48 protein-coding genes and 1 pseudogene (1 of these 49 running past the window's edge) are annotated in these 57,671 nt (G+C 61.3%); 21 read left to right on the forward strand and 28 right to left on the reverse strand.

Annotated elements, in window-relative coordinates; translation table 11 throughout:
- Positions 1–129: 129 nt before the first annotated feature.
- The 4 genes from ACVOK8_RS07720 to ACVOK8_RS07735 all read left to right on the forward strand — a co-directional run bounded on the left by ACVOK8_RS07720 (position 130) and on the right by ACVOK8_RS07735 (position 4,876).
- Positions 130–555 carry a DNA polymerase III subunit chi gene (locus ACVOK8_RS07720; RefSeq protein WP_481513779.1) on the forward strand — a complete coding sequence of 142 codons (426 nt, stop codon included), beginning with the start codon at positions 130–132 and terminating at the stop codon, positions 553–555.
- Positions 556–567: 12 nt separating this feature from the next.
- On the forward strand, positions 568–756 hold the full coding sequence (locus tag ACVOK8_RS07725) for a YqaE/Pmp3 family membrane protein (protein WP_481513769.1): 189 nt from the start codon (positions 568–570) through the stop codon (positions 754–756).
- A gap of 31 nt (positions 757–787) precedes the next feature.
- A complete protein-coding gene (locus tag ACVOK8_RS07730) occupies positions 788–3,613 on the forward strand; it encodes a valine--tRNA ligase (protein ID WP_481566324.1) in 2,826 nt (941 codons plus the stop codon).
- 438 nt (positions 3,614–4,051) lie between these two features.
- Complete coding sequence (locus ACVOK8_RS07735; protein WP_481566325.1) at positions 4,052–4,876, forward strand: EamA family transporter; 825 nt, start codon at positions 4,052–4,054, stop codon at positions 4,874–4,876.
- A gap of 12 nt (positions 4,877–4,888) precedes the next feature.
- On the opposite strand, the gene rimI is transcribed toward ACVOK8_RS07735, so the two are convergent.
- The 3 genes from rimI to pssA are packed head-to-tail and all read right to left on the reverse strand — an operon-like array spanning position 4,889 to position 6,629.
- The gene (gene rimI / locus ACVOK8_RS07740; protein ID WP_481566326.1) at positions 4,889–5,374 is read right to left on the reverse strand and encodes a ribosomal protein S18-alanine N-acetyltransferase; all 486 of its coding nucleotides are present in this window, start codon (positions 5,372–5,374) and stop codon (positions 4,889–4,891) included.
- On the reverse strand, positions 5,371–5,793 hold the full coding sequence (locus ACVOK8_RS07745; protein ID WP_481566366.1) for an alanine acetyltransferase: 423 nt from the start codon (positions 5,791–5,793) through the stop codon (positions 5,371–5,373). Before ACVOK8_RS07745 ends, rimI begins: the two co-directional genes overlap by 4 nt.
- Before the next feature lie 56 nt (positions 5,794–5,849).
- Positions 5,850–6,629, reverse strand: a complete 780-nt coding sequence (gene pssA / locus ACVOK8_RS07750) for a CDP-diacylglycerol--serine O-phosphatidyltransferase (RefSeq protein ID WP_481566367.1) — start codon at positions 6,627–6,629, stop codon at positions 5,850–5,852.
- A gap of 82 nt (positions 6,630–6,711) precedes the next feature.
- On the opposite strand from pssA, the gene ACVOK8_RS07755 reads away from it, so the two are divergent.
- The 3 genes and pseudogenes from ACVOK8_RS07755 to ACVOK8_RS07765 form a co-directional block, all read left to right on the forward strand.
- Positions 6,712–7,101 (forward strand): DUF4124 domain-containing protein, encoded by a 390-nt coding sequence (locus tag ACVOK8_RS07755; RefSeq protein WP_481566327.1) that lies wholly within the window; start codon positions 6,712–6,714, stop codon positions 7,099–7,101.
- Between the two features lie 157 nt (positions 7,102–7,258).
- Complete coding sequence (locus ACVOK8_RS07760; protein WP_481566328.1) at positions 7,259–8,953, forward strand: proline--tRNA ligase; 1,695 nt, start codon at positions 7,259–7,261, stop codon at positions 8,951–8,953.
- A 176-nt stretch (positions 8,954–9,129) separates the two neighbouring features.
- Positions 9,130–9,507, forward strand: a pseudogene (locus ACVOK8_RS07765) (H-NS histone family protein); the annotation flags it as partial.
- Positions 9,508–9,791: 284 nt separating this feature from the next.
- Here the strand turns inward: ACVOK8_RS07765 and ACVOK8_RS07770 are convergent.
- Complete coding sequence (locus ACVOK8_RS07770; protein WP_481566329.1) at positions 9,792–11,063, reverse strand: threonine/serine exporter family protein; 1,272 nt, start codon at positions 11,061–11,063, stop codon at positions 9,792–9,794.
- An 83-nt stretch (positions 11,064–11,146) separates the two neighbouring features.
- On the opposite strand from ACVOK8_RS07770, the gene ACVOK8_RS07775 reads away from it, so the two are divergent.
- Genes ACVOK8_RS07775 through ACVOK8_RS07790 form a run of 4 tightly spaced genes read left to right on the forward strand, consistent with a single transcriptional unit; the run spans position 11,147 to position 14,645 of the window.
- The gene (locus tag ACVOK8_RS07775; protein ID WP_481566330.1) at positions 11,147–12,259 is read left to right on the forward strand and encodes an ABC transporter permease; all 1,113 of its coding nucleotides are present in this window, start codon (positions 11,147–11,149) and stop codon (positions 12,257–12,259) included.
- Positions 12,260–12,263: 4 nt separating this feature from the next.
- Positions 12,264–13,073 (forward strand): ABC transporter ATP-binding protein, encoded by an 810-nt coding sequence (locus tag ACVOK8_RS07780; RefSeq protein WP_481566331.1) that lies wholly within the window; start codon positions 12,264–12,266, stop codon positions 13,071–13,073.
- Between the two features lies 1 nt (position 13,074).
- Entirely contained in the window at positions 13,075–14,001 is a 927-nt protein-coding gene (locus tag ACVOK8_RS07785; protein ID WP_481566332.1) for an MlaD family protein, read from the forward strand.
- Entirely contained in the window at positions 13,998–14,645 is a 648-nt protein-coding gene (locus tag ACVOK8_RS07790) for an ABC-type transport auxiliary lipoprotein family protein (protein WP_481566333.1), read from the forward strand. Before ACVOK8_RS07785 ends, ACVOK8_RS07790 begins: the two co-directional genes overlap by 4 nt.
- On the opposite strand, the gene ACVOK8_RS07795 is transcribed toward ACVOK8_RS07790, so the two are convergent.
- Positions 14,599–15,228, reverse strand: coding sequence for an alpha-ketoglutarate-dependent dioxygenase AlkB family protein (locus ACVOK8_RS07795; protein ID WP_481566334.1), 630 nt, complete (start codon positions 15,226–15,228; stop codon positions 14,599–14,601). The two genes, ACVOK8_RS07790 and ACVOK8_RS07795, sit on opposite strands and share 47 nt — an antisense overlap.
- A gap of 68 nt (positions 15,229–15,296) precedes the next feature.
- On the opposite strand from ACVOK8_RS07795, the gene ACVOK8_RS07800 reads away from it, so the two are divergent.
- Positions 15,297–16,580, forward strand: coding sequence for a glycosyltransferase (locus ACVOK8_RS07800; protein WP_481566335.1), 1,284 nt, complete (start codon positions 15,297–15,299; stop codon positions 16,578–16,580).
- A 41-nt stretch (positions 16,581–16,621) separates the two neighbouring features.
- Here the strand turns inward: ACVOK8_RS07800 and ACVOK8_RS07805 are convergent, their stop codons facing one another.
- Both ACVOK8_RS07805 and ACVOK8_RS07810 read right to left on the reverse strand, forming a co-directional pair.
- Positions 16,622–17,251 carry a CoA transferase subunit B gene (locus tag ACVOK8_RS07805; RefSeq protein ID WP_481566336.1) on the reverse strand — a complete coding sequence of 210 codons (630 nt, stop codon included), beginning with the start codon at positions 17,249–17,251 and terminating at the stop codon, positions 16,622–16,624.
- A 1-nt stretch (position 17,252) separates the two neighbouring features.
- Complete coding sequence (locus tag ACVOK8_RS07810; protein WP_481566337.1) at positions 17,253–17,984, reverse strand: CoA transferase subunit A; 732 nt, start codon at positions 17,982–17,984, stop codon at positions 17,253–17,255.
- A 175-nt stretch (positions 17,985–18,159) separates the two neighbouring features.
- On the opposite strand from ACVOK8_RS07810, the gene ACVOK8_RS07815 reads away from it, so the two are divergent.
- Both ACVOK8_RS07815 and ACVOK8_RS07820 read left to right on the forward strand, forming a co-directional pair.
- Entirely contained in the window at positions 18,160–19,506 is a 1,347-nt protein-coding gene (locus ACVOK8_RS07815) for a phosphohexomutase domain-containing protein (protein ID WP_481566338.1), read from the forward strand.
- Positions 19,507–19,514: 8 nt separating this feature from the next.
- Entirely contained in the window at positions 19,515–20,918 is a 1,404-nt protein-coding gene (locus ACVOK8_RS07820) for a mannose-1-phosphate guanylyltransferase/mannose-6-phosphate isomerase (RefSeq protein WP_481566339.1), read from the forward strand.
- An 88-nt stretch (positions 20,919–21,006) separates the two neighbouring features.
- On the opposite strand, the gene rfbD is transcribed toward ACVOK8_RS07820, so the two are convergent.
- From rfbD to rfbB, 4 genes are read right to left on the reverse strand one after another with little or no spacing between them, the layout of a single operon-like run.
- Positions 21,007–21,906: a dTDP-4-dehydrorhamnose reductase gene (gene rfbD / locus ACVOK8_RS07825; RefSeq protein WP_481566340.1), complete on the reverse strand. Its 900-nt coding sequence runs from the start codon at positions 21,904–21,906 to the stop codon at positions 21,007–21,009.
- Complete coding sequence (gene rfbC, locus ACVOK8_RS07830) at positions 21,903–22,460, reverse strand: dTDP-4-dehydrorhamnose 3,5-epimerase (RefSeq protein ID WP_481566341.1); 558 nt, start codon at positions 22,458–22,460, stop codon at positions 21,903–21,905. The genes rfbD and rfbC overlap by 4 nt, the downstream gene beginning before the upstream one ends.
- Positions 22,457–23,344, reverse strand: a complete 888-nt coding sequence (rfbA, locus tag ACVOK8_RS07835; RefSeq protein WP_481566342.1) for a glucose-1-phosphate thymidylyltransferase RfbA — start codon at positions 23,342–23,344, stop codon at positions 22,457–22,459. Before rfbA ends, rfbC begins: the two co-directional genes overlap by 4 nt.
- Positions 23,345–23,395: 51 nt before the next feature.
- Positions 23,396–24,451 (reverse strand): dTDP-glucose 4,6-dehydratase, encoded by a 1,056-nt coding sequence (rfbB, locus tag ACVOK8_RS07840; protein WP_481566343.1) that lies wholly within the window; start codon positions 24,449–24,451, stop codon positions 23,396–23,398.
- Positions 24,452–24,697: 246 nt separating this feature from the next.
- On the opposite strand from rfbB, the gene ACVOK8_RS07845 reads away from it, so the two are divergent.
- From ACVOK8_RS07845 to wecB (ACVOK8_RS07860), 4 genes are all read left to right on the forward strand, one after another.
- Positions 24,698–25,444, forward strand: coding sequence for an electron transfer flavoprotein subunit beta/FixA family protein (locus ACVOK8_RS07845; RefSeq protein WP_481513749.1), 747 nt, complete (start codon positions 24,698–24,700; stop codon positions 25,442–25,444).
- A complete protein-coding gene (locus ACVOK8_RS07850; RefSeq protein ID WP_481566344.1) occupies positions 25,444–26,379 on the forward strand; it encodes an electron transfer flavoprotein subunit alpha/FixB family protein in 936 nt (311 codons plus the stop codon). Before ACVOK8_RS07845 ends, ACVOK8_RS07850 begins: the two co-directional genes overlap by 1 nt.
- A 175-nt stretch (positions 26,380–26,554) precedes the next feature.
- Positions 26,555–27,700 carry a non-hydrolyzing UDP-N-acetylglucosamine 2-epimerase gene (wecB, locus tag ACVOK8_RS07855; protein WP_481566345.1) on the forward strand — a complete coding sequence of 382 codons (1,146 nt, stop codon included), beginning with the start codon at positions 26,555–26,557 and terminating at the stop codon, positions 27,698–27,700.
- Positions 27,697–28,797 carry a non-hydrolyzing UDP-N-acetylglucosamine 2-epimerase gene (gene wecB, locus ACVOK8_RS07860; RefSeq protein ID WP_481566346.1) on the forward strand — a complete coding sequence of 367 codons (1,101 nt, stop codon included), beginning with the start codon at positions 27,697–27,699 and terminating at the stop codon, positions 28,795–28,797. The genes wecB (ACVOK8_RS07855) and wecB (ACVOK8_RS07860) overlap by 4 nt, the downstream gene beginning before the upstream one ends.
- A 120-nt stretch (positions 28,798–28,917) precedes the next feature.
- Here wecB (ACVOK8_RS07860) and ACVOK8_RS07865 read toward each other — a convergent pair whose 3' ends face one another.
- The gene (locus tag ACVOK8_RS07865) at positions 28,918–29,088 is read right to left on the reverse strand and encodes a hypothetical protein (protein WP_481566347.1); all 171 of its coding nucleotides are present in this window, start codon (positions 29,086–29,088) and stop codon (positions 28,918–28,920) included.
- A gap of 1,003 nt (positions 29,089–30,091) precedes the next feature.
- On the opposite strand from ACVOK8_RS07865, the gene ACVOK8_RS07870 reads away from it, so the two are divergent.
- Together ACVOK8_RS07870 and ACVOK8_RS07875 are read left to right on the forward strand one after the other, a co-directional pair.
- Positions 30,092–30,988, forward strand: a complete 897-nt coding sequence (locus tag ACVOK8_RS07870) for a hypothetical protein (protein WP_481566348.1) — start codon at positions 30,092–30,094, stop codon at positions 30,986–30,988.
- 77 nt (positions 30,989–31,065) lie between these two features.
- Entirely contained in the window at positions 31,066–31,386 is a 321-nt protein-coding gene (locus tag ACVOK8_RS07875) for a hypothetical protein (protein ID WP_481566349.1), read from the forward strand.
- Between the two features lie 57 nt (positions 31,387–31,443).
- Here the strand turns inward: ACVOK8_RS07875 and ACVOK8_RS07880 are convergent, their stop codons facing one another.
- The 15 genes from ACVOK8_RS07880 to ACVOK8_RS07950 form a co-directional block, all read right to left on the reverse strand.
- Positions 31,444–33,480 carry an acyltransferase family protein gene (locus ACVOK8_RS07880; RefSeq protein WP_481566350.1) on the reverse strand — a complete coding sequence of 679 codons (2,037 nt, stop codon included), beginning with the start codon at positions 33,478–33,480 and terminating at the stop codon, positions 31,444–31,446.
- A 56-nt stretch (positions 33,481–33,536) separates the two neighbouring features.
- A complete protein-coding gene (locus ACVOK8_RS07885; protein WP_481566351.1) occupies positions 33,537–35,507 on the reverse strand; it encodes an acyltransferase family protein in 1,971 nt (656 codons plus the stop codon).
- A 36-nt stretch (positions 35,508–35,543) separates the two neighbouring features.
- Complete coding sequence (locus tag ACVOK8_RS07890; protein WP_481566352.1) at positions 35,544–37,583, reverse strand: acyltransferase family protein; 2,040 nt, start codon at positions 37,581–37,583, stop codon at positions 35,544–35,546.
- Positions 37,584–37,662: 79 nt separating this feature from the next.
- Positions 37,663–38,169: a hypothetical protein gene (locus tag ACVOK8_RS07895; protein ID WP_481566353.1), complete on the reverse strand. Its 507-nt coding sequence runs from the start codon at positions 38,167–38,169 to the stop codon at positions 37,663–37,665.
- Between the two features lie 16 nt (positions 38,170–38,185).
- The gene (locus tag ACVOK8_RS07900; RefSeq protein ID WP_481566354.1) at positions 38,186–43,405 is read right to left on the reverse strand and encodes an FkbM family methyltransferase; all 5,220 of its coding nucleotides are present in this window, start codon (positions 43,403–43,405) and stop codon (positions 38,186–38,188) included.
- A 33-nt stretch (positions 43,406–43,438) separates the two neighbouring features.
- Positions 43,439–44,716 carry a nucleotide sugar dehydrogenase gene (locus tag ACVOK8_RS07905; protein ID WP_481566355.1) on the reverse strand — a complete coding sequence of 426 codons (1,278 nt, stop codon included), beginning with the start codon at positions 44,714–44,716 and terminating at the stop codon, positions 43,439–43,441.
- Between the two features lie 15 nt (positions 44,717–44,731).
- Positions 44,732–48,349, reverse strand: a complete 3,618-nt coding sequence (locus tag ACVOK8_RS07910; RefSeq protein ID WP_481566356.1) for a glycosyltransferase — start codon at positions 48,347–48,349, stop codon at positions 44,732–44,734.
- Positions 48,346–49,758 (reverse strand): glycosyltransferase, encoded by a 1,413-nt coding sequence (locus tag ACVOK8_RS07915; protein ID WP_481566357.1) that lies wholly within the window; start codon positions 49,756–49,758, stop codon positions 48,346–48,348. Before ACVOK8_RS07915 ends, ACVOK8_RS07910 begins: the two co-directional genes overlap by 4 nt.
- Before the next feature lie 2 nt (positions 49,759–49,760).
- A complete protein-coding gene (locus tag ACVOK8_RS07920; RefSeq protein WP_481566358.1) occupies positions 49,761–50,540 on the reverse strand; it encodes an ABC transporter ATP-binding protein in 780 nt (259 codons plus the stop codon).
- Positions 50,537–51,328: an ABC transporter permease gene (locus ACVOK8_RS07925; RefSeq protein ID WP_481566359.1), complete on the reverse strand. Its 792-nt coding sequence runs from the start codon at positions 51,326–51,328 to the stop codon at positions 50,537–50,539. Before ACVOK8_RS07925 ends, ACVOK8_RS07920 begins: the two co-directional genes overlap by 4 nt.
- Positions 51,325–52,512: a cystathionine gamma-synthase gene (locus ACVOK8_RS07930; RefSeq protein WP_481566360.1), complete on the reverse strand. Its 1,188-nt coding sequence runs from the start codon at positions 52,510–52,512 to the stop codon at positions 51,325–51,327. Before ACVOK8_RS07930 ends, ACVOK8_RS07925 begins: the two co-directional genes overlap by 4 nt.
- A gap of 87 nt (positions 52,513–52,599) precedes the next feature.
- Complete coding sequence (locus ACVOK8_RS07935; RefSeq protein ID WP_481566361.1) at positions 52,600–53,970, reverse strand: pyridoxal-phosphate dependent enzyme; 1,371 nt, start codon at positions 53,968–53,970, stop codon at positions 52,600–52,602.
- A 180-nt stretch (positions 53,971–54,150) separates the two neighbouring features.
- On the reverse strand, positions 54,151–54,369 hold the full coding sequence (locus tag ACVOK8_RS07940) for an HP1242/YdcH family protein (protein ID WP_481508019.1): 219 nt from the start codon (positions 54,367–54,369) through the stop codon (positions 54,151–54,153).
- Between the two features lie 329 nt (positions 54,370–54,698).
- On the reverse strand, positions 54,699–55,580 hold the full coding sequence (locus ACVOK8_RS07945) for a hypothetical protein (protein ID WP_481566362.1): 882 nt from the start codon (positions 55,578–55,580) through the stop codon (positions 54,699–54,701).
- Positions 55,580–55,966: a DUF4398 domain-containing protein gene (locus ACVOK8_RS07950; RefSeq protein WP_481508021.1), complete on the reverse strand. Its 387-nt coding sequence runs from the start codon at positions 55,964–55,966 to the stop codon at positions 55,580–55,582. Before ACVOK8_RS07950 ends, ACVOK8_RS07945 begins: the two co-directional genes overlap by 1 nt.
- Before the next feature lie 97 nt (positions 55,967–56,063).
- On the opposite strand from ACVOK8_RS07950, the gene ACVOK8_RS07955 reads away from it, so the two are divergent.
- Complete coding sequence (locus ACVOK8_RS07955; RefSeq protein WP_282266812.1) at positions 56,064–57,194, forward strand: PilT/PilU family type 4a pilus ATPase; 1,131 nt, start codon at positions 56,064–56,066, stop codon at positions 57,192–57,194.
- A gap of 222 nt (positions 57,195–57,416) precedes the next feature.
- On the opposite strand, the gene maiA is transcribed toward ACVOK8_RS07955, so the two are convergent.
- Positions 57,417–57,671 carry the 3' end of a maleylacetoacetate isomerase gene (maiA, locus tag ACVOK8_RS07960; RefSeq protein ID WP_481566363.1) on the reverse strand. It continues 402 nt past the right edge of the window, so only the last 255 of its 657 coding nucleotides appear in the window; its start codon lies beyond the right edge, outside the window — the gene reads right to left on this strand; it ends in the stop codon at positions 57,417–57,419.

Genomic DNA, 57,671 nt, shown 5'->3' on the forward strand with positions numbered 1-57,671 from the left:
CCCTGGGCGGGGGGCCCGGCTGGCCGTGAGTAATAGCGGGGGTGCCAAACCGGGGGCCCCCGCCGGGTTTGCCCCGCAAAACCCCTACTCTGGCCCCGGTTTTCCAATCCCCTTCTACTTCCTTGTGACCTGATGCGTGCCGACTTCTACCTGATTGCCAAGCCGCGCTTTCTCACCGAGCCACTGAAGCTGGTGTGCGAACTCGCGCGCAAGGCCAACGATGGCGGCCTGTACACGCTGGTACTGGCCCGCGACCAGGCCCAGGCCGAGGAGTTGGACGAGCTGCTGTGGTCGTTCGACCCCGACGCCTATATCCCGCACCAGATCATCGGCGAGGACGTGGACGAGGAAGAGGCCATCGTGCTGATCGCCACGCCGGGCGCCGAAGCACCGGAACGTCCGTTGGTAATCAACCTGCGCGACGAGCCCTATCTGGGTGCCTGCGACCGCGTACTGGAAGTGGTGCCGGCCGACCCCGCCGCACGTGAACCACTGCGTGAGCGTTGGCGCCAGTACAAGGCCGCCAACTACACGCTCAACAAATACGACATGTAAGGGATTACACGCATGCGCCTGCTGATTGCCATCCTGCTGCCGTGGCTGGCCTTTTTCACCATTGGCCGTCCGATTTCCGGCATTGTCTGTCTCATCCTGCAAATCACCTTGATCGGTTGGGTGCCCGCTGCCATCTGGGCTGCATACGCGGTCAGCCAGTACCACACCGACCAGAAGATCAAGCGCGCACTGGCGCGCTGATCCCTCCCCTCGCTCTTTCCGGTTTCCCCGCATGACCCAACTCGCCTCCAGCTACGACCCCAAATCCTTTGAAACCGCGCTCTATGAGTCGTGGGAGAAGGCCGGCCTGTTCAAGCCGTCCGGCAAGGGCGAGCCCTACACCATCCTGCTGCCGCCGCCGAACGTGACCGGCACCCTGCACATGGGCCATGCCTTCCAGCAGACCCTGATGGATGCATTGATCCGCTACCACCGCATGCGTGGCTACGACACGCTGTGGCAGGTGGGTACCGACCACGCCGGCATCGCCACCGAAATGGTGGTCAGCCGCAATCTGGCACTGGAAGGCAAGGGTGAAACCCGCGACTCGCTGGGCCGCGATGGCTTCATCGACAAGGTGTGGGAGTGGAAGGCACATTCGGGCAACGTGATCGAAGGCCAGATGCGCCGCCTCGGCACCTCCGCCGACTGGTCGCGCAGCACCTTCACCATGGACGCGGGCCCGAGCGAGGCGGTGATCGAGTCCTTCCTCCGCTGGCACGAGCAGGGCCTGATCTACCGCGGCCAGCGCCTGGTCAACTGGGACCCGGTGCTGAAGACCGCCATTTCCGACCTGGAAGTGGAGAGCGTGGAAGAAGACGGCTTCATGTGGTCGATCGCCTATGCGCTCAACGACGGTGCCAGCTATGAGCACGTCGAAGTGGACGCCGACGGCAACGAGACCCTGCGCGAAACCCGCAACTACCTCGTCGTGGCCACCACCCGTCCGGAAACCCTGCTGGGCGATACCGCGGTGATGGTGCACCCGGAAGACAGCCGCTACGCGCACCTGATCGGCAAGAGCGTGACCTTGCCACTGACCGGCCGCAGCGTGCCGGTGATCGGCGACGACTACGTCGACAAGGCGTTCGGCACCGGCGTGGTCAAGGTGACCCCGGCGCATGACTTCAACGACTATCAGGTGGGCGTGCGTCACAGCCTGCCGATGATCAACCTGTTCACCACTACTGCCACGCTCAACGAGAACGCCCCGCAGCAGTACCAGGGACTGGACCGTTATGCAGCACGCAAGGTGATCCTGGCCGAACTGGAAGACCTGGGCATCCTGGTCGAGACCAAGGCGCACAAGCTGCAGGTGCCGCGTGGCGACCGTACCGGCCAGGTGATCGAACCCTATCTGACCGACCAGTGGTTCGTGAAAATGGACGGGCTGGCCAAGCGCGGCCTCGAACTGGTCGAGAACGGCAGCATCAAGTTTGTGCCGGGCAACTGGATCAACACCTATCGCCATTGGATGGAGAACATCCAGGATTGGTGCATCAGCCGCCAGCTGTGGTGGGGCCACCGCATTCCGGCGTGGTTCGACGAAGCCGGCAACTGCTACGTCGGCCGCAACGAAGCCGACGCCCGCGCCAAGGCCGGGCTGGGCGCCGACGTGGTGCTGACTCAGGACAGCGACGTGCTGGAGACCTGGTTCTCCTCGCAGCTGTGGCCGTTCTCCACCCTCGGCTGGCCGAATGAAGCGGCGATGGCCGAGCGCGGTTTTGAGCGCTACCTGCCGTCGAACGTGCTGATCACCGGCTTCGACATCATCTTCTTCTGGGTGGCGCGCATGATCATGGCCACCGACAGCTTTACCGGCCAGATCCCGTTCAAGGACGTCTACATCACCGGCCTGATCCGCGACGGTCAGGGCCAGAAGATGTCCAAGTCCAAGGGCAATGTGCTCGATCCGCTGGACATCATCGACGGCATCAGCATCGACGACCTGGTTGCCAAGCGCACCCACGGCCTGATGCAGCCAAAGATGGCCGAGAAGATCGAGAAGGCCACGCGAAAGGAATTCCCGGACGGCATCATCGCCCACGGTGCCGACGCGCTGCGCTTCACCATCGCCGCGCTGGCCACCCACGGCCGTGACATCAAGTTCGACATGAGCCGCGCCGAGGGCTACAAGAACTTCTGCAACAAGCTGTGGAATGCCAGCCGCTTCACCCTGATGAACACCGAGGGCGCGAGCTTCACTGGCGTACCGATGCCGCGCACCGATGCCGAGCGCTGGATCCTTGCACGCCTGGCCAAGGTTTCGGCCGAAGCACAGCAGCACTACGCCGACTACCGCTTCGATCTATTGTCGCAAGCGCTGTACGAGTTTGTCTGGAACGAATTCTGCGATTGGTTCCTGGAACTGACCAAGCCGGCCTTGAACGGTGACAACGCCGAGGATGCGGCCAGCACGCGTCATACGCTGCTGTACGTGTTGGAAGCGGTACTGCGCCTGCTGCACCCGCTGACCCCGTTCGTCACCGAGCAGCTGTGGCAGCAGGTGGCACCGCGTCTTGGCATCAACGCCGAGTCACTGTCGTTGCAGGCCTACCCAACCGCGGAAGAGTTTGCCGGCGATTACGCGCAGGCCGAAGTCGACGTGGAATGGTTCAAGACCATGGTCAGTGCCCTGCGCCGCGTGCGCAGCGAATTGAACGTGCCGCCGTCCAAGCAGGTGCGTCTGCTGCTGCAGGGCGGACAAGCTGCTGACCGCAGCCGCCTCGACCGCTTCGCCTCGCAGCTGCGTTTCCTGGTGAAGCTCGAGAGCATCGATTGGTTGGCCGCTGATGCGGTGACGCCGCCGGCTGCCGCCGCCATTGTTGGCGAACTGAAGCTGCTGGTGCCGCTGGAAGGCCTGGTTGATCTGGACGCCGAGCGTGCGCGCCTGGACAAGGAAATCGCCCGCGTTTCTTCGGAGAAGGAGAAGAGCGAGGTCAAACTGTCCAAGTTCACCGACAAGGTACCGGCGGCGGTGGTCGAGCAGGAGCGTGTGCGCCTGGTCGATTGGAACAGCCAGTTGGCCGGCCTGCAGGAACAGCGCGCGAAGCTGTAAGGCTTGTTGGTTGCTGTTGTAGAAAACGCCGCCTCTGGGCGGCGTTTTCTTTTGTGCGTTGAGAATCAAAGAGCAGCGAGCGAAGAGCGCCCTCATCCGCCCTGCCGGGCACCTTCTCCCGCGCGCGGGAGAAGGGAGTGCAATGCGCCATGCACGCCTACGGGTTCGCTGAGTTGCTCGGGCTCAAGCGCGCAGTGCCGATTGCTCAGGGAGTCTGCCGGCCGAATAAATCTGTGCAATCCAATCCCTTCTCCCGCCTGCGGGAGAAGGTGCCCAGAGGGCGGATGAGGGGCCTTTTGGCCTTTTGGCCTTTTGGCCTTTTGGCTTTTTGGCTTTTTGGCTTATTGGCTTTTTGGCTTTTGGGTTTTGACCTTGCCTCCCAACAGCCCACCCCCAAATCCCAGCTACCCTCCCCAAGCACCCCAACGACAGAACCCAATGTCCCTCGGCATCTTCTGCGCGGTCCTGTTCGCCGCCCTGCTCCACGCCAGCTGGAATGCCATCGTCAAACTCGGCGGCGACAAGCTGCTGACCACGATTCTGGTCACCGGCTGGGCTGCTGTCCTGTCTGCAATCTCCTTACCCTGGTTGCCAGCACCAGCCGAAGCCAGCCTGCCCTGGCTCGCCGCTTCAGCTGTCCTGCAAACCGGCTATTACGTCTTGGTCGCCCGCGCATACCACAGCGCCGACATGAGCCTGTCCTACCCGCTGATGCGGGGTTGTGCTCCGTTGCTGGTTGCCATCGCCGGCACCTGGCTGTTCAACGAACACCTGTCTGCCGCCGCCTGGAGCGGTATCGCCCTGATCAGCAGCGGCATCCTGTGCATGGCCGGCAGCAGCACCGCCCGCAACATCCGCCTGCCGCTATGCATCGCCGTGGTCATTGCCATTTACACCCTCGTCGATGCACAGGGCGCGCGCCTGTCCGGCAACGCTTTGAGTTACACGCTGTGGCTGTTCCTGTTGTCCGGCCTGCCGTTGCCGATCTGGGCGCTGTTCGCCCGCCGCCAGCAGCTGGGCAGCTATCTACGCGGCAACTGGCAGCGCGGACTGGTGGGCGGTATCGGCACCACGGCGTCCTATGCAATCGCGCTATGGGCGATGACCACCGCGCCGGTTGCGGTGATCGCTGCCCTGCGTGAGACCTCGATCCTGTTCGCGCTGCTGATCTCGGCGCTGCTGCTGAAAGAGCACATCAGCCGCAAACGCATGCTCGCCGCAGCACTGATCATCGCTGGTGTAGTGCTGTTGCGCCTGGCGTAACCCAGACAAACCTCAGAGCGGCGGCATCACACTGATGTCGTCGTCCACCAGTTCCATCGCCATAACCAGCGCATCTTCGCGCCCACTCGCAGTCGGGTAGTACCGCGGGCGTCGGCCAATCTCGTTGAAACCTTCGCTGTGGTACAGCGCGATGGCCGAGGTATTTGACGGTCGTACTTCCAGGAACACCCGCAACGCGCCACGTTGCCGTGCAACCCGCACCAACTCGCGTAGCAGACGCCGGCCGTGACCACGCGACTGACACAGCGGGTCAACACAGACATTGAGTACGTGCGCTTCATCGACAGCAATGCTTAGCACGGCGTAGCCGACAATAGCGTCATCCTGCACCAGCACCCGGCAGGGATAGTCGGCGCGCAGGCAATCCTGGAAGATGCCGCGCGTCCACGGGAACGGATAGGCACGCAGTTCCACTTCCATCACCGCATCCAGGTCCCCTTCATGCATGGGGCGCAGGACCGACCCCAGCGCGGTCATTGCCGTGCTTTCCGCCGCAAACTGCGCAGCTGCGGCCACAGGGCACGCTTGGCGGCCGGATCGGCACGCAACTGGGCCAAGGGCCAGCTGTCCATCAGCGCCCGCGTTTCCGGCTCATTGGGATTGCAGCCAGAAGCACGCAACAAGGCGATCTGCAGGCGATCGGGCATCCCCAAGCCGCCGCTGCGACGACCACCACCCGGTGTAGCGGCAGCAAATACCGGCGCCGGCGCTGTGCTCGGTGCCTGCGGTGCCCTTGCGGCCGCGTCACGCGGTGGGGCAACAGCAACCGGCTTGCTCACCGCAGGTTGCGGCTGCGCTGCCAACTCCACCGCTACCGTAGCGGTATCAAAGGCTGGCGCAGCCACGGCTGGCGGCGCATCCAGCGCACTGCCTTGCAGATAAACGGTGTAGCCCATCGCCTGCAGCCATGCCTGCTGCTCGGGGGTCCACACCGGCTCGGGCGAGAAACCGATCACTGCACCTTGCCGGCCGGCTGCCGCCAGCGTTGCAGCGCCCACATCACCGGGCCGGAGAGCGCATAGATCACGCCAACCGCCAACAAGGTGCGCGCCGGGTCCAGTACCACGATGGAAATGATGATCGGCACCAGCGCCAGCACCACGAACGGTACGCGTTCCGAGCGCGGGCCCTTCTCGCTGCCACCCTTGAAGCTCCAGAAGCGGATCCGGCTGACCATCAACAGGCCGGACACGATGGTCACGCCCAAGGCCACATAGCGCAGTTCCTCACCGCTCCAGCCCAGCTCGCCATCGGCGAAGGCCCAGACGAAGGACATCATCAAACCGGCCGCAGCCGGACTGGCCAGGCCGACAAACCAGCGCTTGTCGACCGTGCCCACCTGGGTATTGAAGCGGGCAAGGCGCAGCGCCGCGCAGGCCGCATACAGGAAAGCCGCCGACCAGCCAACGCGGCCCAGCACGTCGCCATCGAATTTCAGAGAGGACAAGGCCCAGTGGTACATCACCAGTGCCGGCGCCATGCCGAAACTGACCAGATCAGCCAGGGAGTCGTATTGCACGCCGAATTCGCTGCTGGTACCGGTCAAACGCGCAACCCGGCCGTCCAGCCCATCCATCACTGCCGCTACGAACACGGCAATGCTGGCGTGGACGAACTGCCCGTTGGAGGCGGCAATGATCGCGTAGAACCCGGCAAACAGCCCGGCGGTGGTAAACAGGTTCGGGAGCAGGTAGATGCTGCGCGAACGCGGTGGTGGTCTCAATTCGTCCATACCGGAGAGTTTAATCGACTTGCCAGCCGCGTCACCGGGTGCTGCAATCGCTGTCTGCCCTGTTCCGGTGTCTGGAGTTGCCATGCTCACCCTGCCACGCCTCTGCTGCCTGCTCCTGCTCAGCACCGCTGCCACTGCCAGCGCCGCCAATCTATACAAGTGGAAGGACGCCAATGGCGTCACCCAGTACTCCGAGCGCCCGCCGGCCGGCAAGCAGTTTGAAACCCGCCGCATCACCGCCAGCGGAGCTTCTGTCGCCGAACCAGAGGCTGCGGCCGACGCTGGCGAGTCCGAGCAGTGCCTGGGTGCACGCAGGAATCTACAATTGCTGAACGGCAATGGCCCGGTCAGCCAGGGCGTTGGTGCCGATGGCAAGCCGGGCGCTCCGCTGGATGACGCCCAGCGCGCGGCGCAGAAGCAGCTCGCAGAGGCCGCCGCTGCGGTCTATTGCAAGCCTGCGCCGAAGAACTGAGCTGCTAGCTGACAGGAAAAACCGGGGTCAGAGTCGGGTTTTGCTTTGCAAAGCCCGACTCTGACCCCGGTTTTTCCCCCTACCCCGTTGGTGGCGGTGCGAGTGGGCTGCAAGGCTGGCAAAATAGGGGATCGTCCGTTTTGCGAAGCCCCCTGCCATGCGTCTTTCCCGCTTCCACCTGCACACCACCAAGGAAACCCCCGCCGACGCCGAGCTGGTCAGCCACCGGCTGATGCTGCGCGCGGGCATGATCCGCAAGCTGGCATCGGGCCTGTACACCTGGTCGCCGCTGGGCCTGCGGGTTTTGCGCAAGGTGGAAGCCATCGTCCGCGAGGAAATGAACCGCGCCGGTGCGGTCGAGCTGCAGCTGCCGACCATCCAGCCCAAGGAACTGTGGGAAGAAACCGGCCGCTGGCAGAAGTTCGGTGGCCAACTGCTGAAGATCAAGGACCGCAAGGAGCAGGAATACTGCTACAGCCCCACCGCCGAAGAAGCCATTACCGACTTCGCGCGCCAGGAACTGTCCAGTTACAAGCAGCTGCCGGTCAATTTCTACCAGGTGCAGACCAAGTTCCGTGACGAAATCCGTCCGCGCTTCGGCGTCATGCGCGCGCGCGAATTTCTGATGAAGGATGCCTATTCTTTCCATCTGGACGACGCCAGCCTGGTCGCCGAATACGAAAACATGAAGGCCGCCTACACCCGCATCTTCACCCGTCTGGGTCTGGAGTTCCGTGCGGTGCAGGCTGATTCCGGCGCAATTGGCGGCGATGCCTCACAGGAATTCCACGTGATCGCTGATTCCGGTGAAGACGCACTGGTGTTCTCCACCGGCTCGGATTACGCCGCCAATGTGGAGGCCGCCATTGCCGCCGACCCGGCAGCGCGCGCCGCCGCCAGCGAAGAACTGCGCAAGATCGATACCCCCACCCAGAAGACCTGCGAAGACGTGGCCGCGCTGATGGGCATCGCCCTGCGGCGTACGGTCAAGTCGATTGCGGTAATGACCACCGAGAATGAATTCGTGCTGGCCCTGGTCCGTGGCGACCACGAAGTCAACGAAATTAAACTGGCCAAGGTGGCTGGCCTCAATGATTACCGCATGGCCAGCGAGGCCGAGATTGCCGATTATCTGGGCAGCGAGCCGGGTTTCCTCGGCCCCTTGAACCCGCGCAAGGCGATCCGCGTGGTCGCTGACCGCGAAGTAGCGGCAATGGCCGATTTCGTGGTCGGTGCCAATGAGAAAGGTCTGCATATTGCCGGCCTCAACTGGGGCCGCGACCTGGCCGAGCCGGAAGTGGCCGATATCCGCAATGTCGTGGCCGGCGACCGGGCCCAGGACGGCGGCGAATTGAAGATTACCCGCGGTATCGAAGTTGGCCACGTATTCCAGCTGGGTCGCCAATATGCGCAGGCACTGAAGGCCACCGTGCTGGACCAGAACGGCAAGGCGGCGGTGATGGCGATGGGTTGCTATGGCATTGGCGTATCGCGCATTGTCGCTGCAGCCATCGAGCAGAACCACGACGACGCCGGCATTATCTGGCCGGTCAGCATGGCCCCGTGGCAGGCGGTGGTGTGCATGATCAATCCGAAGCAGGACCCGACGGTTACCGCAGCCGCCGAAGCACTGCTGGCCGAACTGCAGGCCGCCGGCGTGGATGCCGCACTGGACGACCGCGGCCTGCGCCCGGGCCAGATGTTTGCCGATATGGAACTGATCGGCATCCCGCACCGCATCGTGGTATCCGAGCGTGGCTTGGCTGCAGGCACGGTTGAATACCGCGCACGCAGCGCCAGTGAAGCAGAAAATCTGGACCAGGCCACGGTGATCAGCAAGATCATCGGCTGAGCCTAATCACCGGGGAAAACTGCTTATAACGCCGGGACATAGTCCCGGCGTTTTCATTTGCAGATAACATCGAAAACGCTATTAATCTGTCATTACCGTAACCAGCCCGGTATGCTTTGCTGCGCTGCCACGGAATGGCATACACCCCCAAACCCATTATCCGGAGTAGTTATTCGATGAGTATCGATCTGTCCCAGCTGTCGGCCAAAGAACTGGCCGTTCTGATTCGCGACGCCCAGAAGCGCAAGACCGTTGTAGCCAAGCGCCAGCCGATTGCCAAGGCTCGCGCCCTGGTTGCCGCCGCCGCCAAGAAAGCTGGTTATACCGTCGAAGAGTTGTTCGGCACCGGCGCTGCCGTTGCAGTGAAGGCCCCGCGTGGCGCCAAGGCCAGCAAGGGCGCAACCAAGACCGGCCGCAAGCTGCCCAAGGTTGAGCCGAAGTACCGCAACCCGGCCAATGCCGCTGAAACCTGGACCGGCCGTGGCAAGCAACCGCGTTGGCTGGCTGAGTACACCAAGGCAGGCCGCAAGGTTGAAGATTTCCTGATCCAGAAGTAATAACTCTGGAATATGGATTACAAAACGCCGGCAGTTTGCCGGCGTTTTAGTATTGCAATCCCTGTAAATACAGTAGTTGCAAATTCTTTCCAGCCACCACCTGCAGTTTGATGAAGAAGCGTGGTAGCCCCGGGTAAGCGCAACGCAGCAGAAAGCACGGTTCGGTTGGTCTTGCTGACCAACCGCGAATAGCCCCGGGTGCGCTGTCCACAGGCAGCGGTGGCCAAGCATGCAACATCAAGACAACGTCTGGCGAATGGCCTTGGCAGCACCCACAGCGGTTACAGGTTCTTGCGTGCCGGTGCCAGCAGATTGCCGAACAACAAGCCTGCCACCAGCGCCATCACCACATTGACCACGGTCAGCAGCGCCGATTCGCCGGCGCTCACATTCTGCTGTTGGATCAGGCTCAATACCCCACGCAGGCTGGTACTACCGGGCACCAGCATGATGATGCCGGGCAAACGGATGATCGCACCGGGGCGCTGCACGATGCGTCCAAACAGATTGCCAGCGGCAGTCACCGTCATCGCCGCCAGAAAGATACCGGCCGGCGCTCCCCACTGCTGCCCGCCATAGCGGGAAATCGCATAACCGGCGACCGAGGCGGCCATTACCCAGAGGTAATCGCGCCTGCTGGCGCGGAACAGCATGGCAAAGGCAAACGAGGCCACCAGCACCGAGCCCCATTCCACCCAGTTGGATTGCGGCCGCGAGGCGCGGATCACCGGCTCCAGGCCGATGGAATTGGCGATGGTCACCGCGATCATCGCGCCCACCGTGAGTTTCATGATGGTGGTCAGCGCACCGGCGAAGCGCGCCGTACCGGACACCCAATGCCCGCTGGCCAGTTCATTGACCGAGTTGGTCAACGCCATGCCGGGCAACAGCACCACCAGCGAGGCGATGATGGTGGAGTTCATGTTCAGCGGCCCGATGAAACTGGCCACCAACACCGCCACAAAGCCCGCCAGCAACGCCGCCAAGGCTTCGCCGGCCTCGCGGGTGGCGACGCGGCGGTCGGTATAGAACAACATCAGGCCGATCAGCAAACCGGTAATGCCGGCGGTGGCGATATCCAGCCACGGCAGCCGCCACAAACCGGCCACGCCGGCCGAGCCCAGGGTGAACGAGGCCAGCAGCTGGATCTTGCTGCGCAGGCCACCATCCTTGTCGAGCTGGCGCAGCGCGGTGTGTCCCTGTGCGATCGACATCTGTCCGGCAGACACGGCATCGGCGATCTGGTCAGCCATCGCCAGTTTGTGCAGATTGGTATCGCCCGGCCCCAGCCGGATCACACGGGTGATGTCGCTGGAACCGATGGCGCGGGTCGGGTCGCTGAAACTCAGGATCAAGCCGGTCGGGTTCGACCAAGGCTCGCAATCCAGATCCAACTGCTGCGCCAACGCCACCACCGCCGCCTCCAGACGCTGGGCGGTTGTGCCATAACTGTGCAGACGCCCAGCCATCTCCGAAACGAAGGCCACACGTTGCGCGTAGGTAGCGCGATTGGAAGCAGTGGCCGGGGCGGCGGCAAGGGTTTCGGCAGACATGGCCGCTAGTATCACCTGAAGCGGAGGAAATACTCATCCGGCTTGAAGGGCTGACGGGTTATTCTCCGTAGCCAATGGTCACCATGAAAGACATTCCCCCACCCGACTGCGTACTTCCCCCCGATGCGGATGGCCTGCTCAGGCTTTCCGGCAATTGGACGTTGGCCACCGCGCTGCGCTCGGGCGAGGTATTGCACGCCCAGACCGGAGCGGTAACCGGCATCGATGCGCGCAATATCGACCGGCTGGATTCGGCCGGGGTACTGCTGTTGCTGCGCTACGCGCACAAGCTGGGGCTGCCGGAAGATGCGCTGCAGTTCCGCGCCGACCACCAGGCGCTGGTCTGCACCATCGAGGAAGTCGCCGACGAGCGGCCCAAACCGCAACGCGATTTCGGCGTGGCAGCGGCACTGGATCGGCTTGGCCGCTCGGTACACGCGATCGCCGACAACGTGGTGCTGCTGGTCAATTTCCTCGGTGAGAACCTGGCCAAGATGGCGCGACTGCTGCGCCAACCGCGGCGCTTCCGGCTCACTGCGGCGGTCAACCAGATGGAAGAGGTTGGCCTGAACGCAGTTCCGCTGGTAGCGCTGCTGTCGTATCTGGTGGGTGCGGTAATCGCCTTCCTCGGCTCCACCATCCTGCGCGACTTCGGTGCGGAGATTTACGTGGTGGAGCTGGTCTCGATCGCCTTCCTGCGCGAATTCGCAGTACTGCTCACCGCCATCGTGCTGGCCGGCCGTACCGCCAGCGCATTTACCGCGCAGATCGGTGCGATGAAGGCACGCGAGGAAATCGACGCCATCCAGACCCTGGGCCTGGACCCGATCGACCTGCTGGTGCTGCCACGGGTGGTCGCACTGCTGATCATGCTGCCGCTGCTGACCTTCGTGGCGATGATCGCCGGTCTGGCAGGTGGCGTTACCGTGGGCGCCTTCGACTTGGGCATCCCGCCGCAGATGTATCTGGCGCGCATGCACGACACCATCGAGGTGCGGCACATGCTGGTTGGGCTGTCCAAGGCACCGGTGTTCGCGCTGATCATCGCGCTGATCGGCTGCCTGGAAGGCCTGAAGGTGGAAGGCACGGCACAGTCGGTGGGCGAACGCACGACATCCAGCGTGGTGCAGACGATCTCGCTGGTCATCATCCTCGACGCGCTGGCCGCGTTGTGGTTCATGCATATGGGCTGGTGAGGCGATGAGCACGATGGAAGATGCCAACACCGACGACACCAACCTGGCCATCCGCGTACGCGGCTTGGTCAATCGCTTTGGCAGCCAGACTGTGCACGACGGCCTGGATCTGGACGTACGCCGTGGCGAGATCCTCGGCGTGGTCGGCGGCTCGGGCACCGGCAAATCGGTGTTGATGCGCTCCATCCTCGGCCTGCGCACACCCGATGCCGGGCAGATCGAAGTACTGGGCGCGGATGCGCGCTCAGGCAACCCGGCGGACCGTTTGCGCATCGAGCGCAACACCGGTGTGCTGTTCCAGGATGGCGCACTGTTCTCCTCACTGACGGTTGGTGAGAACGTGCAGGTACCGCTGAAGGAACATCATCCGGAACTCAGCGAGCGTTGGCACTACGAGTTGGCCTTGTTGAAGGTGAAGCTGGCCGGCCTGCCCGCCGACGCCATCAACAAGCTGCCCTCGCAGCTTTCCGGCGGTATGCGCAAGCGCGCCGGCCTTGCGCGTGCGCTGGCGCTGGACCCGCCCCTGTTGTTCCTGGACGAACCGACCGCCGGCCTCGACCCGATTGGCGCGGCAGCCTTCGATCACCTGATCAAGACCCTGCAGGAAGCCCTGGGCCTGACCGTGTTCCTGATCACCCATGACCTGGACACGCTCTACGCCATCTGTGACCGCGTCGCGGTGCTGGCCGACCACAAGGTCATCGCCAACGCAGCGCTGCCTGAAATCGAACAACTCGACCATCCGTGGATACGCGAATACTTCCACGGCCCCCGCGCCCGCGCCGCGCGCGGCCTTCAGCACGAGCCCGCCTGATATGGAAACCAAAGCCAACTACGTCCTGATCGGTGCCTTCACCCTGCTCATTGGCGTTGCCCTGCTCGCCTTTGGACTATGGGCGGCCAAGTACTCCTCCGACCGCACCTGGCAGGAATACCGAGTGGTGTTCACCGAGGCGGTGACCGGTTTGACGGTCGGCAGCCCGGTGCAATACAACGGCATCGCGGTCGGCTCGATCACCGAGCTGACCCTGGCCCCGGATGACCCGCGCAAGGTGGTGGCCAAGCTGCGGCTGAACTCGACTACCCCGGTGAAGACCGACACCCGCGCCAAGCTGGCCATCACCAGCCTGACCGGACCGTCGATCATCCAGCTCAGTGGCGGCACCCCGCAGGCCGCCGCACTGACTGCGGTCAGCAAGGAACCGGTGCCGACCATCGCAACCTCACCGTCGGCACTGCAGAACATCACCGATGTCGCCAACCGCGTGGTCGAACGCATGGACCAATTGCTCAGCGATGAGAACGTCCGCAAGATCACCACCACCCTGGCCCACCTGGAAACCATCAGCGGCGGTCTGGCCGACCGCGACGAAGGCACCCAGGCCTTGCTGGTGGAAGCCCGCGATGCGGCGCGCAACCTCAACGTCACCCTCGGTTCGGCCAACGGCGCCATCAAGAACCTGGACGAGAACGTGCTGCGGGAACTGCCGGCAACAATGGACAAGCTTGATACCAGCCTGGCCAAGCTCGACTCGGCCGCCGGTAATGCCGACGCCATCCTTGGCGAGAACCGCGCGGCCATCAACAGCTTCGCCAACGACGGCCTGGCCCAGCTCGGCCCGACCCTGACCGAACTGCGCGGCCTGATCCGCGACCTGCGCCGGGTCAGTGACCGGCTGGAGAACAACCCGGCGCGCTACCTGCTCGGCCGCGACGCCCCGAAGGAGTTCGAACCCAAATGAAGCGCATTTCCCTGATCAAGCTGCTTGCACCAGCCTGCCTGCTGGCCTTGGCCGGCTGCTCGGTATTGGCCGGCGGCGACCGCCAGTCCATCACCATCTATGCACCTCAAGTCAGGGTGCAGGCCGATCCCGGCTGGCCCCAGGTCAGCTGGCAGCTGGCCATTGCCAAACCCAGCGCCGCCCGCCTGATCGACAGCCCGCGCATCAACGTGCGGCCAACGCCGGGTGAGCTGGAGGTCTACCGCGGCGCCACCTGGGCGCAGCCGGCCACCGATATCCTGGAGGACACCTTGCTGCGTGGCTTCGAGGACTCGGGGAAGATCGATGCGGTTGCGCGTATCGCCACCGGCATCCGCTCGGACTACAAGCTGACCACCGATCTGCGCCGCTTCGAATCGGATTACCGCGGCGGCGAAGTGCCTGCAGCCACCATCGAGCTCAACGCAAAACTCATCCACAGCCTGGACCAGCGCGTGGTTGCCGCCCGCACCTTCGTCGTCGCCGAACCGGCAGCCAGCGCCGAGATCAGCAGTGTCGCTGCCGCCTTCGAAGCCGCGCTGAACAAGACCAGCAGCGAGCTGATCGGCTGGACCCTGCTCAGCGGCCAGCGCGACGCAGTACAGTTGCGATCTGGCGGAAAGTGAGATTGATGCGCTCGCCCGACACCCGCGCGGTCTTGGGCAGCGCATGCTGGTAGTCGCGCTGGCAATGCCCGCGCATCAGCAGCAGGTCGCCGTGACCAAGCAGGTATTCAAACTTCTGCGCAGGAGCATCGCGACGCCGCAGTAGAAAGCGCCGCGGTGCGCCAAGGCTCAGCGAGGCGATCAACGGCGTCGGCCCCAGTTCAGGCTCGTCATCGCTATGCCAGCCCATGCTGTCACTGCCATCGCGATAACGGTTGAGCAGCACGCTGTTGAAGCGGCCTGCACAGGCCTGCTGCACTTGCTCGCGCAACTCCAGCACTGCCGGTGCCCAAGGATGCGGAAGGAAATCCGCGCCCGAATAGCGGTAGTGCGCATCGGCGTCGCCCATCCAGCAACTAAGCCGCGGTGAATCCAACCAGCGCCCGAACATGCGGATGCGGTGGATTTCCCATGACACCTGCGCATGCAGAATGGGCATCAACGCATCGGCTTTGGCCCTGGCCAACCATGCCGGCAGGTGCTGCACCACCGTTGCTCCAGGCCCATCCACGGCAGGAACGCAGACTCTGGTTTGCTCGATCATGCCGCTGCCCTCAGAATCAGCCGTTGCACGCAGGTTCCTGCTGCCGTGCGCTCATCAACGATAGTGCCATGACCTCCCCTCTGCATCGCCACATTGTCCTGCAACGCTGGCGCCTGTCGCGCAACATCGCACTGGCCACAGGCCTTCTGCGCAGCATTTTCACCCGTGGCGTAGGCGGCACCCTCCAGTCCATCCGCCGCCGTGTGCAGCCCGTGGCGGATGCCGAGCTAGCCAGACCGACGACGGCCCACGCCCGCACCGGGAAGCTGCTGCTGTTCATCGATGCCGCCACTCCAACCCCGAGCCGCGACTCGGGCTCGGTACGCGCCCTGGCACTACTGCGGCTCTGCCGCGAACTCGGCTGGTCGGTGGCGTTCATGCCAGACAACAACCAGCTGACAAGCGAGTCGGCGGCGCTGCTGGGAACACTCGGCGTCGAATTGATCGGCACACCCGGCCAACCGCGCCTGGATCGCTGGCTGCAGCACAACGGCAATCAGGTGAACGCTGTTTTCCTTTGCCGACATCACGTGGCTCGTCGCCATCTGCCACTGCTGCGTGCATTCACTGCGGCTCCGATCATCTTCGATACGGTCGACCTGCACCACGTGCGCCTGCAACGCGCCGCTGAGCTTCAGAACGATCAGGCATTGCTTCGCGTCGCCCAGCACGTGCGGAGCGAAGAGTTCGCCTTGATCGCGGCCAGCGATGCCACCACCGTGGTCAGTCACGCTGAGCTGGACTATCTGCGCGCCAGTGGCGTGGACACCCCCGTGTCCGTGCTGTCCAACGTGCATGACGTAGCCGTTGCCGAACGCAACTTCGCCGACACCTCCGGACTGTTGTTTGTCGGCGGCTACCAGCATCACCCAAACCAGGAAGCCATTGCCTGGTTGCTGACCGACATCATGCCGCTGCTACGGCAGCAGCTGCCGGGCGTGGTATTGCATCTGGTTGGTGAAATCCCGGCACTGGAAGCGCAACGCCTGCGCGCCGACGATGTGGTCGTGCACGGCCATGTCCCCGCCGTCGAGCCCTTCCTGCAACACAGCCGCATCAACCTCGCGCCGTTACGCAGTGGCGCCGGGGTCAAGGGCAAGATCAATCAGGCCATGAGCCACGGCCTGCCAGTAGTGGCTACCGGCATCGCCGCCGAAGGCATGTTCCTGCGCCACGATGACAATGCCTTGATAGCCGACAACGCCGAAGACTATGCAGCCCAGGTGGTACGGCTCTATCAGGACGCAGCGCTGTGGCAACGTCTGTCGGCCAACGGCTACCGCAACATCGAAGATCACTTCTCATCTGCACTGGCGCGCGACACGCTGCAGGCGCTATTACCCGCACACTGACGATTGGCGGGCTGCACCGCCAATCGTCTCGTCCACACGACTCAGCGCTGGAACGGCACGCCGGTCTTTTCTTTCAGTTCTTCATCGCTGACACCCGGCGCGGCCTCCACCAATACCAGCCCATCAGCGCTCACATCGAAGATCGCCAGGTCGGTGATGATGCGATCGACCACGGCCACACCAGTCAGTGGCAGGGTGCAGTCGGGCAGGATCTTGTGCTCGCCATTCTTGGCGGTGTGCTCCATCAGCACCACCACGCGCTGCACGCCAGCGACCAGATCCATCGCGCCGCCCATGCCCTTGACCATCTTGCCCGGCACCATCCAGTTGGCCAGGTCGCCCTTGTCGGTGACCTGCATGGCGCCAAGGATGGCCAGGTTGATGTGGCCGCCACGGATCATCGCGAACGAGTCATGGCTGCCGAAGTAACTGGCGCCGGCACGCGCGGTGACGGTCTGTTTGCCGGCATTGATCAGGTCCGCGTCCACTTCGGCCTCGGTCGGGAACGGGCCGATGCCGAGCAGGCCGTTCTCGGACTGCAGCCATACATCCACACCATCGGGAATGTGATTGGCCACCAGCGTTGGCAGGCCGATACCCAGGTTCACATAGGCACCATCGGTCAGCTCGCGCGCGGCGCGCTGTGCCATTTCGTCACGGGTCCAGGCCATTTCAGTTCCCCTCCTGACGCACGGTGCGCTGTTCGATGCGCTTTTCCGGCGTTGCGTTCAATACGATGCGGTCGACGTAGATGCCGGGCAGATGGACATGATCCGGATCGATGGCGCCCACCGCGACGATCTCCTCCACTTCCACCACGCAGACCTTGCCGGCCATTGCGCAAGCCGGATTGAAGTTGCGCGCGGTCTTGCGGAACAGCAGGTTGCCGGCCTCGTCGGCCTTCCACGCCTTGACCAATGCTACGTCGGCCTTGAGCGCGGTTTCCAGAACGTAGTGCTTACCGTCGATCTCGCGGGTTTCCTTGCCTTCGGCGACGATGGTGCCGTAGCCGGTGGCGGTGAAGAACGCCGGGATGCCAGCGCCGCCCGCACGCAGGCGCTCGGCCAGGGTGCCTTGGGGGTTGAACTCCAGCTCCAGCTCGCCGGCCAGGTACTGGCGCTCGAATTCCTTGTTCTCGCCCACGTAGGACGAAATCATCTTCTTGATCTGGCGGGTTTCCAACAGTTGGCCGAGGCCGAAGCCATCGACACCGGCATTGTTGGAAATCGCGGTCAGGCCCTTGACCCCGCTGTCGCGCAGCGCGGCAATCAGTGCCTCGGGGATGCCACACAGGCCAAAACCGCCTACGGCAAGGGTTTGACCATCGGCCACGATGCCGGCCAGGGCCTCGGCGGCGCTGGCAAAAACCTTGCCCCGTTGCCGGGTCGGGGAGAGATCGCTCATCGCATCACACTCACAGTGCTGAAGATGCCCATATTCTAGCCATACCGCAGGGGCAACCCCCTTGGACCTTCGGCCAGCCTGTTTTGCGCACGTTGGGACTTCCGTCCAGCGTGCAGACAGCCTGCGCACGCGTTGCCGACTAAACTAGGTGATCTTTAACCAGCAGGATGCATGCATGCCCCTCCCCGCGTTCAAGGCTTACGACATCCGCGGCCGCGTGCCTGAAGAGCTCAACGAAGACATGGCGCGCAAGATCGGCAAGGCCCTGGCTGCCGAACTAGGCGCCGGCCCGGTGGTACTGGGCCACGACGTGCGCCTGACCAGCCCTGCGCTGCAGGACGCGCTGGCTGCCGGCTTGCGTGGCGAAGGCAGGGAGGTCATCGACATTGGCTTGTGCGGCACCGAGGAGGTCTATTTCCAGACCGGCCACCTGCATGCGGCCGGCGGGGTAATGGTCACCGCCAGCCACAATCCGATGGACTACAACGGCATGAAGCTGGTGCGCGAACAAGCGCGCCCGATCAGCTCGGACACCGGCTTGTTCACCATTTCCGACGCGGTGGCGGCCGATGCATCACAGCCGCAGCCGGCACGTGCGGGCCAGACCGCCCAACACGACAAGACGGCTTACATCCAGCACCTGCTCAGCTATATCGACGCCAGCCAGCTCAAGCCCCTGAAGCTGGTGGTCAACGCCGGCAACGGCGGCGCCGGTGCCATTGTTGACCTGCTCGCACCGCATTTGCCGCTGGAGTTCGTACGTATCTGCCACGAACCCGATGGCAGCTTCCCGAACGGCATCCCAAACCCGTTGTTGCCGGAGAACCGCGACATCACCGCCAAGGCGGTACGCGAACACGCTGCTGACTTCGGTATCGCCTGGGATGGTGACTTCGACCGTTGCTTCTTCTTCGACCACAATGGCCGCTTCATCGAGGGCTATTACCTGGTTGGGCTATTGGCCCAGGCCATCCTTGCCCGCAATCCCGGCGGCAAGATCATTCATGATCCGCGCCTGACCTGGAACACGGTCGAAATGGTGGAAGCTGCCGGCGGTGTGCCGGTGCTGTGCAAGAGCGGCCACGCCTTCATCAAGGAAAAGATGCGCGCCGAGAACGCTGTCTATGGTGGCGAGATGAGCGCACACCACTACTTCCGTGAGTTCGCTTATGCCGATTCGGGAATGATCCCGTGGCTGTTGATTGCCGCACAGGTCTCCAGCAGCGGCTTGTCGCTGGCCGAGCTGGTCGAAGACCGTATGGCGCGCTTCCCCTGCAGCGGCGAGATCAACTTCAAGGTCGCCGACGCCAAGGCTGCCGTTGCGCGGGTGATGACGCATTACGCTGCGCAAGCGCCCGCACTTGATCACACCGATGGCATCAGCGCCGACTTCGGCAGCTGGCGCTTCAATCTGCGCAGCTCCAACACCGAGCCGCTGCTGCGATTGAACGTTGAAACCCGAGGTGATGCCGCTTTGTTGGCTGAGCGCACCGCCGAAATTTCCACCTTGATCACTGCCTGAGAACCTTCATGAGCCAGATCCTGCCCGTCATTCTTTCCGGTGGTTCCGGCACGCGCCTGTGGCCGCTGTCGCGCGAAGCCTATCCCAAGCAGTTCCTGCAGCTGGCCGGCGAGCACAGCATGCTGCAGTCCACTTGGTTGCGGGTGGCCGATGTCGCCACGCAGGCACCGCTGGTGGTCGCCAACGAAGCCCACCGCTTCGTCGCCGCCGAGCAGCTGCAGCAGGTAGGGACCACGCCGTCGGCGATTCTGCTGGAGCCGGTTGGCCGCAATACCGCCCCGGCCATTGCCGCTGCCGCGCTGGAGGCCTGCCGCGACGGCGCAGATCCACTGCTACTGGTCCTGCCCTCGGATCATTTGATCCGTGATGTGGCGCATTTCCACCGCGCGATTCTGGAAGCCGCCGATTTCGCCGGGCAGGGCAAGCTGGTCACCTTCGGCATCCAGCCGACCGCACCGGAAACCGGCTACGGTTATATCAAGGCCATCGCCGGTGAAGGCGCGCGCGCCATCGAGCGCTTCGTCGAGAAGCCCGACCTGGCAACCGCACAGGACTATGTCGCCTCCGGCGAATACTACTGGAACAGCGGCATGTTCCTGTTCCGCGCCTCACGCTACCTGCAGGAGCTGGAACGCCTGCAGCCGCAGATTCTCGCTGCCTGCCGCACCTCGTGGGAAAAGGCACGACGTGATGCCGACTTCATCCGCCTGGATGCAGACGCATTCAAGACCAGCCCGTCCGACTCCATCGACTATGCAGTGATGGAAAAGACGGCTGATGCGGCCGTGGTTCCACTGGACGCCGGCTGGAGCGATGTCGGCTCGTGGACCGCGCTGCGCGATGTCTCCGAACAGGATGCCAACGGCAATGCGCATCGCGGCGATGTCATCGCCATCGACTGCCATGACACCTTCGCTTACGGCGAACGCTTGATCGCGATGGTCGGCCTGGACGATGTCATCGTGGTCGAAACCGACGACGCGGTATTGGTCGGCAAGTCCGACCGCATGCAAGAAGTGAAGGACGTGGTGGCGCGCCTGAAGGCGGATGGCCGCAGCGAGGCCACCTGGCACCGCAAGGTCTATCGCCCGTGGGGTGCCTACGACTCCATCGATCATGGCGAACGTTTCCAGGTCAAACGCATCACCGTCAAACCCGGCGGAACCTTGAGCCTTCAGATGCACCACCACCGCGCCGAACACTGGATCGTGGTCAGTGGCACGGCTGAAGTCACTCGCGGCGATGAAGTGCTGTTACTGGCCGAAAACCAGAGCACCTACATCCCTCTGGGCGTCACCCACCGCCTGCGCAACCCCGGCAAGCTACCGTTGGAGTTGATCGAGGTGCAATCGGGCAGCTATCTGGGTGAGGACGATATCGTGCGCTTCGAGGATACCTACGGGCGCACCTGAGGCTGTCAACAAGCGGCAAGCAAAAACCCCGGGAAACCCGGGGTTTTTGTTTTATCGGCGTCGATGCCCCGATGCACCAGCCCGCGCATCAGGCGTTCGCGATCTCGCCAATCACCTGCCGCAAACCCTCCTGCCACGCCGGCAGGTTGATACCGAAGTCCTGCTGCAGCCTGCGGTTGTCCAGCACCGACCATGCAGGCCGCTTCGCCGGTGTCGGATACTCCGCACTGGAAATCGCCTGCACGGTCGGCGCCTTGGCCAACACCCCCGCGGCCACGGCCTCGGCGAAGATCGCTGCGGCGAAACCATGCCAGCTGGTCTGCCCGGAGGCGGTCAGATGCCAGGTCCCGGACAACTGACCTGGATGCTGCAGCGCCAGTGCAGTGACATCAGCGATCAAGGCTGCCGAGGTTGGAGTACCAATCTGGTCTGCCACCACTTGCAGTTGGTCACGAACGGCACCTACGCGCAGCATGGTGCGCAGGAAATTGCTGCCGTGCGATGCATACACCCAGGCGGTGCGGAAGATCAGATGGCGACCACCTGCGGCACGCACCGCATCTTCGCCATCGCGCTTGCTGGCGCCATAGACGCCCAACGGCGCGGTCGCATCCTCTTCGGTGCAAGGTGCTTTGCCCTGACCATTGAACACGTAATCGGTGGAGTAATGCACCATCGGCACACCATTCGCCGCACACCATCGAGCGATGATTCCAGGTGCTTGCGCATTGACCCGAAACGCGGCCTCCGGCTCCTGCTCTGCCTTGTCCACCGCGGTGTAGGCCGCCGCGTTGATCACCACCGAAGGCTGCAACCGATCCAGCAATGCAGGCAGACTATCGGGCGCATCGAAATCCGCAAGCTCACAAGAACTGCCATCGGCCAGTTTGCCGCTGCGCGTGGCGGCCACAATCGGACCGAGAGGAGCCAACGCGCGTAACAACTCCTGCCCCAACTGCCCGGTCCCGCCAAAAACCAGCAAGCTCACGGCTGGTAAACCGGCAGGCGGTCTTCCGCAATGTCCTTCAGGAACGGCGCGCGTTCATCCTTGGCGGACAAGATCGGACTGCTTATCGGCCAATCCACGCCTATGTCAGCATCGTTCCAACGAACCCCGGCGTCGAACTCTTTCAGATAGACCTCGGTACATAGATAGCTGAACACCGCACGCTCGGACAGCACCGCAAAGCCATGCGCGAAGCCTTCTGGAATCCACAATTGCCGCTTGTTCTCAGCACTGAGAATGACAGCCTCCCACTTGCCGAAGGTTGGCGAGCCACGGCGGATATCCACCGCCACGTCATACACCTCGCCCTCCAGCACACTGACCAGCTTGCCCTGCGCACGCGGCCACTGATAGTGCAGGCCGCGCAGCACCCCCCTGCTGGAAGCGGACACATTGCTCTGCACGAACCTGTCAGGCAAACCAAGCGCCCTGAAACGTTCGGCATTCCAGGTTTCAAAGAAAAAGCCGCGTTCATCGCCAAACACCGCCGGCTCGATCACTACACAGCCGGGCATGGCGGTCTCAATTACTTTCACGGAACAATTCCTCGTTGGACCAGCTTCTGCAGATACTGGCCGTAACCATTCTTGGACAGGGGCGCGGCCAATGCCAGAAGCTGCTCAGTGGTTATCCACCCCTGGCCAAACGCAATTTCCTCTGGGCAACAGACCTGCAGCCCCTGTCGGGTCTGGATGGTCTCGATGAAGTTCGAGGCCTCCAGCAGTGACTTGTGTGTACCGGTATCCAACCACGCGTAACCTCGACCAAGCGGCTCCAACTGCAACGCCCCCTCATCCAGGTAGCGTTTGTTGAGATCAGTGATTTCCAGCTCGCCGCGCGGCGATGGCTTCAATTCGGCAGCATAGTCACTGGCGTTGCCATCGTAGAAATACAGCCCGGTCACCGCATAGTTGGAACGCGGCTCGGTTGGTTTTTCTACCAGACCAATGACTTTGCCGTCCTTGTTGAACTCGGCCACACCGTAACGTTCCGGATCGTTCACCCAATAGCCGAACACCGTCGCCCCGGTATCGCGTGCATCCGCGCGCCTAAGCACCTCGCTCAGACCTGTGCCGTGGAAAATATTGTCACCAAGCACCAGACAACTGGGCTTGCCGCCGACGAAATCACGGCCGATCAGGTACGCCTGCGCCAAGCCATCCGGGCTGGGCTGCACCGCATACTGGATGTCCATTCCCCACTGGGAACCATCACCCAACAGTTGCTGGAACAGTATTTGTTCGTGCGGCGTGTTGATGATCAATACCTCACGGATACCGGCCAGCATCAACACACTGAGCGAGTAATAGATCATTGGCTTGTCGTAGACCGGCAGCAACTGTTTGCTGACACCCTGGGTGATCGGGTAAAGCCGCGTACCAGAGCCGCCAGCCAGAATGATGCCTTTACGTTGCGTCATGATTGTTCCCTTGTTGGCCCGTACATGCGTGCGGACGCTAGCTCGTCGGTATCAGGCGTCGGTGCCGATGCGCTGCAGGCGGTAGCTGCCGTCCAGCACGCCATTCACCCATTGCTGGTTATCCAGGTACCAGTCCACGGTGAAGCCGATGCCCTGCTCGAAACTGTGCTTGGGCTCCCAGCCCAGTTCGTCCTTCAGCTTGGACGCATCGATTGCATAACGCCGATCATGGCCGGGGCGATCGGCGACATAGGTGATCTGCTCGGTACGCGACCTGCCATCCGCACGCGGGCGGCGCACGTCCAGCAACGCGCAGATCGCCTGCACCACTTCAATGTTCTGCTTCTCCGAATTGCCGCCGACGTTATAGGTCTGGCCAACCCTGCCCTTGGCCAATACGGTGCGTATCGCTTCGCAATGATCAGCAACAAACAACCAATCACGCACCTGCTTGCCATCGCCATAAACCGGCAACGACTCCCCGGCCAGCGCCTTGGCGATGACCAGCGGAATGAGCTTCTCCGGGAAGTGATAGGGGCCGTAGTTGTTCGAGCAATTGGTGGTCAGTACCGGCAGACCATAGGTGTGGTGGAAAGCGCGCACCAGATGGTCGGAGGCCGCCTTGGAGGCCGAGTACGGGGAGTTCGGCGCATACGGCGTGGTTTCGGTGAATTTGCCGGTCTCGCCCAGCGTGCCGTAAACCTCGTCGGTGGAGACGTGCAGCAAGCGGAACGCATCGGCCTTGTCGGCCGGCAGTGTCTTCCAGTAGTCACGGACCGCCTCGAGCAAGCCAAGCGTTCCAACCACATTGGTTTGGATGAACGCACCCGGGCCGTCGATCGAACGATCCACATGGCTCTCCGCAGCGAAGTTCAGGACCGCATCCGGGCGGTGCTCGGCCAACAGGCTTGCCACCAGCCCACGGTCGCCGATATCGCCATGCACGAACAGGTGATTCAGGTTGCCCTCAAGGCTATCCAGCGTCTTCAGATTGCCGGCATAGGTCAACGCATCCAGATTGATGATGCGGATACCCTTTGCTACTGCTTCCAAGACAAAATTGCCGCCGATAAAGCCGGCGCCGCCGGTCACAAGCCATGTGGTCACGCGATGAGTCTCCCATTGTGTACGTCTGCTGGGGGCAAACAATCCGAACAAGGATATAACGCACCCTGTTGCCAGACCTGCACCGTTGACAACGGACGCCAATGGGTTGCACTTTGTCCGGACATTTAAATTGCACGGACCGCCCACCATACGCGTTCGCACGGACCTACCAACCCGGCTAGAATCGAGAAAATTTGTCCCCGGCCCTCGCCGGCCCCCATCAGCAACCGAAGGACCCCGCAGCACATGAAAATCCTCGTCGCGTACAAGCGCGTGGTGGACTACAACGTCCGCATTCAAGTCAAGCCGGATGGTTCCGGCGTGGTCACCGATGGCGTCAAGCTTTCGCCCAACCCGTTCGATGAGATCGCCCTGGAAGAAGCCCTGCGCCTGCGCGACAAGGGCATCGCCACGGAAGTGATCGTGGCCACCATCGCCCCGGCCGACGCCCAGGCACATCTGCGCAACGGCCTGGCGATGGGCGCCAACCGTGCCATCCACGTGGTCACCGACCAGGCCATCCAGCCGCTGACCGCCGCCCGCACCCTGCTCAAGCTGGTGGAGAAGGAACAGCCGGACCTGGTCATCCTTGGCAAGCAGGCCATCGACGACGACGCCAACCAGACCGGGCAGATGCTGGCAACGCTGTGGGCGCGCCCACAGGCCACCTTCGCCTCCAAGGTCGAGATCGCTGATGGCAAGGCCACGGTCACCCGTGAAGTCGACGCCGGCCTGGAAACGCTGGAAGTCGATCTGCCAGCCGTGATCACCACCGACCTGCGCCTGAACGAGCCGCGCTTCATCAAGCTGCCGGACATCATGAAGGCCAAAGCCAAGCCGCTGGAAACCCTGCAACTGGCCGACCTCGGCGTTGAAGCCGCTGACACGTTCAAGACCACGCAGTACGCCGCGCCGTCCAAGCGCAGCAAGGGCGTGATGGTGAAGGACGCTGCCGAACTGGTAGCCGCACTCAAGCAGAAGGGGTTGCTGTAATGGCCAAGATTCTCGTCATCGCCGAACACCTGGACGGCAAGCTCAACAGCGCCGTCGCCAAGACCGTGTCGGCAGCAACCGTAGTGGGCGGCGACATCCACGTGCTGGTACTGGCCGCCGACCCGGCCGCCGTCGCCGCTGAAGCCGCGCAGATTGCCGGCGTCAGCAAGGTGCTGACCATCGCCAACCCGGCCAATGAACACGCGCTGGCACAGGTACAGGCACCGCAGATCGCCAAGGCCGCTGCCGGCTACAGCCATGTATTCGGCCCCTCAACCACCACCGGCAAGGATGTGATGCCGGCCGTGGCCGCCCTGCTCGGCGTCAACCAGGTCTCGGACCTGATGTCGGTCGAAGGCGCCCATACCTTCAAGCGTCCTATCTACGCCGGCAACGCCATCATCACCGTCGAGGTGCCAGCTGACCAGGTCGTCGTCGCCACCGTACGCGCCGCCTCCTGGCAGGAAGCTGCCAAGGGCAACACCGCGCCGATCGAAGCGATCAGCGTCGATGCTGCCCTGCCGGGCCACACCCGCTTCATTGGCCTGGCGGCCGGCAAGAGCGATCGCCCGGACCTGCAGAGCGCCAAGCGCGTGGTCTCCGGGGGCCGCGGTGTTGGCTCGGAAGAGAACTTCAAGGTGATCTACGCGTTGGCCGACAAGCTCGGCGCCGGCGTCGGTGCCTCGCGCGCCGCGGTGGACGCAGGCTACGTGCCCAGCGACATGCAGGTTGGTCAGACCGGCAAGATCATCGCCCCGGAGCTGTATATCGCCGTGGGCATCTCAGGCGCGATCCAGCACCTGACGGGCATCAAGGACGCCGGCACCATCGTCGCCATCAACAAGGACGGCGATGCGCCGATCTTCGAGATTGCCGATATTGGCCTGGTGGGCGACCTATTCACTTTACTGCCTGAATTGGAAGCAGCGCTGTAACCCGAAATTAGATGACTTTGCACCGAGGCGGCCTCTTACGAGGCCGCTTTCTTTTTGCCCGATACACAACCTATGCAACAACCGCATTACAACCGACAGCGTAGAATTGGGATTCGTCTGTAATCCCGATTCCGGCTGCAGCTGATTCACGGTTTTTCAAGGAGTTACTCGCAACATGACGCGTCGCAAGAAGGTAATGGTGGTGTTTGGCACTCGCCCGGAAGCCATCAAGATGGCACCGTTGGTTTCAGCGTTGAAGCAACACCCCATTCTGGAGACCATCGTCGCGGTGACCGCGCAGCATCGGCAGATGCTCGACCAAGTGCTGGATCTGTTCGAGATCACTCCAGATGAAGACCTCAACGTAATGCAACCAGGGCAAACCCTCTCGGAACTGACCTCGCGCATCGTGCAGGGCATGGAGCAGGTAATCGCCAAGCACGCGCCGGACATCGTGCTGGTGCATGGCGACACCACCACCACCTTTGCCACTTCCTTGGCCGCGTTCTACCAGCGCACCGCCATCGGCCACGTCGAAGCAGGCCTGCGCACCGGCAACCTCTATTCGCCATGGCCTGAAGAAGCCAACCGCAAGCTCACCGGCGTACTGGCCAGCCTGCACTTTGCGCCTACCGCACAGGCTGCACAAAACCTGCGCGACGAAAATATACCAGCGGCCTGTATCCATATCACCGGCAATACGGTGATCGACGCATTGCTGGCGGTGGTCGCCAAGATAAAGGACACCCCCAGCCTGCAGAGCGAGCTGGCTGCACGCTTTCCATTCCTGGATGCCTCCAAGCGCCTGATCCTGGTCACCGGCCACCGCCGCGAGAACTTCGGCGATGGCTTCGAACAGATCTGCTACGCGCTCAAAGCCATTGCCGACCGTGGTGATACCCAGGTCGTTTACCCCGTCCACCTCAACCCGAACGTGCAGGAGCCGGTCAGGCGCATCCTTGCCGACCAGCCTGCGGTGCACCTGATCGACCCGCTGGAATACCTGCCCTTCGTCTACTTGATGAGCCGCTGTGACCTGATCATCACCGACTCTGGTGGCGTCCAGGAAGAAGCACCTTCGTTGGGCAAGCCGGTGCTGGTGATGCGCGATACCACCGAACGGCCGGAGGCGATCATTGCCGGAACCGTGAAGCTGGTGGGCACCCGTACCAGCAACATCGTCGAGCAGGCCAACCTGTTGCTTGATGACCCCTTCGCGTATGCCCAGATGGCCTTTGCCAACAACCCCTATGGAGACGGCAGCGCCGCGACCCGGATTGCTGCCCTGCTGGCCGATCCCGGGGAGTCACCCAGCGAATGATTGAAATGAGCACGAAAAAGCACATCGACCTTGTAATGGGCACACGCCCGAACATCATCAAGGCCGCACCGCTTTACAAGGCATTGGCAGCCAGCGACTGGGCGCTTCCACGCTTGGTGTTCCTGCAACAACACACCGACCCTGCGCTGTCCACGCAGACCATGGAAGACGTCGGCATATGCCAGTCCGAGGTGACCACAATCCCCCTGTTGGGGGAGCACTACGGTGACCGGCTAGGCTGCATGGTGTCACGCTACGCCGACCTGCTCGGCGCCGGAAAACCCGATCTGGTCACCGTTTTTGGCGATGTCGACACCACACTGGCCGCAGCCATTGCGGCCAAACGCGAGCACTGCCAGCTGGCACATGTCGAGGCGGGCCTGCGCAGCCACGACCGGCAGATGCCGGAAGAATTGAATCGCCTGATGGTGGATTCGATCGCCGACCTGCACCTGACCACCACTGCTGAAGCACGCGATACGCTGCTTCGCGAGGGCCATCCGGAAAGCGCAGTGCATTTCGTCGGCAATCTCATGATTGATTCCTTGTTGGCTACGGTCGATCCCGCGCTGGCACAGGAGCTTTGCAGGAAACTGGGGGTGCAGCCCCAAGGGTTCATCCTGGCAACGTTTCACCGCCCCTCGAACGTTGACAGCCGCGAGGAACTGCAGGGATTGCTGCAGATGATCACGCGCATGGCGCAGCGCTTGCCCGTCGTGTGGCCACTGCATCCCAGGACCCACGCCGTCATGCTCCGCGAAAACATGCTGCCGCAGCTGGACATCCCTGGACTGCTGCTTATCCCGCCCCTGCGTTACCGGGAGTTCGTCTCACTGCAGAGCTGCGCCAAACTGGTAGTCAGCGATAGCGGCGGCATGCAGGAAGAATGCGCGATATTGAACATACCCTGCCTGACTGTGCGTGACACCACGGAGCGGCCCGACACGCTTGGCAATGGAAACGAACTGGTAACCACCGAATCCGCGATACATCGACTGGACGCTCACCTCGCCAGCCCTTCGGCACAACACAGCCCGATCGAGCTGTGGGACGGTGACACCGCGAACCGCCTGGTACGCGTCATGCGGAATCTGTGACCGCGCGGCGCCTGCTCAACAGATGCCAGACTGACTCAACTCATTCAATAAGGACGACGGTCCGGCCCAAGATAACGCGACAGCTGGAATCACTGTGACGCCGAGACTCCTCCCCCGCGGTTAAAGCGTAAAACCAAAATCTCCAAATCTTTCGGAAGCAGCTTTCATCAGCACCGATGCCGCTTGCTCGTCATAGCGTTCACCCTGCATAGCCAACGCTTCCTTGACCTTGCGATCTGCCGCCTCCGCAGGCCAAGCAATCGACGCGTCGAAAGAACCGGGAAAGTGCATCCAAGCCTGACTGATCGCCCACCAGATCCTCCAGACGAAGCTCTAGTGATCGCCGCCCGCCCCTCGCCAATTTCTCAACGATCAACCCGTTCCTTTCATAGTAGTGGGTCGCGGATGATGCCAACCGCGCCTGCGACTCGGACCGGATAGATGTGTTGCGGCATACCACCTGATTCAACGGCTTCTACACCCTTTCGCCAGAGAACAAATTGATATCAGAAAAGATCTGATGACTGCTTTGGGGATTCTGGTGAGGTGCATGACCCTTGCATCCGGCCCCAGCCAATCGGCGCCAAGAAACGCGGCGGCCACCGAGGATGACCCTGCATCAAACGAAGACCACAGAAGTTTGCTGCGGACTGCATCTTCATCCTTGTGATTGAAAATAGCCTCGCGACCGAAACCGAAATTTTCAAGGCATTGCGCCAGATAGCCAGTACCGCACCGACCAGTTTCGATGAAGAGAATTTTAAACGGGGGGGGGGGGCTGCGCCATCACCGTTCCCATGAAATGTTCTGTTGTGGTATTGGTACTTCAGGATGAGCGTTGAGCGCGTGAGCCCCCCATCCAAGTAGTTCGTGGCTGCTTCACTGCAAGCGCCGCTACGATGCCGGGGTTATCCAGCAGCAATCCACAACAGGGGCAATGAAACTTTGCGCACCCCTTCCTCACCACTGGCTGAGTGATCACATAGGCAGCCGCGTCAGACCTCATGAGTCCACCTGCTCCCGCAGAAGTACAACCAAGTGAAGTCATTCCGTCAGCCTGCGTTGCCGCGATCACAAGGCCAAGCAGGAGCGCACGCGAAATTCGTTGCGAATCCAAACGATCCCCACCAACACCGATCGCTGACAGAGCTCAGACAATCAAGAAGGTCGCAACTGCACTGCAAAGCCCCCAGAACCTCAACATCCGCGATGCACAAGCAGTTCAAGCGCATAGACTGCCCTGTATTGTTTGCTCCGTAATACAAGGAATTCGTATCTATGCGGTCAGCTGTGATTGCAGCGCATTCACAGTCGGCAGGTTGATCCAGAAAGAGAACTCCATATCAAAGAGCATCTGCCCAAGCTTCGCGATAGGATTGAGCGGAAAGCAATATTGGGCCGTCAGAATGAACTGACCTCATTGGACCCAGCCGCACTATTCAAGTCACCAGCCCCTGACAACCCACCTCTGGACGCAATCAAGCTTATCGCGCTCTGCCCCATAGTCATCCAATTTCTCTGCAAGGAAGTAGTTATGCCAAAAAAGCACGCCGGTCTATTCGCAGCATCACTGCTGGTCATGACAACGATCATGGGGTGCAAACAAAGTTCCCCTCCGGAGGTGGCGCCAGAGCAGAACGCAGAGTCTGAAGCGACTACTTCCGCCTCAGCTACAGGGCACGTTGATGGCGGCACAACACCCAGCAGAAAGGCTGCCCCTTACTCGGGTGAAAGCAACTTCGTCGGATCGGCCCTCGATGCGATAAAGCAATACGGTACACCTGCCGCGCAGATTCTCAGCCCCGTGGTAGCGACGGCGGCAACGACGAGTTCGAAGTTGGAGGAATGTACTTACATCGCAAACCCCGCGGACTCCTACCTGATCGATCTTGATGGCGATGGCACTCGCGAAGGAATCAGTTTTTACTCTCTGACGCAATGCAAGGTTGGCCAGGACGTGCGCGTGCTGGTGCTGTTCCGCCAGGATCCAACCGGCAGATGGGACACGATACTCGAAACCGCACTAACCGTTGGGCTGGCCCCACCTCGCCACATTCTCGATATCGACCCGGAAGCCAGCACAATCTCCATCCAGAGCACCCCGGACAACCTCGGCGGCCCTCCGCCTTCTCCTGAAGTGATCGAGGTACCGCTTGCAAACGCGGTGCTCACGCAAACGGGCAGCAAGTAAGGGATACTGGGGCAGGGTGCACCCGAGCGCCCTTTCCACTTACATCATCTTCATGCACATAAAGAAGGAACTTTGAGATGCTAAAGCGCTTCAGCCTGCTTTGCCTGACCCCGCTGTTGTTTCTCGCTGCACCGAGCAGTCAGGCAGCGGACGGTCAGATCTGCTACAGCACCTTTCTCACGACCCAAACCGCTGCTGGCTTTGGTACTACGGTTTTCCCGCAGCTAACCAATGACACCAAATTCACCTGCAAGTCCGGCGTTCAACTCACGCTGGGGCAACTTGTTGCACGCGGGTGGAAAATCTCGTCTCTTATGCCAATGGCGTTCTCGCAGACGATCAACAGCAATGGCACCGGCTCCAGTTCAACTCGCTTCATGCTGGTCATCACGATCTGAATGAGCCAATTCCTCCCTGCCATGGCGGGGAGGAATTTAGTGGGGCCGACAGAATCCTTATTTGGCCAGGATCGCAGCAAGCTTCCTTCCAACCTTGTCGGCGGTGGTCCTTGCATACGTTGCCGTCAGGTGATGTTGATCACGGTATACCAAGACGTTGCCGACTACCGAAGAGCACAAGTCTGGCGCACAAATGGCATCAGTCAGGTCCAGCAGATTGATAGCAGAATCCTTTGCCGCGGCCAAGTTCAGCGCAGCTTGCGGCAATACCCTTTCTGGTGGGAAATCACAACCGCCTTGTCCCGTCTTCACGCACTCCGGCGCAGACACGGGAAGCCAAGGCGTGTGTTTGAGAACAGCAACTTTGATGTGCTGTGATTCCAATGCATGAGTCAGCCTCACCACACCGTCGGCAATCTCCGCTTGGCTTGCACGCGGAGCCAGATCCTTGACCCGATGATTTGGCGACTGGCTCACGACCACAAGCGCTGGCTGCATTTGCCCCAGCTCCTTCACGAGCTTCCCCGCCCATTCTCTGCACTGCGGGTAGTCAGAGAGACCGGTTTTCGCGTTTCCGGTTCTTACCAGCGTATCTGTGAACGCACAGCCAAGCTTGGAGTACACCACCAACTTCCATCCCGAACGCTGCGCGGCGGCATCGAACGCAGGAATCCAGTGTTCGGCGTGAGAATCGCCAATCAGGGCGATGACTTTGCTCCCCGCCCGGTTCCCCAGCTCGCAATGCTCCACCGCGCTTCCTTCGATGGGGCTCACACAACGTTTGCCCCCCTCGATCAATGGTCGATCCGTCCGGGCCACGTCCGGATCAGGAAGAATCGGGACCCCAGTTGGGACCGCCACCCCATCCAATGCCAATGCGCCAGGGTACTCAACCGCCCCAGCTTCAGATCCTGCCGCGCCGATACCTTTGGCGATTCTGCGCGAACCTTCTCCCGCCAGCAGCATGGCTGAGCCAACCACCAGCGCGGTCAGCCCTAGGCCGATCAGATACGGCCTCACCACCTCTCCTTGCCTCGAATGCCTGAACCGCTCCTCTATAAAAACTTTCGACAGATGCGCCAGTAGCAGCGAGCACAAAACAACAACTACGCCGCCCTGCAAGGACGAGGCCTGATTGCCGGTAATCAGCGGGTAAAACACCACTACCGGCCAATGCCACAAGTAAAGTGAGTACGAAACGTCCCCCATGTACTGGAAGAACCGGGTGGACAACACGCGGCCGAGTATGGAGCTGGCTTCGGTACGCGCATACAGAAGCGCCGCCGCGCCCAACGTTGGCAACAACGCCTCATAGCCCGGAAATGGCAGTCTGCTCGTGTAGAACAGCGCAGCCAAAACCATTGCAGCAACGCCAATCCAAGCCAAACCCGCTGAATAGCGCGGTGCAACGTCAGAGGGGCGCGAAGCGACAAGCAGAGCCAATAGCGCCCCTAACCCCAACTCCCACACGCGGGTGGTGGTCAAAAAATAGCCTGCCGCAGGATCGGCAAAAGATACGTACACCCCGTAGGCCAGCGACACTGCCGTGACCACCACCACGCAGAAGGTCAGGCCACTGAGCACACCAATGTTCAATCTACGTGCGATTGCGGCAGTGGCAAGCAGCAGGACCGGCCAGAATATGTAGAACTGCTCTTCCACCGAAAGCGACCAGAAATGCTGCACCGGGCTGGCCGTCGCATCCTGCGCCAAATAATCAACAGAGCGCCCCACCAACAGCCAGTTCTCGACGTACAACGCACTGGCGATGAACTCACGTGACAACGCTTGCCAGTCTGAGGCCGCCACCCAGAGCAGCGTACTGGCCACGACGACAAGCAGCACCGCCGATGCTGCTGGCAACAGGCGTCTAATGCGCCTGCCGTAGAATGCGCGAAGGCTTACTGTGCCACTCTGCCTTATCTCCTTTACCAACAAGCCGGTGATCAGGTAACCGGAAATGACAAAGAAAACGTCAACGCCGATGTAACCGCCAGGCAACGCAGCGGGCCAGACGTGGTAAATGACGACAAGCAGGACCGCAATGGCCCGCAGGCCCTGAATGTCAGCTCTGAATACGCTACCAGCCTTCATGCCAACCACTGCCTTTCATTCATCATCGTTGTTCTCCAGATACATCGTCGCAAGCCTCAAAGCTTATTGCCCAATTTCTTTGAGACATCGGCCTCAATGGACTCCACGTAGCTCGCCGTCAAATGGTGTTTGTCGCGCCACACGTAGACACCATTGATGACCGGAACACAGACACCATCCGGGCAGATCACGTCATTCATGTTCACAACCGTCACCCCTGCAACCTGGCCAGCGGCAAGCTCGACCAAAGAACCACCAACGGCACCGCTTTGGGGATAACTGCAGGCAGCACCATCGCCTTTGTTGAAGCGAATGCATTCGGGCGGGTCTTCCCTCATACGCGGGGTCTCACGGAAGGCAAGAATATCAACCACGCCCGCCTGCTCGCGCGCCTGTTTCCATGACCGCGCCATTCTTTCCGCAACCCGGGCCTCTTTGTCGGGCGACGGGCCCAGCATGTGCGTGGCACCGGATGAGTTGGCCACGATCATCGCCTTGGGCTTGAGATCGGCGATATATCGCATTGCTGCGGCATTCCAGACAGCACAGGAACGGCGCTCCGGCGTGTCGACCTCCGACTCCTGCAGCGTCATCAACGCGCAGCCAGTCTTGGTTATCGCGTGCAGATCGATACCCCGCTCGCGCGCGATGGCCGAGAGCGCGGGCAGCCAATGCACCATGTGCGAATCGCCAACAGCAACCACCGGCCGACCTTTCGGGTCACCATAACGACACACACGCACGTCTTCACCACGTGAGGGTGCGATGCAGTTTTCAGCATACGCAGCCGCCAGATCATTCCGTGCCGCCATCGGATCACCGGGCCCGGCGGTGGTGGTAGTGGCATCGCCGGTCAGCTTCGCAGCACCACCGCGCGCGCCCAACTGCTGGAGCGAAAAAGCTCCTGCCACGACCGCAAAGGTGAACACTCCACCGACGACCCACGGCCGGATGCGCTCACCCGGCACCCCGTGTCGGAACCTGTCTTCGATGAGGTGCTTGCTGATATGTGCCAAGCCGATTGAAAGCAGTACGACAAGGACACCGTCCTGCAGATGGGCTACCGCCCTTCCCGTCAGCAACGGATAGAAAACAACAAGCGGCCAATGCCACAGATAGATCGAATACGACAATTCGCCCAGGTACTGTGCTGGCGGGCTACCCAACATACGGCCCAGAACACCTTCTGACGGGAGCCTGGCATGGAGCAGCAGCATCGCACCCAACACTGGTAACAAAGCTTCATATCCGGGAAACGGGAGGCGGGTCGTGTAGAACACGCAAGCGACCACGATCAGCGCAAAGCCGAGCCAACCAGCAATCCGTCCGCCAACGCGGCCGGGTGCGGCCAGCGGCATCAACGCCAGCACTCCACCCATCCCCAACTCCCATATCCGGGTGGTGGTAAGGAAGTAACCGGGAGCAGGATCACTGAAGGAAACATGGACTCCGTACGCCAGCGAACACAGCACAACCAGCACCAGTGCGGCACCGACTGATCTGCGGGCTTGCCACCCACAACGGCGACCCACAGCCGCAGCAAGCAGCATCAACGCCGGCCAGAAAATATAGAACTGCTCTTCGACTGACAACGACCAGAAGTGCTGCACCGGGCTAGGAGCGACATCCTGCGCCAGATAATCGACAGAGCGGCTCACCAACAGCCAGTTCTCAACATAGAACGCGCTGGCAACGACCTCTCTGGCAAGCCCACCGAACTCAGTTGGTGACATCAGAAAGGCAGCTGCCACGCATGTGCACAGCAGCGTCACCGAAGCAACCGGCAGCAAGCGCCGGACTCTTCGCGCATAAAAACCGGCAAGATTGATACTGCCGCCGCTCTCTAGTTCGCGCAGCAGCAGCCCGGTAATCAAGTATCCAGAGATCACGAAGAAGACGTCGACGCCGACGTAGCCGCCAGGAAGCGCTCCCGGCCAGACATGGAATATGACCACCGCCGCGACCGCCAAAGCCCGCAGGCCCTGTATGTCCCGCCTGAAACTACTAGAGCCAGCCGTCGTCGACATTAGTCACCTGAATTGAGAATGTTGCGGTAGCGGAAATCATTTCCCGTCAACGACCGAGTGGATGGAACGCGAAAGAATCGGCGCCATGCTCCGCGAATAGGTGGCGGTCAGGTGGTGCTTGTCGCGGTAGACCAGAACCCCTCCAATGACGACCGGGCAACTATCGCCCTGGCAGAAGTAGCGATCGAAATTCAGCAGCTTCAGACCCGGATACTGCTTTGACGCCAACTCCAAAGAGGCAGTTGGCAGCGCTTCACGTATACCAGTAGTACAACCGGCAACGGTGGCACCCGGCTTAGCCATGCAAAGCGGAACATCCTCCACGTGCCATGGTGTCTGTTTTATTGCCCCCACTTTCAATCCGGCATTGCTCAGTTCCCGGGCATAACTGACTACACCGGATGCCAGCTCCGGCTGGCTTTCGGCATAGCTTTTTCCTGGTACCGACTGTCGCGGCGAAAAGCTCAACACGACCAGATCCGGTTTCTCAGCGACCAGCCAGGCAACGGCCTTGCGCCCCCATCGCTGGCATTCCTCATAGGGCCGGTCCACGCCACCGGAAGCAAACCGGGTCATCACCGATGTGAACGCACAGCTGGACTTGGTCAGACCAGTAATACGGACATTCTCCTTGCTCGCCATCTCTTCCAGAGCCGGCAACCAATGCACAGCATGCGAGTCCCCGACAATGACTATGTGTAATGGGGCCGTTTCATTTCCGTACTTGCAGAAGCTCAACTCTTCCGAGGGCACACTACCGATACAACGCTCGGAGCCATCAAGTGCGTAAGCGGGCCCCCGGTCGAGACGTGCGACTCCTGCTGCCGGCACGAAATCCGATGCCGCGGCCGGATCATTGTTTGTGTTCTCAAGAGCCATGGCACCGGGATGACCACCGTTGGCAGCCGACGCTGCGTACAGCGCTGATGTGGCCTCGCGGTCACCTTGGACAACCAACAACTGCGCACACGCAACGATGACAAGCGAGACCAGCCCACCCATGACATATGGACGGAAATGCTCCCCTGCACGGGAAACGCGGAAGACCTCCTCAATCCCGAACTTCGACATATGCGCGATCGCGACGGACAGCGCGAATATGAAAATCCCATCCTGCAAAGTGTCCGGCTTCTGCCCGGTCACAACCGGGTAGAACACGACGATCGGCCAGTGCCACAGATACAGCGAGTAGGAGATATCGCCGATGTACTGCATGGGCCTGTTGCGCAGCAAGCGGCCGATCAACAGGCCATCCCCCAATGCTGCAAATATCAACAACGCAGCGCCAAATACGGGAACCAGCGCCTCATAGCCAGGGAATGGCAGACGGTTGCTGTAGAACACACAGGCGAAAACTATCGCCGCCAGCCCGCTTAATCCTGAAATCCTACTGACACCGCTCGACCTTGCCAAACCGCCCCAGATCGCCAGCAAACCGCCAACACCCAGTTCCCAAACGCGGGTTACGGTAGAAAAATAGGCCGGCGCGGGATCAACGAACGATGCATACACGCCGTAGCAGAACGATGCCGCGCAAAGCGCAAGCAACGTATATTTGAACGTGGTTCTTACCACCCAACCCAAACGCTGCGCGACCCCGCCTACCAGCAACATCAGCAACGGCCAGATGATGTAGAACTGTTCTTCGACGGACAATGACCAGAAGTGCTGCAGGGGGCTGGGCGCCGCGTCCTGCGCCAGATAGTCCACCGACCTGGAAACCAGCAGCCAGTTCTCGAAATAGAATGCGCTGGCGAGAAGCTCCCTGGACAGCGATCGCCACTCGGACGGCGACATCCACACAAAGCCGGCAATCGCAACCGCAAGCAATGTTGCACCAGCGGCAGGCAGCAGGCGCCGTATCCGGCGACCATAGAACTGGACCAGAGACACCGTCCCGGATCGCTCAAATTCGCGAACAAGCAGTCCGGTGATCAGAAAACCAGAGATGACGAAGAATACATCTACACCTACATAACCGCCGGGCAACGCCTTGGGCCAGATGTGGTAAATGAGCACCGCCAGGACCGCGATCGCACGCAGCCCCTGGATGTCAGGACGAAAGGCGGAGCTCATTGATGTATCCCTCATCAAACAAAAAAAAATCTACCCCTTCCAATGGAAGGGGCAGAGAAAACCAGATACCGGGTTTGTTTTAGTTTGCCGGGGTGATCGGCCAAGCCAGGTAGATCGTGCCCTTGGCATCGGGCTGCTGGATTACGTAGCGGTCACCCTTCGGCGCGCCCGGGCGGACCCATACCAGAATGTCGCCTTCACCAGCCTTGGTGAACACCGAACGGAAGGCACGACCCTGTGCCTCGTTGGATGCACGGGTGTAGCCAGCGGCCTGCAGTGCATCGGCGAACGACTTGTCGACGTCAGCAGCGCTGGACTCCAGGAACTCGATGCCTACTTCGCGCGACATCACGCCGGTCTTCTTGTTGCGGACCTCGCGATCGATGGCGACGTGATAACGGAAAGGCAAGGTTGCAACCGGGAACGGCTGCTTGAACTCGCTGACCACCGTCGGTGCGACCGGGGCGGCGGCTTCGGCGGTCGGCGTGGCCTCGGTGCCTGCGGTCGCTGCATCTTCCGTCTTTCCGCCATCGCGGCATGCTGCCAGCGACAAAGCAACAAACCCAACCAGAATCAATTTACGCATTATCTACTCCAGATTTTCAGTTAATAGAATTTCGCCAAAAAGCCAAAAGCCGCAGATACATCTGCGCCCCCATTTTTTCCCAGGAAAGCCCAAGCGCGACGTTGGCACCGGCATTGGAAACGCCTTCCCAGATCTGCTGATCCCGATAGAGCACCTTCGAAACTTCCGCAAGGTGGGAAACTGAACGAACTTCGATCGCCCCCAACCCGAGGTAGTCGGACAGCGAATTATCCATCTTTGGGTGCAGGACGGGAACGCCCATGGCAGCCAATTCCATCGGAACCATTTCAAAGGTTGCAAACTTGACCAGGCTCAGCATCAGCCGCGAGCGCGACAGTATCCCGGTGTACTCCTCACCAAGAAACGGCAGCATCTCGATGGCCAGGTTACGGGCTCGCTTTGGACGGTACTGTTCCACACAGAACAACCTTGCTTCTGGCACCTGGTCCTGTAGCGCCTCAATCACCTCTTCCGCCCGCCAGGCGACCAAGGTGTCGTCGCAGAGCTTGCCATAGTCGCCAAGGAAGATCCCGTCGCGCTGGTGGAAACCAAGGTCAGGAGCCTGCTCGTAGCTGAGTGTCTTGGGAATGGCCACCAACAGGTCGGCCACACTTGCCAGCAACGGGTCGTCCTCCACCCGGTCAGAGAACACCATCGCCCCTACACGGGTCCCGTACAACTTGCGCCACTCCATCATCTGCTCGCAGATGAACCGCTTGCGCGACGTGCGGCCATTGAGCGACAGGTTCACCAACACCGCACGCCCCTGACTTGCATGGATGTCGACGAGCTTGATTACCTCGGCGAAGTCCGGACGCTCCGGGTCACCTGGATAGATCATCACAATGTCGGCATGTTCACCATTCAACCCCTTGGGATCACCCGTTTCAAGGTCCACCAGCTGTACATCCATCCCGAGTGGTCGGAGCATGTCAGCAGTGAGGTGGGTCGACTTCAGGATCCCGCCCTTCTTCCAGCGCTGGCGATCAGTACGTCCAACTACGGCAAGCTTGAACGACTGCCGCTGGTAGCGCCCATCGATCAGGTTGGAAACGGAATGCTCCACCGTGGCCGGTTGCATGTTCAGTTCAGCGATCTCGCGCGCAAAGCCCGCACCGAAGTTCGCGATGCGTGTCTCGAGAAAGTGCTTGGAAGCTCCCGACATCTCGTGCCCCCAGCCCGAGACGCTGTTGATCAATGCAGTCTGTGCCTCACAGCTGTGCTTGAATTCATCGAACAGCGTGGAGCCACCGTTCGCTGCCGGATCGGGGATCGGCATCAACCAGTTGCGCTTGCGGGCAACCGCCACCAACGGGATGCCTGCCTTGACCGCGGCCACTGCGATCCAGGCATCGACCATACCCTTGCTTGAGAAATCCAGGTGACTGGGATTCCATAGGCTGGTGTGGAAGCACAAAGTGCCCGTACCGAGCTGGTCAACCAATTCATCGCGATCCAGCGACTGTTTGAAGTGGAACAGCTTGCGCCCTTCAAAATACGACACAAACGGCTTGGCAAAAATGGTCCCGTGCAGGCCGACGGCAGCCATGCGGCCATATATCTCGACCTTGCGGATCATCGCCTGCACATAATCCGGCGGATAGACAATATCGTCATCCACCGTGAAGCAATAGCCTGCAGGCAACTCGGTTGTAAAGGCGAACTTGCCGTTGTCGCGCAGATCCTCACCGCCGACCCGCACTTCAATGCGCGGGTGTTTCAGGTAGTCCGGGACACTGACGTAATCATTGAGATAGACAAAGATGCGGTCCACCTGATCGATCAGGCTGGCCACTACCTGCTTCAACTGCCGTTCCCTGGGCGGGAAACTGGCAACGCAGACCGAGATGAACTCGGACTCATATATACCGCCGGCATCCACTCGCAGACGTTCATGGATCGGGAACGGACGGCGCACAAGCGGGAACGGCAGGTAGGGATGACGCCCTCTGCGCAGCAGCGAATCGTGCCAGGCATCCACAGCCTCGCTATAGGCCTTCCGCGGCGCCGAGAGGTCACCGGCCTGCGCGGATATGCCTTTGTTCTGCGGGTCCTGGGTCAGCGAGTTCTCGCGCACTACCGCGTGATACAGGACCTGATCGACGTTGCGATGGGCCGTGGCACCAATGAACACCTTGATCCGCCGCAGCATGCCGTCATCGGCAGATGTCCGCACGCAGTCAAAATACCCGATCGCGTCAAAAACCTGCCTGCGCATCATCTGGCTGATATAGGCCAGACGCTTGGTACGGCCAGCAACTGTAACCAGCTCCCCGTCCAGCGTACGCCGCTCGTGCAGACAGGTGCTGACCGCGCAGCCTGGCTCCCGCAATACCTTGTACTGCTCAGCCAAGCGACTGGGAGCACTGGTGTCATCGGAGTCCATGAAGGTTATGGCCACACCCTTGGCCTTGGTGATGCCGAAGTTCTTGCACCAATAAGTACCGCGATTGACCCCGAACGAGAACACCCGCATGCGCTGGTCAGCGACCTGCATTGCCTCGAGCAACTCCAAGGTTCCGTCGTTGCTGCCATCATCGACGACGATCAACTCAAGCTTGCGGTGTGTCTGTTCCAGAATGGAACGGACGGCGGCCTCGACATAGTCTTTGGTATTGAACGTCGTCATCACCACCGAGATCAACGCCGACTCGGGCAATGCCTGATCCAATCCCGCGATCGTCGCCACATTGCCTTTGCGCGATGTGTAGCTGATGTTCTCGATCTTGACTGACGAAACTGGCTTGGGTGGTACGGTCTCAAGCGCCGGTGCTGCCACCACTGCAGCAGCCATCACCACTGGCTCAGCTGCAACGTGCGATGGGGCGGTCTTCGGTGGCGAGGTCGGCGCCGGCGCCGTGGCTACCGTCACGGCGGCCGTGACCGGCGCCGGGGCCTTGAGCGCAACGGGAGCTGGTTCAGCGACAACGGTTTGCACCGTGACCACAGATACCGGCAAGGCCTCACGTGATGCGGCGAACGGCCTGATGATTTTCATCAAGCCCTGTTTGGTTTTCCTCAACGTTGAGAACATCCGCCCCTCCATGAGCGCAGAGAATCTATTGTCCTGCCTAACAGCCTCCGACTCCAACTGCTGCAAACGCTGCAGAAGGGCCTCGAAGCGAACACTCACCCCTGCCTCGAAGCCAGACTGTTGTGCAGCCGACATCGCGACAGCGCCCTGCAGCTGACTGCGCAGCGACACTTGCCCGGACTTGGCCAGTGCAAGCTCATTGCGCAGTGCTTCTACCCCCTGCCGCAGGATCGAGATCTCATCGAGCGCTTGAAGTTTGCTGCCCACATCTGCGAACTGAGCTTCGAGTGACGCACCCAGACTCTGGAGCTCGGCCCTGACCTCCGCATGCTGCATACTCTCCCTGCGCACCGACTCCAGTTCATCCGAGAGCTGCTGGAGCTCCCTCTTCAGCTTGGCGTCAAACTCGGCAATCGCATCAAGCGACTGATCAGCCGACCATTGCAGCGCCAAGTCGACCCGCGACGTTTCGTCTTGCAATGTTGCATCGAGGCGCGAAATCTCGCTTTGCAATGCCAATTCGATACGTGCGGTATCAACCTGCAGCCTGGACTCGATGCGCGAAGTTTCATTCCGCAACGCCGTCTCGGCACGCACAGCCTCATCCCGCAGCGTCGACTCGACCCGCGAAGCTTCACTCTGCAGTGCCGACTTGATGCGAGCGGTTTCATCCCGCAGCTTCGACTCCACCCGCGAAGTTTCCCTATGCAGTGCCGAATCGATGCGAGCGGCCTCGTCCCGCAGCTTCGACTCAACGCGCGAAGTCTCATCCTGTAGTGTCGACTCGATGCGGGTGGCTTCGTCCCGCAGCTTCGACTCGACGCGCGAGGTTTCATCCCGCAGTCGACCGTCAAGTGCGCCGATCTTCTGTGATACCTGCTCATCATGCAGCGCGACGTCCCGCTGGAGCTGTGCACTGTGCTCCGTCCACTCCTTCTCCAGGCGAACCAGCTGCCCGGCCTGCTCTCCGTAAAGCAGCTCCAGTCGTGTCGTGCCAAGGTCGACCCGGCTGAGCTCCCCCTGCAGATCGACCTGCACCTGGGCGACATCATGCAGCACGCGATCCAGCGCGGCGGCGTGATCGTCCTTGATGGACATCAGCCCACCGGAAATATGCAGTACTTCCGAAGATCGTTCGGAGTCGAGCTTGCTCAGGTACTCCACATCCTGCTTGAGCACGCCAAGCGCGCCCTGCAGGTCACCCATCACACTGATGCCGGACTCTGCGTTGTCAATCTTGCGCAGGATGGTCTTGAAACTGACGCGCAGCAGATCGGCAGCACTCTCCACCTCGGTCAGTTTCGCCGAGATCGACGAAACTTCGGACTTGGCGGATGAGAGTTCATCGTCAACCGAGCGCAGGCCAACCCGCTGTTCGTGCGCGACGCGGTCCAGCGAGCGCTTCTGCCCGCCAATGCTGGAAACCGCGCCCTTCAGCTCCCGCTGCAGTTCAACCATGCGCCTTGCACTGAGCTGGTGGAAGAAGTCACGTTCGGCCGGTGTTGCGTAAGGAAGGAATACGTAAGTATCGGTGGCATTGAAACAGGCCACGGACTCGTAACCATGGGTTGTCAGCTCGGTCAACAGCGCCTCGTACTCCGCATGGACAGCAGCCTCGCAAATGACGATCGGCCGATCCCGGCCAATCGTCGCCGAAGCACCACGAACCACGGCGATGTCCATTCCTTCGGCGTCGATTTTCAACAAAGCCACCGGCGATGCGAAGGTATAGTCATCCAAGCGGCATGCCTGCACGCCACCGGCCTCATCGCCACCAAACCGAGTGGCCCCCAGGTTGCCAGCGTCACTACTGACGACCGAGAGCTGTTCGTGCTTGTCAGATAACGCACTGGAATGCACCGTCACCTGGGATTCCAGGTCGTTGGTGCGCAGGTTGAGCCGCAGCAGCTCCAGCGCTGCATCAAACGGCTCGAACGCTTCCACCACGCAACCGCAGATCTTGGCAAAATAGACGGTATGGTTGCCCACGTTCGCGCCAACGTCGACAACACGCGAACCCGCCGGGACCAAGCCACCTACGAACTCCAGCAACTCACGCTCGTAGAAGTTCGAGGTGGAGGCGATGACCTTGGCGATATGATCGGTGGCCGAGGCGAAATACAGAAAGACATCCTTGCCATGGGCGTTGAAGCCTATGGACGCCGGAACGTTCGCCACATTCTTATTAACTTCTTCATTCATACGACCACCGCACCGTTAGCCACTGGATTCACTTCAGAGACGCTGAACAACCGAGGACGCAGGCAGGATGCCCTTCACGTCGAAGATGACGCCATTGCTTTTCAGCAAACCCTGCAGATCGATGGTGGACTTCTCACCAACAAACTGTTCGTGGGCTACGGCAAGGATGATCGCATCGTACGCACCGGCCTCGGGCTTATCGACAAGATCCAAACCGTACTCATGCTGGACCTCGTTCTTGTCCACCCACGGATCATAGATATCGATTACTGCATTGGTATCAGCCAACTCGGAAATGACGTCGACCACCTTGGTATTGCGCACATCCGGGCAGTTTTCCTTGAAGGCAACGCCCAGCACGAGAATCTTCGAGCCAACGATGTTGATACCTGACTTCGCCATCGTCCGCAGCAGGCGATTGGCGACATGCGCCCCCATGTCGTCATTGATGCGGCGCGCAGCCAGGATCAGCTCCGGGTTGTAACCAAGCATGGTCGCCTTGTGCGCAAGATAATAGGGATCCACGCCAATGCAATGACCACCAACCAAGCCGGGCACGAACTTCATGAAATTCCATTTGGTTCCGGCTGCTGCCAGGACTTCATGGGTATCAATGCCGATCCGATGGAAAATCCGGGCCAGTTCATTCATCAGCGCGATGTTTACGTCACGTTGCGTGTTCTCAATTACCTTGGCCGCCTCAGCCACGCGGATCGAGCTGGCCTTGTGCGTCCCGGCCACAATCACGCTTTTGTAAAGATCATCCACATAGTCCGCGATTTCAGGGGTTGAGCCTGAGGTGACTTTCATGATCTTGGTGACCGTGCGGTCTTTGTCACCCGGGTTGATCCGTTCCGGGCTGTAACCGCAGAAGAAGTCAACGTTGAACTTGAGCCCCGACGCTTTTTCCAGCACCGGCACACATACTTCTTCGGTAACGCCGGGGTAAACGGTCGATTCATAAATGACCACGTCACCCGCTTTCAAGACCGAACCAATCGCGGCGCTGGACTTCAGCAATGGATCGAAATCCGGCTGGCGCGCATTATCGATGGGCGTCGGCACCGTTACGATGTAGACGTTGGAATCTGCGATATCGTGCAGCTCACTGGTGAATGTCAGTCCCTTCGCCTCGGCGAGGAGCTCGGCCTCGACCTCCAAGGTGCGATCCAGGCCAGTGCGCAGTTCAGCGATGCGTTCCTTGTTGATGTCGAAGCCGACAACCGACATCCTGCGACCGAACGCAACAGCCAGCGGCAAGCCAACATAACCAAGCCCAATAACCGCCAGACGCGTCGAAGCAATATCCATCTTCAATTCCTTTTTTTATATCAAGTTGATTCTAACTGCTGAATCAAAATCCAGCGCAGCCAGTTCTTTTGCCACCACCTGCCCGGAATCACTCTGCGCCCTGACCCGCGCCGCGGCAGCGGCAGAAAGGCGTTGAAAAAATTCCGGACTCCTTACCAGCTGCAAGCAAGCCCCAGCCAAATCGCTGGGCTGCTCGGCAGCACATAGAACACCACTTTCCTGATCAACGAACTCTGGTATGGCGCCCGCCGGGTTGGTTACCGGCACCAGGCCGGAAGCCATGGCCTCGTCACGACTGACCCCCTGAGTATCACCGCGGCTTGGAACCAGGAATATCCCGTTCTCGCGATGAAGATCTCGAATCTCGTTACGGCCGACAAACTCCCTGCGCAGCTCCACGTTCGGATAAATCCCGAGCGTCGAGAAATTTTCCTCCCAGAGCGCGCCGTCACCTACCAGCGTGAAGCGCATTCTGGCGAACTCCGGCGCGCGCGCCAGCTCATGAATTGCAGCGGCAACCAGGTCGTTGGCGTACCCTCGACTTGCGTGGGGCCGTATCGACAATACATTCCAACGCTGCTCGGCCGGTTTGGGCCGGTAGTCGAAATACGTCGCGTCGATAGGATTGTGGATGACCGTCCATTGGCTGGAATCCAGCCGTAACCCAAGATCATCCCAAGCCTGTTCAGCAAGCATCGCAGAAACGAAAACCAGGTGCAGTTTTGCCGGTGCAGGGTTCAACAACCCACGCCAGAAGGCCATTCTGGCCTCGCTCTGCCGCTGGGCCTGCTCCAGCTCCTTCGCCGAGCGAAAATTGTAGGCACGCCGGCTCCAGGGCTGGATGTCCGCACCATGGACCCATACCACTACACGTGTATCCAGAACTGCATCCTGTACGGCCTCCCACAGTTCCTCGTCGAGGAAGTGCACCGCGATGGACGCGTATCGGCAGTATCTGAGCGAAGCACGCAAGGTGGCTGCGTCGCATACCTGCACGCAGACATCATCAAATGAATAACTGGTCCGGGCCCGCTGCGAGCAGACCCAGACAACGTCCACAGCTATACCCTGCTCGCGGTAGAGCTTGACACGCCGATGAACGAAGGCATTTCGATACAGGTCGCCGTGCGCTGGGTATCCATTGACCACCACCAGTACTCTATTGCCGCCGGGCAACAACAGCGGCGCAGGCAGCGTATCGCCCACCGCAAGGCCGCGCCAGTAACCGACATAGGAGCCGCGGATGCCGATGGCAAAGCGGTAGCCACCTGCACGCGGGTCCGCCACCACGGCATGGGTTGTCCCTGGGAACAATCGGATGCGCTCAATGCACTGGCCGGATCCTCCAGCGATGGCATCCAGATAGACGTCGTAGGACTGGCTGGGTTCGGCCATCAGCCGAACCCGCGTAATCGCACGCCCCTGGTGGAGACTGTCGGCTTGGAAACACGTGGAGAAGATCGCCTGCTCACGCCCCTGTGGCAATTTGCTGACGATCTCCATCACCCCGTTTTTCGTGGCAATGGACGTACCTGCCGGCAACCGGGTCGGGTCGAACAGGTCCGCGAGCGCCCGCCCCTCGACCACCGGTGTCTGCATGGGTGTCGCGTCTGCGACGATGCCCCGGACGCACTGCTCCAGCTGGTCGAAGGGGATGCCTTGATCAAGCACCAACGGGCTCCAGCCATGCAGAGCGGAACAGGCCCCCTCGATATATGACTGGCAATCCGTGGACAGCAACCGCACGCCGTGGAACTGGCCATGCTCAACACCGTCCAGCAACGCGTAAACAGTGCCTGGCCAGAACTGAGCAGGTGCCAGTGAACGCTTCCAAGCCAAATGCTCGACACACCGGTATTCGTTGCCCACGCCCACCATTTCGCGCTGCCCGTCACGGAAGCGTGGGAAGCACGCCTTGCCGACGACATCGCCTTGCGCAAATGCAAGGCTGGCAGCCAGATCACCAAGATAGTGCGGCCCGTAGCTGTCCTCTGCCGACCAGAGCGAAACCAGTTCCCCGGCAAAGCTGGCGGCAACCGACGCCTGCAGCGTCAAATCATCCAGCCGCACCACACCTGCAGGCAGTGCTATGGCCTGCCCACACCGCACATACAGCGCGACCTCGACGCCCTGCTGGCAATCGGCCATCCGCGCGATGTGCGCCGCCTGCTCTGCATCGTCCACGCTGCAAAGCACGTTCACGCGCCTGCGCGGCGATTGCACGGACTGGCCCGACAAGATAGTGGCGAGCGTGCGCAGCCTCGCTGCCCACGTGTGCTCGGCCAGCACCTTGCGCATGGCCAACAGGCGCCGGCTCCGGTGTTCGTCGGCATCCGGCTCGTGCAATTCTTGCCATGCCCAATCCAGCATCACCGCACCGTCATCGGTAACCCTGACCAGGTCCCCGAACATCAGCTTGAGTGCCTTGGAGTGGTTGCTGTAAACAGAAGTATTGGTGCAGATCAGCTCCAGCGCGCGCCGGGCGAACATCGTCGAGCTCTGCTTGATCGTGTTCAAAGACAGGCCAATACGATAACTACGGTACAACGCCGGAGTCTGTTCGTAATTCACCGCTGGCCGAAGATACTCGCGGAAACGTGATGGATAGTGCCTATCTACGTCGACCGTACCGCCATTGCGGTCATAGATATGGAAAGGGCCCGCCAACGCCAAGCCATCTGCAAGCTTGTTGAAATCCCGGCAGCGCGTTTCCAGATTTCCGTACCATGCACCGGCGAAAAAACTGCCCTCGATACGTTGTTCATCGGCTTGCGCAAACGGATGGTGCAGGCGCGGCTGAACCGCGAACGGGAGTACGCCCACCCGGGCGTGCCCCAGCTTTTCCAGATATTGGGGAATGGAATCAGCGTCCGTGGTAAATACATGATCAAACAGCGCCGCTGTGCCGACGAACGCTTCAAAATGAAGCGGATCTTCCTTGTTCCAGAACAGCGTCGGGATACCAGCCGCGCGGCAGCTTGCGACCAGCGCGCGGAGCTCGGCACTCGCCGAAAACACCTTGCCCTCCCACTCCCCTTCCAAGCCTGTCCACGCCGACTCAACAAGAAGGAAGTGGGGATGAAACCTGCGGATCTGCTCTGCCCAGCCATTCGGATGGAGAGACAGCGTCATGCATTCCGGCGCAAGATTCTGTGCGGTGAATCCATCGCAGACCATCGCGATACGGAATTGCGCGGTATCTGTGGGCAGGGCCGCGGCAGCGGGAAGCGGGGTGACTTCATCACCTGCGCAATCTACCGGCTCGGCCGGCACGCTCAGCGTTGGTTGCAGCGAAACGGGTGCGAACGCAACCGCAACCGGCTCGGCGCTTGCGGCGCCACGCCCACTGGGCAGGCGCCGCTTGGCCTTGACCCATAGCTTCCGCGGCCAATGCAGGACTAGCCCTGGATCCTGCAACGCGTCAGCCAACCCCCGCCCCAATCGATATGCACGACTGCCCTTTAGCGCATCCAGCTCGGCGCGCAGTGCATCCAGCTCGCCGCGCACGGTAGCCGCATCCTCCAGCGCATCCTTGCTCCGGCTTTGCAGGGCATCGCACTCGCCTTCGATGGCGCGCACCCGCTCTCCTGCATCGCGCAGCTTCTGCCGGAGCTCCAGCTCGTCCCTGATCACATCGAAATCCGACTGGCTTGCGGGTCCAACAGGCCCTGCAGGCGCCGCGCCCATTCCTGTGCCAACGCAGGCCAACCGTATTTTTCAACAGAAGCACGATCGGCCGCACGCTCATCCAGCGCGGAATTCTTCTTCAGTTGTTGCATCTGCAGGAAGGCGTCGACAATGGCCGATTCATCAGCGGCCAAGTCCCAACCGGCCCGCAGTTGCGTTATCACCGCGCCGGTGGCGTCCTGCTCGGGGCCGCGCAAATGCAACAACGGTCGCCCAGCACCGAGATACTCGAACACCTTGCCTGGCACCTGCACCGGGTCGGCATTTGCAAGATTCACCAACACGTCACATCGGCGCTGCGCCTCCAGTGCGGCACGGTGCGGCAGGAAGCCGACGATACGGATACTCTCCGGATATCGCTCAGCGGCCTTCTGCAGATAGTCGGGCGCATTGATGGTCGCCACGCTCAGCCGCACTCCCGGCGTGCCGGTAACCGCGCTCAACAATGCTTCGGCTCGCCGGAAGCTGTAGAAACTGCCGGTGTAAAGCAACTCCAGACGCTTCGGGTCGAACTCGACAAGACGGTCGCCCTGCACAGCGTCAAAGGAAGGATCAAAGCCCTGGGTGATGGTCGCGGTACGCTCGGGTGTCAAACGCGAGTGACGCTGCAACAGTAGTTTCACGGCCGCATCGGTAGTAACGGTCACCAAGGTGGCCGCATCACAGACGGCACGCTCCAGCACCAAGGCCTTGCCACGCCACTTCGGTGGCGTGTATGCAGCCAACACAGGATCTCCCATGTCCACGGCCAACGGCAAGCCACGTTCGGCCGCCGCCAGACCCACTGGCAGTGTGCAGGCAGGTTCGTGCGACACGATCACCACATCGGGGCGCTGCACCAGAATGAGTTCATCAAGCTTGGCTATCGCATGCGGAACCCACTCAACCCGATGGTCCGGGAACCTATACCGCGAAACCACATCCTTGATTGTCTCGGCAAGCCGCCCCTTCCAGTTGAGCCCACCGTTGAGCCTGCCTCTGAAACTCAGCGACCGCTCCAGCTTTCTGCGCAGGCGTCCTTTCCAGTTCAATATCTCGACAACCTGGCCGGCGTTGCCTGCAGCCAGCGGCACCTTCATCACGGAAGCCTCGGCAGTGACGGCTGGATCCTGCGCGACGACGCTCTTCTGTCCGCGACCGAACAGCAGCCGGGACAGTCTTCCCGGGTCAACTCGATGCACCTGGATGGAGGATGGCAGCACCGGCAGACCACCGGCACCATAGCCAGGCACATCCGGGGCGATCACCTGCAGCTGATGACCCGCAAGGGCCAACTCACGCGCCAGGTAGGCCCAACGCAGCGCCTGTGGCGAGGGTATCGGTGGAAAATCGTATGCAACCAGCAGAATCTTCATCGTCAGGTCGCATCAACAGGTACGGGCGCCTCATCACGCAGCATCTGCTGGAACACAGAAAGCACCGGCTGCACCTCACCCACCATGTGGATGCGACCTCCTTCGAGCAGGATCGCCTTGTTGCAGACGTTTTCCATCAGCTTGAAGTTGTGACTGGCGAGCACCACGATCTGTGCGCTATTGACCTTGGAGCGCATGCGTTCCTGGGCCCTCCTGACGAAGCCAGCGTCACCGGTACCGATCCATTCGTCCATGATCAGGATTTCATGATCCACGGCCGTAGCCAGTGAAAAGCCCAGACGCATGCGCTGCCCTGATGATAGGGTTTTCAAACGGTCACCAGCTTTCTCGGCGAGCTCAGCGAACTCAAGCACGCCAGCCACGATAGCGTTGGCCTGGCGCGGCTTCAAACCCATGGCAATGCCCCGCAGCAGGATGTTCTCCACCACGGTTGCTTCCTGGTTGAACCCCAGCGAGAGATTCAGCAGCGCCTGCCGGGCACCAGACACTTCCAGACGACCACGGGTCGGTGGATAGGCACCGACCAGCACCTTCAACAGCGTCGACTTGCCCGCGCCATTACGGCCGACCACGGCAAGCCTATCGCCCGGCCTCAGGTCGAAATTGATGTCCTGCAGGGTGGGTCGCATGTAGCGCTTGGGCGGCTGGAACGCAGCCTGCAGCAGAACCCCAAGACTGGCCTTGACCGTGCGCTGCTCCTGCGAGTACACGGGCAGGTCCAGATCAATGTTGATCGCACGAAGATGAATGTCCTGACTCATACCCACACCGGCACGAAGCGTGCATAACGACGATAGATGAAAGAAGCCAGCAACCAGCCACCCACCAGCATGAAGCCCAGGTAGATGTAGGTGAGGTTCTCGATGGGTTCACCAAGCAAGGGTGCGCGCACGCTTTCGATCATGTGATAAAGCGGATTGGCACGTGCAATGGTTCCGCGCAGCGTGCCCACCGGTGCCTGGTCGGCAAACCAGATGATCGGAGTAAACAGAAAGCTGAACATCAGCACGCTGCCGATCAACTCGTGGATGTCCTGCAACCTGGCCCCGAGCACGGCAACGATCGCCCCCATCCAACCGATGTTCAACAACACCAGGATGAACGCCGGCAGCGCCAGCACCAAGCCTTCGAGCCGGAGTGTTGAACTGATGGCCAGCGCAACAGCCATCGCCGGCAGCGACATCACGAAATAGAACATCGCCTTGGCGACTACGCGCAATATGTAGTCGGTCAAGCGCACGCGGCCATCCATGATGAAATTTGAATGTCCAGGCAAGGTTGTCGTGCAATCGCTCAAACTGATGGTGATCAGCCGGAACACCACATAGCCAATGCCCAGATGCGGGATGAAAGTCGCTGCCTCATGGCCCTGCAGGTGGCCAAAGAAACCACCCACGCCGAACATGTAGATGACCGCCGGACACAGTGCCCAGAACAAACCCAACCGCGAACGGCGGTACTTGGTCACCAGTTCCAACCAGGTGGAGTAGGTCCAGAACCCGGGGTTACGGAAGCTGTCGATGTAATCACCGATAAGCGAACGACTCATCCTGCCAGTGCCTGCTCGAGATCAGCACGCAGATCAACCACGTCCTCCACACCCACGCTCAAGCGCACCAGCGCATCACTGATGCCCAGTTGCTCGCGGCGAGCCACGGGAATCGAGGCATGGGTCATCACCGCCGGGTGATTGACCAGGCTTTCCACGCCGCCCAGCGACTCGGCCAGGGTGAACAGCTCGGTGCGTTCGCAGAAACGTTTGGCCGCCTCGAAGCCGCCTTTGAGCACGATCGAAACGATGCCGCCGTAACCGGCCATCTGCTTGCCCGCCAGTGCATGCTGCGGGTGCGAGACCAGGCCCGGGTAGATCACCTTTGCCACTGCCGGATGGGTTTCCAGCCACTTGGCCAGTTCCATCGCGTTGGCGCAATGCGCCTTCATGCGCAGCGGCAGGGTCTTCAGGCCACGCAGGGCCAGGAAGCTGTCGAACGGGCCCTGTACGCCACCGATGGAGTTCTGCAGGAAAGCCATCTGTTCGGCGAGCTCGGCATTGTCGCCGACCACCACCATGCCGCCGACCATGTCGGAGTGGCCATTGAGGTACTTGGTGGCCGAATGCAGCACCAGGTCCGCACCCAGCTCCAGCGGACGCTGCAGCATCGGTGAGGCGAAGGTGTTGTCCACCACCACGATCAGGCCGTGACGCTTGGCGATGGCAGCTACCGCGGCGATGTCGACGATCTTCAACATCGGGTTGGTCGGAGTTTCGACCCACAGCATCTTGGTCTTCGGCGTGATCGCGGCTTCGAACGCAGCCAGATCAGTCAGGTCGACGAAGCTGAAGTCCAGTGCGGCGGTGCGGCGGCGCACACGCTCGAACAGGCGGAAACTGCCGCCATAGATGTCGTCCATCGCCACTACGTGACTACCGGCATCCAGCAGTTCGATCACGGTGGAGCTGGCGGCCATGCCCGATGCAAAGGCAAAACCCCGCGTACCGCCTTCCAGGGAGGCCACGCAGCGCTCGTAAGCAAAGCGGGTCGGATTATGCGTACGCGAGTACTCGAAACCCTGGTGCTCGCCCGGGCTGGATTGGGCGTAGGTAGAGGTAGCGTAGATCGGCGGCATTACTGCGCCGGTGCTGGGGTCAGGCGACTGCCCGCCATGGATGGCCAAAGTGGCAAGCGACAGGCTGCGCTCGCCGTCCTGGCTGCGTGAATGCTGATCCGTCATGACTACTACTTCCAGCTAAAGAGGCGGAATTCTACCAGCCTCGTCTGATTTTTCAGGCTGGGCACCCGCGAGGGGTGCCCGCGAGACTCACTGAACCCTGCGACGCAGGTAGTTCAGCAGATCGATACGGGTGATCAAACCGAGAAATGCGTCACCATCGGTGATGATCGCCACCTGGCCGCGGTCAAACACCGGCAGCAGGGCTTCGATCGGCGACTTGACGTCCAGACGGTCGAGCTTGCTGACCATGGCCACCGAGACAGGGTCACGGAAACGGGCTTCATCGCCATAAACGTGCAGCAGCACGTCGCTCTCGTCGATGATGCCGACCAGCTGGCTGCCATCCATCACCGGCAGCTGCGACACGTCGTACAGCTTCATGCGCTGGTAGGCGGTGGTCAGCAGGTCCTTCGGGCCCACCACCACGGTGTCGCGCTGGCTGTACGGGCGCAGGATCAGGTCGCGCAGGTCGCCGAACTGCGGACGCTCAAGGAAGCCGTTGTCCAGCATCCAGTAGTCGTTGTACATCTTGGACAGGTACTTGTTGCCGGTATCCGGCACCAGCACCAGCACCTTCTTCGGCGTGGTCTGCTCGCGGCAGTACTTCAGCGCGGCGGCCAGCAGGGTGCCGGTCGAGGAACCACCGAGGATGCCCTCCTTGCCCAGCAGCTCACGCGCGGTGTGGAAGCTCTCGGCATCGCTGATGGCGTAAGCCTTCTTGACGCGGCTGAAATCGGCGATATCCGGCAGGAAATCCTCGCCAATGCCTTCTACCAGCCAGCTGCCCGACTTCTCGTTCAGCGTGCCGTCGTTGATGTATTCGGCCAGGATCGAACCGACCGGGTCCGCCAGTACCAGCTCGGTCTTGGGCGAAAGCTTGGCAAAGGCGCGCGACAAGCCGGTCATGGTGCCGGAGCTGCCGCAGCCAAAGACGATCGCATCCAGGTCACCACCCATCTGCTCGATGATCTCCGGACCGGTGCCGAACTCATGCGCGGCCGGGTTGTCGGGGTTGCCGAACTGGTTGATGAAGTAAGCGCCCGGGGTACGGTCGGCAACGGTCTTGGCCAGGTCCTGGTAGTACTCCGGGTGGCCCTTGGCCACGTCAGAACGGGTCAGCACCACTTCGGCGCCCATGGCCTTCAGGTTGAAGATCTTTTCCCGGCTCATCTTGTCCGGAACCACGAGGATCAGCTTGTAACCCTTCTGCTGCGCCACCAGTGCCAGGCCCAGGCCGGTATTGCCGGCGGTGCCTTCGACCAGCGTCGCGCCAGGCTTGAGATCACCACGCTTCTCGGCGGCCTCGATCATCGACAGGCCGATACGGTCCTTGATCGACCCACCCGGGTTGGCGCTCTCCATCTTGAGGTACAGCTCGCACACGCCGACATCCAGGCGCTGGGCCTTGATGATGGGCGTATTGCCGATGAGTTCGAGGATGGAGGAATGGATAGGCATCGGTTAAGTTCAGATCGCGCCGCATAGCGGCCGGACCGATGATTATCCGATGGTTGTGCATGAAAGTCAGGTAACCACCCCTTCAGGCAGCGGCACAACACTGCCAAGTGACGCGGACAATGGCGGCCGACGAGGAGGCCGCCACCGTCCGCGACATAAACGGTCAAGCGTGGGGAAGGTTCAGTTGATGCTGTTTTCGTAAATCCGCAGGAGCTTCTGCTTGGCCAGCAGTTTTTCCCGTTTCATCTGTCCCAAGGTGACCCCGTCAATCGGGAGTACACCCAGCTCCGCGTCCATGCATTTCTTGTTCAGCTTCTTATGCTGTTGGTAGAGCTGCTTGAACTCCGGGTTGGCCTTGGCCAATGCGTCGATTTCACTCTGCGGCTGCCCTTCGAACATGACTACCTCCTTCATACAGAAACAAGAACGCCCCGGCCTGACGGCACGGGGCGTTGCTGGATTGGAAAGCCGGGCCCGCCCACCGCGGCACCACCAACCGTCCTCCGGCCAACCTGCCAGGAGCTCTCGGTTACTGGTTCGCGCCACGCTTGCACCGGCTCGGCCCTCCGTTGTCCGGACGACGAAAGTGCCGCCCGGACAATTGACCCTACGCCTGCAAAAAGGTTCCGGCAAGCGCTATACGGCAACGTTTACTGAATATTCAAACCAAGCCGCATTCAGCCTCGCACGAATGACAAAAACCTAACAAGTTCAGCCATTTAAGTTTGTCATGGCGCGATAATGACCTCCGCTGAACGGGCCCGGGTAGAGGCTGCCTTCTTGCCCGTCACCTGGATCCGGTTGGCCGCCACGCCACCTGCCACCAGCGCGTCCTTGAGCGCCTGCGCACGCCGCTGACCAACGCCATTGGCACTGTCATAGGCCTCGATGGTGACCCGGCCCTTCTTGCCGATGTGCCGGTACTCGGCCAGGGCCTTGGCCTGGTTGCCGGCAGTGGCGGCCAGGGGCGCCTGGCCAGCCGCGACCGCGGCGCCGCTGTAGGTGTAGAGCTCGCCACGGCCATCGAACTTGGAGGCCGGCAACTTCTGCCCGGACACCAGCTCCGCCTCTTCGCGGGCCAGCTTGGCGGCGTTCTGCTGGGCCGTGCTCAAACGCGCCTGCTGGCGACCGGCAACGCTCGTCAACGCGGTTTCCGCGTCCTGGCGGGCCAGGGTCTCGGCTTCGGCAGCAAGGCGCAGACGCTCGGCCTCTTCGGCCTGGATCTGGGTCTGTACCCGCAACTGCTCCGCTTCCTGACGGGCACGGGCCGCATCGCGGCGGCTGGCCTCGATCAGCAATTCACTGCGAGTACGCTCCAACTCGCCGACCTCACGTCGCGCCAGCTCCGCGCGGCTGGCCGCCTCGGCAATCGCGACGCGACGCTCAGCCAGATAACGCGCATCGTCCAGTTCCTTGCGCTTGGCTTTGGCCAGCGCAGCGATGGCTTGCTGCGCCTGCAGCTTCTCGAACGAAGCCACATCGGCCGTGGCCATATCGGCCTGCAGCACCATCAGCCGGTGACTCAGGGCACCAACTGCAGGATCTTCCGCCGCCAGCGCCAGCAAGGGCACGGCCAACAGGCCAACAACCACCAGATTCCTGATCCGCATCAACGTCCCTCCCCTGTCGCCAACTGGCGTTGCAGCTGTGCGACCTCAGCCTTGCGCTGGGCAAGTTGGGCCTGTGCGACCGCTTCCTCACTCTGCGCACGGGCCAGATCGGCATCGGCTGCAGCGCGTAGCGCCAGGATTGGCGCCTGCTTGCGCAACCGGCGATCACTCGCAGCCTGCTGGGCCTGGCCCAGCTGCTGGCGGGCCATCGCCATAGTGTCGGGCGCGTACTGATCGGCGTCGGCGCGGTCGGCTTTCTCGACGGCCTGTTGTGCGGCAAGCAATTCCATTGCGCCCGGATCCTGCGCCAACGCGCTACCGCATAGCACGAATGTGCAGGCGGTAGCACACAGGAATCGTCTTAATTGTGCGAAGCTAGATTTCATTGGGGAGCCGTGGCTTGGGTGACTGAGCGCGGCCATTGTGGTCAAGCCAGAGGCGTGCTTGCAACGGCACGCCGCCGTTTGTTGGGGAAAATTTCGCATGGATATCGGCTATTTCTTGAAGCTGATGACCGAAAAGAACGCTTCGGACATGTTTTTGACTACCGGAGCGCCGGTTTACATCAAGATTGAAGGCAAGCTGTACCCGCTGGGCAATACCGGCCTGCCGCCGGGGATGGTCAAGAAAATCGCCTATTCGCTGATGGACGAAGGCCAGGTGCCGCAGTTCGAGCGCGACCTGGAACTGAACATGGCCATCGCCCTGGCCGACGCCGGGCGCTTCCGCGTCAACGTGTTCAAGCAGCGCGGCGAAGTGGGCATGGTCATCCGTGCAATCAAGAGCCGCATTCCCAGCATCGAGGAGCTCAACCTCCCACAGGTGCTGAAGGACGTGATCATGACCCCGCGGGGGCTGGTACTGGTGGTCGGCTCGACCGGCTCGGGCAAGTCGACCTCGCTGGCCTCGATGATCGACCACCGCAACAGCACCTCGACCGGGCACATCCTCACCATCGAGGACCCGATCGAATTCCTGCACAAGCACAAGCAATCCATCGTCAACCAGCGTGAAGTCGGCCTGGATACCCACGCCTTCCACAACGCGCTTAAAAACGCGATGCGTGAGGCACCAGACGTCATCCTGATCGGCGAAATCCTCGATGCCGAGACCATGGAAGCGGCCATTGCCTTCGCCGAAACCGGGCACCTGTGCCTGGCCACGTTGCACTCCAACAACGCCGACCAGACCATCGAGCGCATCCTCAATTTCTTCCCGGAAAGCGCGCACAAGAACGTCTTGATGAACTTGTCGCTGAACCTGCGCGCAGTGGTTTCGCAGCGCCTGGTCAAGGGCAAAGACGGCCGTCGTCGGCCGGCAACCGAAGTACTCATCAACACGCCGATGATCCGCGACCTGCTGCGCCGTGGCGAGGTGCACACCATCAAGCAGGCGATGGAAGACTCGTTGGAAGAAGGCATGCAGAGCTTCGACCAGTGCCTGTTCCGGATGGTGAAGGACGGCATCATCGAGCAGGAGGAAGCGCTGCGCGCCGCCGACTCGCGCGATGGCCTGGCCTTGAAGTTCCGCCTGTCCGAAGGCGGCAGCGGCGAGCATGACCCGTATGCGGACTTCGCGGTGTCGGCGCCTGCGGCGATCACGCACGGGTTCTGAGCTGGTGGTTCATGCAACAGAAAGCCCCGCATTGCGGGGCTTTCTGTTTGTGCTGCTGCAGCCATGAGCCAAGCCTGACTGCGGTGGCTTTTGTAGGAGCGGCGTAAGCCGCGAAGTCACTGATGGGTCCGGACACCAACTTCGCCGGGCATTGGGTGTTCTGCTGCTTCGGATGCAATGCCGGCTTCGCGGCTTACGCCGCTCCCACAACCACCAGCCCTGTTAGACCGCGTCGACCTGGTTTTCCGGACGGGCTGCATCAAATGCCGGCAGCGCCAGGCAGGCTTCCTCGATCCGCTGCAGGGTCGGATACGGCGTCAGATCCAGATGGAAGCGACGGGCGTTGTACAGCTGCGGCACCAGGCAGCAGTCAGCCAGCCCGGGCTCGGCGCCATGGCAATAACGGCCGGTATCGAACGAGCCCGCCAACATGGCTTCCAGCGAGGCGAAACCAACCCGCATCCAATGCAGCGTCCA

The organism is Stenotrophomonas sp. STEN083 (assembly GCF_056759195.1).

What these genes read in the sequence shown, in the direction of transcription:
- ACVOK8_RS07725 (WP_481513769.1), top strand. Translation starts at nt 568, where the DNA reads ATGCGCCTGCTGATTGCCATCCTGCTGCCGTGGCTGGCCTTTTTCACC.
- ACVOK8_RS07730 (WP_481566324.1), top strand. Translation starts at nt 788, where the DNA reads ATGACCCAACTCGCCTCCAGCTACGACCCCAAATCCTTTGAAACCGCG.
- ACVOK8_RS07735 (WP_481566325.1), top strand. Translation starts at nt 4,052, where the DNA reads ATGTCCCTCGGCATCTTCTGCGCGGTCCTGTTCGCCGCCCTGCTCCAC.
- rimI (WP_481566326.1), bottom strand. Translation starts at nt 5,374, where the DNA reads ATGACCGCGCTGGGGTCGGTCCTGCGCCCCATGCATGAAGGGGACCTG.
- ACVOK8_RS07745 (WP_481566366.1), bottom strand. Translation starts at nt 5,793, where the DNA reads ATGGGCTACACCGTTTATCTGCAAGGCAGTGCGCTGGATGCGCCGCCA.
- pssA (WP_481566367.1), bottom strand. Translation starts at nt 6,629, where the DNA reads ATGGACGAATTGAGACCACCACCGCGTTCGCGCAGCATCTACCTGCTC.
- ACVOK8_RS07755 (WP_481566327.1), top strand. Translation starts at nt 6,712, where the DNA reads ATGCTCACCCTGCCACGCCTCTGCTGCCTGCTCCTGCTCAGCACCGCT.
- ACVOK8_RS07760 (WP_481566328.1), top strand. Translation starts at nt 7,259, where the DNA reads ATGCGTCTTTCCCGCTTCCACCTGCACACCACCAAGGAAACCCCCGCC.
- ACVOK8_RS07770 (WP_481566329.1), bottom strand. Translation starts at nt 11,063, where the DNA reads ATGTCTGCCGAAACCCTTGCCGCCGCCCCGGCCACTGCTTCCAATCGC.
- ACVOK8_RS07775 (WP_481566330.1), top strand. Translation starts at nt 11,147, where the DNA reads ATGAAAGACATTCCCCCACCCGACTGCGTACTTCCCCCCGATGCGGAT.
- ACVOK8_RS07780 (WP_481566331.1), top strand. Translation starts at nt 12,264, where the DNA reads ATGAGCACGATGGAAGATGCCAACACCGACGACACCAACCTGGCCATC.
- ACVOK8_RS07785 (WP_481566332.1), top strand. Translation starts at nt 13,075, where the DNA reads ATGGAAACCAAAGCCAACTACGTCCTGATCGGTGCCTTCACCCTGCTC.
- ACVOK8_RS07790 (WP_481566333.1), top strand. Translation starts at nt 13,998, where the DNA reads ATGAAGCGCATTTCCCTGATCAAGCTGCTTGCACCAGCCTGCCTGCTG.
- ACVOK8_RS07795 (WP_481566334.1), bottom strand. Translation starts at nt 15,228, where the DNA reads ATGATCGAGCAAACCAGAGTCTGCGTTCCTGCCGTGGATGGGCCTGGA.
- ACVOK8_RS07800 (WP_481566335.1), top strand. Translation starts at nt 15,297, where the DNA reads ATGACCTCCCCTCTGCATCGCCACATTGTCCTGCAACGCTGGCGCCTG.
- ACVOK8_RS07805 (WP_481566336.1), bottom strand. Translation starts at nt 17,251, where the DNA reads ATGGCCTGGACCCGTGACGAAATGGCACAGCGCGCCGCGCGCGAGCTG.
- ACVOK8_RS07810 (WP_481566337.1), bottom strand. Translation starts at nt 17,984, where the DNA reads ATGAGCGATCTCTCCCCGACCCGGCAACGGGGCAAGGTTTTTGCCAGC.
- ACVOK8_RS07815 (WP_481566338.1), top strand. Translation starts at nt 18,160, where the DNA reads ATGCCCCTCCCCGCGTTCAAGGCTTACGACATCCGCGGCCGCGTGCCT.
- ACVOK8_RS07820 (WP_481566339.1), top strand. Translation starts at nt 19,515, where the DNA reads ATGAGCCAGATCCTGCCCGTCATTCTTTCCGGTGGTTCCGGCACGCGC.
- rfbA (WP_481566342.1), bottom strand. Translation starts at nt 23,344, where the DNA reads ATGACGCAACGTAAAGGCATCATTCTGGCTGGCGGCTCTGGTACGCGG.
- ACVOK8_RS07845 (WP_481513749.1), top strand. Translation starts at nt 24,698, where the DNA reads ATGAAAATCCTCGTCGCGTACAAGCGCGTGGTGGACTACAACGTCCGC.
- ACVOK8_RS07850 (WP_481566344.1), top strand. Translation starts at nt 25,444, where the DNA reads ATGGCCAAGATTCTCGTCATCGCCGAACACCTGGACGGCAAGCTCAAC.
- wecB (WP_481566345.1), top strand. Translation starts at nt 26,555, where the DNA reads ATGACGCGTCGCAAGAAGGTAATGGTGGTGTTTGGCACTCGCCCGGAA.
- wecB (WP_481566346.1), top strand. Translation starts at nt 27,697, where the DNA reads ATGATTGAAATGAGCACGAAAAAGCACATCGACCTTGTAATGGGCACA.
- ACVOK8_RS07865 (WP_481566347.1), bottom strand. Translation starts at nt 29,088, where the DNA reads ATGCACTTTCCCGGTTCTTTCGACGCGTCGATTGCTTGGCCTGCGGAG.
- ACVOK8_RS07875 (WP_481566349.1), top strand. Translation starts at nt 31,066, where the DNA reads ATGCTAAAGCGCTTCAGCCTGCTTTGCCTGACCCCGCTGTTGTTTCTC.
- ACVOK8_RS07880 (WP_481566350.1), bottom strand. Translation starts at nt 33,480, where the DNA reads ATGAAGGCTGGTAGCGTATTCAGAGCTGACATTCAGGGCCTGCGGGCC.
- ACVOK8_RS07885 (WP_481566351.1), bottom strand. Translation starts at nt 35,507, where the DNA reads ATGTCGACGACGGCTGGCTCTAGTAGTTTCAGGCGGGACATACAGGGC.
- ACVOK8_RS07890 (WP_481566352.1), bottom strand. Translation starts at nt 37,583, where the DNA reads ATGAGCTCCGCCTTTCGTCCTGACATCCAGGGGCTGCGTGCGATCGCG.
- ACVOK8_RS07895 (WP_481566353.1), bottom strand. Translation starts at nt 38,169, where the DNA reads ATGCGTAAATTGATTCTGGTTGGGTTTGTTGCTTTGTCGCTGGCAGCA.
- ACVOK8_RS07900 (WP_481566354.1), bottom strand. Translation starts at nt 43,405, where the DNA reads ATGAATGAAGAAGTTAATAAGAATGTGGCGAACGTTCCGGCGTCCATA.
- ACVOK8_RS07905 (WP_481566355.1), bottom strand. Translation starts at nt 44,716, where the DNA reads ATGGATATTGCTTCGACGCGTCTGGCGGTTATTGGGCTTGGTTATGTT.
- ACVOK8_RS07915 (WP_481566357.1), bottom strand. Translation starts at nt 49,758, where the DNA reads ATGAAGATTCTGCTGGTTGCATACGATTTTCCACCGATACCCTCGCCA.
- ACVOK8_RS07920 (WP_481566358.1), bottom strand. Translation starts at nt 50,540, where the DNA reads ATGAGTCAGGACATTCATCTTCGTGCGATCAACATTGATCTGGACCTG.
- ACVOK8_RS07925 (WP_481566359.1), bottom strand. Translation starts at nt 51,328, where the DNA reads ATGAGTCGTTCGCTTATCGGTGATTACATCGACAGCTTCCGTAACCCC.
- ACVOK8_RS07930 (WP_481566360.1), bottom strand. Translation starts at nt 52,512, where the DNA reads ATGACGGATCAGCATTCACGCAGCCAGGACGGCGAGCGCAGCCTGTCG.
- ACVOK8_RS07935 (WP_481566361.1), bottom strand. Translation starts at nt 53,970, where the DNA reads ATGCCTATCCATTCCTCCATCCTCGAACTCATCGGCAATACGCCCATC.
- ACVOK8_RS07940 (WP_481508019.1), bottom strand. Translation starts at nt 54,369, where the DNA reads ATGTTCGAAGGGCAGCCGCAGAGTGAAATCGACGCATTGGCCAAGGCC.
- ACVOK8_RS07945 (WP_481566362.1), bottom strand. Translation starts at nt 55,580, where the DNA reads ATGCGGATCAGGAATCTGGTGGTTGTTGGCCTGTTGGCCGTGCCCTTG.
- ACVOK8_RS07950 (WP_481508021.1), bottom strand. Translation starts at nt 55,966, where the DNA reads ATGAAATCTAGCTTCGCACAATTAAGACGATTCCTGTGTGCTACCGCC.
- ACVOK8_RS07955 (WP_282266812.1), top strand. Translation starts at nt 56,064, where the DNA reads ATGGATATCGGCTATTTCTTGAAGCTGATGACCGAAAAGAACGCTTCG.